Annotated in this window: 53 protein-coding genes, 2 pseudogenes and 1 riboswitch (2 of these 56 only partly in view); of the genes and pseudogenes, 21 read left to right on the top strand and 34 right to left on the bottom strand. The window is 44.1% G+C overall.

Going from position 1 to position 57,671, the window contains the following annotated elements; translation table 11 throughout:
* Window positions 1–1,629, bottom strand: partial view of an acetate--CoA ligase gene (gene acs / locus C8322_RS00650; protein ID WP_005220600.1) — the 5' portion only. The gene continues 315 nt to the left of window position 1, outside the view; 1,629 of the gene's 1,944 nt are visible here — the first part of the coding sequence; the start codon lies at window positions 1,627–1,629; the stop codon falls past the left edge of the window.
* 252 nt (window positions 1,630–1,881) lie between these two features.
* Here acs and C8322_RS00645 point away from each other — a divergent pair, with 252 nt between their 5' ends.
* Both C8322_RS00645 and C8322_RS00640 read left to right on the top strand, forming a co-directional pair.
* Window positions 1,882–2,505: a DUF805 domain-containing protein gene (locus C8322_RS00645; RefSeq protein ID WP_004890720.1), complete on the top strand. Its 624-nt coding sequence runs from the start codon at window positions 1,882–1,884 to the stop codon at window positions 2,503–2,505.
* 106 nt (window positions 2,506–2,611) lie between these two features.
* On the top strand, window positions 2,612–3,592 hold the full coding sequence (locus C8322_RS00640; protein WP_005220594.1) for a mechanosensitive ion channel family protein: 981 nt from the start codon (window positions 2,612–2,614) through the stop codon (window positions 3,590–3,592).
* Here C8322_RS00640 and C8322_RS00635 read toward each other — a convergent pair.
* The 5 genes from C8322_RS00635 to prfB form a co-directional block, all read right to left on the bottom strand.
* Window positions 3,566–4,279 carry a 16S rRNA (uracil(1498)-N(3))-methyltransferase gene (locus C8322_RS00635; RefSeq protein ID WP_005220593.1) on the bottom strand — a complete coding sequence of 238 codons (714 nt, stop codon included), beginning with the start codon at window positions 4,277–4,279 and terminating at the stop codon, window positions 3,566–3,568. The two genes, C8322_RS00640 and C8322_RS00635, sit on opposite strands and share 27 nt — an antisense overlap.
* Before the next feature lie 280 nt (window positions 4,280–4,559).
* Window positions 4,560–5,840, bottom strand: coding sequence for a 3-deoxy-D-manno-octulosonic acid transferase (locus tag C8322_RS00630; protein WP_008305722.1), 1,281 nt, complete (start codon window positions 5,838–5,840; stop codon window positions 4,560–4,562).
* A gap of 80 nt (window positions 5,841–5,920) precedes the next feature.
* On the bottom strand, window positions 5,921–7,006 hold the full coding sequence (locus C8322_RS00625; RefSeq protein ID WP_008305724.1) for an alkene reductase: 1,086 nt from the start codon (window positions 7,004–7,006) through the stop codon (window positions 5,921–5,923).
* A 25-nt stretch (window positions 7,007–7,031) separates the two neighbouring features.
* Window positions 7,032–7,331 (bottom strand): ArsR/SmtB family transcription factor, encoded by a 300-nt coding sequence (locus tag C8322_RS00620; protein WP_005180779.1) that lies wholly within the window; start codon window positions 7,329–7,331, stop codon window positions 7,032–7,034.
* Window positions 7,332–7,477: 146 nt separating this feature from the next.
* A protein-coding gene (gene prfB / locus C8322_RS00615) for a peptide chain release factor 2 (RefSeq protein ID WP_108675737.1) occupies window positions 7,478–8,573 on the bottom strand; the annotation gives its coding sequence in 2 pieces (ribosomal slippage) (window positions 7,478–8,500 and window positions 8,502–8,573; 1,095 coding nt in all).
* Window positions 8,574–9,061: 488 nt separating this feature from the next.
* Between prfB and C8322_RS00610 the strand changes: the two genes are divergently transcribed.
* Together C8322_RS00610 and C8322_RS00605 are read left to right on the top strand one after the other, a co-directional pair.
* A complete protein-coding gene (locus tag C8322_RS00610) occupies window positions 9,062–9,841 on the top strand; it encodes a putative porin (RefSeq protein ID WP_004813724.1) in 780 nt (259 codons plus the stop codon).
* A 159-nt stretch (window positions 9,842–10,000) separates the two neighbouring features.
* The gene (locus C8322_RS00605; RefSeq protein ID WP_034592709.1) at window positions 10,001–10,759 is read left to right on the top strand and encodes a putative porin; all 759 of its coding nucleotides are present in this window, start codon (window positions 10,001–10,003) and stop codon (window positions 10,757–10,759) included.
* Window positions 10,760–10,807: 48 nt separating this feature from the next.
* On the opposite strand, the gene recJ is transcribed toward C8322_RS00605, so the two are convergent.
* The 10 genes from recJ to C8322_RS00550 all read right to left on the bottom strand — a co-directional run bounded on the left by recJ (window position 10,808) and on the right by C8322_RS00550 (window position 24,555).
* On the bottom strand, window positions 10,808–12,511 hold the full coding sequence (gene recJ / locus C8322_RS00600; RefSeq protein ID WP_008305735.1) for a single-stranded-DNA-specific exonuclease RecJ: 1,704 nt from the start codon (window positions 12,509–12,511) through the stop codon (window positions 10,808–10,810).
* The gene (gene pdxH / locus C8322_RS00595) at window positions 12,512–13,168 is read right to left on the bottom strand and encodes a pyridoxamine 5'-phosphate oxidase (protein WP_005220579.1); all 657 of its coding nucleotides are present in this window, start codon (window positions 13,166–13,168) and stop codon (window positions 12,512–12,514) included.
* A gap of 28 nt (window positions 13,169–13,196) precedes the next feature.
* Window positions 13,197–14,528, bottom strand: coding sequence for a phosphoglucosamine mutase (gene glmM / locus C8322_RS00590; protein WP_005220577.1), 1,332 nt, complete (start codon window positions 14,526–14,528; stop codon window positions 13,197–13,199).
* Window positions 14,529–14,651: 123 nt separating this feature from the next.
* Window positions 14,652–16,118 (bottom strand): IMP dehydrogenase, encoded by a 1,467-nt coding sequence (gene guaB / locus C8322_RS00585; RefSeq protein WP_004813737.1) that lies wholly within the window; start codon window positions 16,116–16,118, stop codon window positions 14,652–14,654.
* A gap of 350 nt (window positions 16,119–16,468) precedes the next feature.
* Complete coding sequence (locus tag C8322_RS00580) at window positions 16,469–16,834, bottom strand: YkgJ family cysteine cluster protein (RefSeq protein ID WP_008305741.1); 366 nt, start codon at window positions 16,832–16,834, stop codon at window positions 16,469–16,471.
* A 94-nt stretch (window positions 16,835–16,928) separates the two neighbouring features.
* Window positions 16,929–17,726 (bottom strand): MBL fold metallo-hydrolase, encoded by a 798-nt coding sequence (locus tag C8322_RS00575; RefSeq protein WP_004813740.1) that lies wholly within the window; start codon window positions 17,724–17,726, stop codon window positions 16,929–16,931.
* Between the two features lie 183 nt (window positions 17,727–17,909).
* Complete coding sequence (locus C8322_RS00570; RefSeq protein ID WP_008305743.1) at window positions 17,910–18,485, bottom strand: TMEM165/GDT1 family protein; 576 nt, start codon at window positions 18,483–18,485, stop codon at window positions 17,910–17,912.
* A gap of 72 nt (window positions 18,486–18,557) precedes the next feature.
* Window positions 18,558–18,700, bottom strand: a riboswitch (yybP-ykoY riboswitch).
* 88 nt (window positions 18,701–18,788) lie between these two features.
* Window positions 18,789–20,819 (bottom strand): 2-oxo acid dehydrogenase subunit E2, encoded by a 2,031-nt coding sequence (locus C8322_RS00560; RefSeq protein ID WP_008305745.1) that lies wholly within the window; start codon window positions 20,817–20,819, stop codon window positions 18,789–18,791.
* A gap of 2 nt (window positions 20,820–20,821) precedes the next feature.
* Window positions 20,822–23,524 (bottom strand): pyruvate dehydrogenase (acetyl-transferring), homodimeric type, encoded by a 2,703-nt coding sequence (gene aceE, locus C8322_RS00555; protein ID WP_004890761.1) that lies wholly within the window; start codon window positions 23,522–23,524, stop codon window positions 20,822–20,824.
* Between the two features lie 332 nt (window positions 23,525–23,856).
* Complete coding sequence (locus C8322_RS00550) at window positions 23,857–24,555, bottom strand: M23 family metallopeptidase (RefSeq protein ID WP_004813747.1); 699 nt, start codon at window positions 24,553–24,555, stop codon at window positions 23,857–23,859.
* Window positions 24,556–24,663: 108 nt separating this feature from the next.
* Between C8322_RS00550 and C8322_RS00545 the strand changes: the two genes are divergently transcribed.
* Window positions 24,664–25,104 (top strand): DciA family protein, encoded by a 441-nt coding sequence (locus C8322_RS00545; RefSeq protein ID WP_004813748.1) that lies wholly within the window; start codon window positions 24,664–24,666, stop codon window positions 25,102–25,104.
* A 98-nt stretch (window positions 25,105–25,202) separates the two neighbouring features.
* Here C8322_RS00545 and lpxC read toward each other — a convergent pair whose 3' ends face one another.
* The 7 genes from lpxC to murG all read right to left on the bottom strand — a co-directional run bounded on the left by lpxC (window position 25,203) and on the right by murG (window position 33,311).
* Window positions 25,203–26,105: a UDP-3-O-acyl-N-acetylglucosamine deacetylase gene (lpxC, locus tag C8322_RS00540; RefSeq protein WP_004813751.1), complete on the bottom strand. Its 903-nt coding sequence runs from the start codon at window positions 26,103–26,105 to the stop codon at window positions 25,203–25,205.
* A 126-nt stretch (window positions 26,106–26,231) separates the two neighbouring features.
* The gene (gene ftsZ, locus C8322_RS00535) at window positions 26,232–27,419 is read right to left on the bottom strand and encodes a cell division protein FtsZ (RefSeq protein WP_004813752.1); all 1,188 of its coding nucleotides are present in this window, start codon (window positions 27,417–27,419) and stop codon (window positions 26,232–26,234) included.
* A gap of 160 nt (window positions 27,420–27,579) precedes the next feature.
* Window positions 27,580–28,842: a cell division protein FtsA gene (gene ftsA, locus C8322_RS00530; RefSeq protein WP_008305751.1), complete on the bottom strand. Its 1,263-nt coding sequence runs from the start codon at window positions 28,840–28,842 to the stop codon at window positions 27,580–27,582.
* A gap of 66 nt (window positions 28,843–28,908) precedes the next feature.
* On the bottom strand, window positions 28,909–29,763 hold the full coding sequence (locus tag C8322_RS00525; RefSeq protein ID WP_008305753.1) for a cell division protein FtsQ/DivIB: 855 nt from the start codon (window positions 29,761–29,763) through the stop codon (window positions 28,909–28,911).
* A gap of 3 nt (window positions 29,764–29,766) precedes the next feature.
* Window positions 29,767–30,696 (bottom strand): D-alanine--D-alanine ligase, encoded by a 930-nt coding sequence (locus C8322_RS00520; RefSeq protein ID WP_004813759.1) that lies wholly within the window; start codon window positions 30,694–30,696, stop codon window positions 29,767–29,769.
* Between the two features lie 56 nt (window positions 30,697–30,752).
* Window positions 30,753–32,201 carry a UDP-N-acetylmuramate--L-alanine ligase gene (gene murC / locus C8322_RS00515; RefSeq protein WP_008305756.1) on the bottom strand — a complete coding sequence of 483 codons (1,449 nt, stop codon included), beginning with the start codon at window positions 32,199–32,201 and terminating at the stop codon, window positions 30,753–30,755.
* Between the two features lie 12 nt (window positions 32,202–32,213).
* The gene (gene murG, locus C8322_RS00510) at window positions 32,214–33,311 is read right to left on the bottom strand and encodes an undecaprenyldiphospho-muramoylpentapeptide beta-N-acetylglucosaminyltransferase (protein ID WP_004890779.1); all 1,098 of its coding nucleotides are present in this window, start codon (window positions 33,309–33,311) and stop codon (window positions 32,214–32,216) included.
* A gap of 412 nt (window positions 33,312–33,723) precedes the next feature.
* Here murG and C8322_RS00505 point away from each other — a divergent pair, with 412 nt between their 5' ends.
* Window positions 33,724–34,923: a CynX/NimT family MFS transporter gene (locus tag C8322_RS00505; RefSeq protein ID WP_111810262.1), complete on the top strand. Its 1,200-nt coding sequence runs from the start codon at window positions 33,724–33,726 to the stop codon at window positions 34,921–34,923.
* Between the two features lie 43 nt (window positions 34,924–34,966).
* Here C8322_RS00505 and gshB read toward each other — a convergent pair whose 3' ends face one another.
* Window positions 34,967–35,914 (bottom strand): glutathione synthase, encoded by a 948-nt coding sequence (gshB, locus tag C8322_RS00500; RefSeq protein ID WP_004890785.1) that lies wholly within the window; start codon window positions 35,912–35,914, stop codon window positions 34,967–34,969.
* Window positions 35,915–36,032: 118 nt separating this feature from the next.
* On the opposite strand from gshB, the gene C8322_RS00495 reads away from it, so the two are divergent.
* The 4 genes and pseudogenes from C8322_RS00495 (at window position 36,033) to C8322_RS00480 (ending at window position 39,471) form a co-directional block, all read left to right on the top strand.
* Window positions 36,033–36,242: a DUF3565 domain-containing protein gene (locus C8322_RS00495; RefSeq protein ID WP_004813770.1), complete on the top strand. Its 210-nt coding sequence runs from the start codon at window positions 36,033–36,035 to the stop codon at window positions 36,240–36,242.
* Between the two features lie 171 nt (window positions 36,243–36,413).
* Window positions 36,414–36,830 (top strand): hypothetical protein, encoded by a 417-nt coding sequence (locus C8322_RS00490; RefSeq protein ID WP_004890788.1) that lies wholly within the window; start codon window positions 36,414–36,416, stop codon window positions 36,828–36,830.
* A gap of 42 nt (window positions 36,831–36,872) precedes the next feature.
* Window positions 36,873–38,618: pseudogene (locus tag C8322_RS00485) on the top strand (copper resistance system multicopper oxidase).
* Complete coding sequence (locus tag C8322_RS00480) at window positions 38,605–39,471, top strand: copper resistance protein B (protein ID WP_111810261.1); 867 nt, start codon at window positions 38,605–38,607, stop codon at window positions 39,469–39,471. The pseudogene C8322_RS00485 and the gene C8322_RS00480 overlap by 14 nt, the downstream one beginning before the upstream one ends.
* Window positions 39,472–39,534: 63 nt before the next feature.
* On the opposite strand, the pseudogene C8322_RS00475 reads toward C8322_RS00480, so the two are convergent.
* The 3 genes and pseudogenes from C8322_RS00475 to C8322_RS00465 form a co-directional block, all read right to left on the bottom strand.
* Window positions 39,535–39,990: pseudogene (locus C8322_RS00475) on the bottom strand (ISNCY family transposase); the annotation flags it as partial.
* A 24-nt stretch (window positions 39,991–40,014) separates the two neighbouring features.
* Window positions 40,015–40,554 (bottom strand): hypothetical protein, encoded by a 540-nt coding sequence (locus C8322_RS00470; protein ID WP_111810260.1) that lies wholly within the window; start codon window positions 40,552–40,554, stop codon window positions 40,015–40,017.
* A 24-nt stretch (window positions 40,555–40,578) separates the two neighbouring features.
* Entirely contained in the window at window positions 40,579–41,418 is an 840-nt protein-coding gene (locus tag C8322_RS00465) for an alpha/beta fold hydrolase (protein ID WP_111810259.1), read from the bottom strand.
* Window positions 41,419–41,510: 92 nt separating this feature from the next.
* Here C8322_RS00465 and C8322_RS00460 point away from each other — a divergent pair, with 92 nt between their 5' ends.
* Window positions 41,511–42,101, top strand: coding sequence for a TetR/AcrR family transcriptional regulator (locus C8322_RS00460; protein ID WP_111810258.1), 591 nt, complete (start codon window positions 41,511–41,513; stop codon window positions 42,099–42,101).
* A gap of 299 nt (window positions 42,102–42,400) precedes the next feature.
* On the opposite strand, the gene pyrE is transcribed toward C8322_RS00460, so the two are convergent.
* Window positions 42,401–43,051, bottom strand: coding sequence for an orotate phosphoribosyltransferase (gene pyrE / locus C8322_RS00455; protein ID WP_111810257.1), 651 nt, complete (start codon window positions 43,049–43,051; stop codon window positions 42,401–42,403).
* Between the two features lie 40 nt (window positions 43,052–43,091).
* Here pyrE and C8322_RS00450 point away from each other — a divergent pair, with 40 nt between their 5' ends.
* Window positions 43,092–43,910 carry an exodeoxyribonuclease III gene (locus C8322_RS00450; RefSeq protein WP_111810256.1) on the top strand — a complete coding sequence of 273 codons (819 nt, stop codon included), beginning with the start codon at window positions 43,092–43,094 and terminating at the stop codon, window positions 43,908–43,910.
* 485 nt (window positions 43,911–44,395) lie between these two features.
* Complete coding sequence (locus C8322_RS00445) at window positions 44,396–44,746, top strand: Spx/MgsR family RNA polymerase-binding regulatory protein (RefSeq protein ID WP_008305779.1); 351 nt, start codon at window positions 44,396–44,398, stop codon at window positions 44,744–44,746.
* A 92-nt stretch (window positions 44,747–44,838) separates the two neighbouring features.
* Here the strand turns inward: C8322_RS00445 and C8322_RS00440 are convergent, their stop codons facing one another.
* Window positions 44,839–45,276: a DUF2147 domain-containing protein gene (locus C8322_RS00440; protein ID WP_004813793.1), complete on the bottom strand. Its 438-nt coding sequence runs from the start codon at window positions 45,274–45,276 to the stop codon at window positions 44,839–44,841.
* Between the two features lie 158 nt (window positions 45,277–45,434).
* Here C8322_RS00440 and C8322_RS00435 point away from each other — a divergent pair, with 158 nt between their 5' ends.
* Window positions 45,435–46,346: an alpha/beta hydrolase gene (locus C8322_RS00435; RefSeq protein ID WP_111810255.1), complete on the top strand. Its 912-nt coding sequence runs from the start codon at window positions 45,435–45,437 to the stop codon at window positions 46,344–46,346.
* Between the two features lie 283 nt (window positions 46,347–46,629).
* The gene (locus C8322_RS00430) at window positions 46,630–47,832 is read left to right on the top strand and encodes a GGDEF domain-containing protein (RefSeq protein ID WP_111810254.1); all 1,203 of its coding nucleotides are present in this window, start codon (window positions 46,630–46,632) and stop codon (window positions 47,830–47,832) included.
* A 42-nt stretch (window positions 47,833–47,874) separates the two neighbouring features.
* On the opposite strand, the gene dsbD is transcribed toward C8322_RS00430, so the two are convergent.
* The 4 genes from dsbD to C8322_RS00410 all read right to left on the bottom strand — a co-directional run bounded on the left by dsbD (window position 47,875) and on the right by C8322_RS00410 (window position 51,536).
* Window positions 47,875–49,698 carry a protein-disulfide reductase DsbD gene (dsbD, locus tag C8322_RS00425; RefSeq protein ID WP_111810253.1) on the bottom strand — a complete coding sequence of 608 codons (1,824 nt, stop codon included), beginning with the start codon at window positions 49,696–49,698 and terminating at the stop codon, window positions 47,875–47,877.
* An 18-nt stretch (window positions 49,699–49,716) separates the two neighbouring features.
* On the bottom strand, window positions 49,717–50,472 hold the full coding sequence (locus tag C8322_RS00420; RefSeq protein ID WP_111810252.1) for a transporter: 756 nt from the start codon (window positions 50,470–50,472) through the stop codon (window positions 49,717–49,719).
* 27 nt (window positions 50,473–50,499) lie between these two features.
* Window positions 50,500–51,042: an ankyrin repeat domain-containing protein gene (locus tag C8322_RS00415; protein WP_111810251.1), complete on the bottom strand. Its 543-nt coding sequence runs from the start codon at window positions 51,040–51,042 to the stop codon at window positions 50,500–50,502.
* A gap of 128 nt (window positions 51,043–51,170) precedes the next feature.
* Window positions 51,171–51,536 (bottom strand): HPF/RaiA family ribosome-associated protein, encoded by a 366-nt coding sequence (locus C8322_RS00410; RefSeq protein WP_004813805.1) that lies wholly within the window; start codon window positions 51,534–51,536, stop codon window positions 51,171–51,173.
* Between the two features lie 239 nt (window positions 51,537–51,775).
* Between C8322_RS00410 and puuE the strand changes: the two genes are divergently transcribed.
* From puuE to C8322_RS00380, 6 genes are all read left to right on the top strand, one after another.
* Entirely contained in the window at window positions 51,776–52,750 is a 975-nt protein-coding gene (gene puuE, locus C8322_RS00405) for an allantoinase PuuE (RefSeq protein ID WP_111810250.1), read from the top strand.
* 145 nt (window positions 52,751–52,895) lie between these two features.
* Window positions 52,896–53,399, top strand: coding sequence for a 2-oxo-4-hydroxy-4-carboxy-5-ureidoimidazoline decarboxylase (gene uraD, locus C8322_RS00400; protein ID WP_111810249.1), 504 nt, complete (start codon window positions 52,896–52,898; stop codon window positions 53,397–53,399).
* Entirely contained in the window at window positions 53,396–53,722 is a 327-nt protein-coding gene (gene uraH, locus C8322_RS00395; RefSeq protein ID WP_111810248.1) for a hydroxyisourate hydrolase, read from the top strand. Before uraD ends, uraH begins: the two co-directional genes overlap by 4 nt.
* Before the next feature lie 39 nt (window positions 53,723–53,761).
* Window positions 53,762–55,120, top strand: coding sequence for a nucleobase:cation symporter-2 family protein (locus C8322_RS00390; protein ID WP_111810247.1), 1,359 nt, complete (start codon window positions 53,762–53,764; stop codon window positions 55,118–55,120).
* Window positions 55,121–55,241: 121 nt separating this feature from the next.
* Window positions 55,242–55,979 (top strand): outer membrane protein OmpK, encoded by a 738-nt coding sequence (locus tag C8322_RS00385; RefSeq protein WP_005220527.1) that lies wholly within the window; start codon window positions 55,242–55,244, stop codon window positions 55,977–55,979.
* Window positions 55,980–56,057: 78 nt separating this feature from the next.
* On the top strand, window positions 56,058–56,576 hold the full coding sequence (locus C8322_RS00380; protein WP_008305800.1) for a GNAT family N-acetyltransferase: 519 nt from the start codon (window positions 56,058–56,060) through the stop codon (window positions 56,574–56,576).
* A 127-nt stretch (window positions 56,577–56,703) separates the two neighbouring features.
* Here the strand turns inward: C8322_RS00380 and hpxO are convergent, their stop codons facing one another.
* Window positions 56,704–57,671, bottom strand: the 3' portion of a protein-coding gene (gene hpxO, locus C8322_RS00375; RefSeq protein ID WP_008305802.1) for an FAD-dependent urate hydroxylase HpxO. The gene runs 190 nt beyond the window's last position; only the last 968 of its 1,158 coding nucleotides appear in the window; the start codon falls outside the window, past its right edge; it ends in the stop codon at window positions 56,704–56,706.

Here is a 57,671-nt window from a genome sequence, read left to right as displayed (position 1 = left end):
AGCTTCAGCTACAGACTCATGTGCTACCAGTGCACTTTCAATTTCAGCTGTTCCCAGACGATGACCGGATACATTCAGCACGTCATCGACACGACCGGTAATCCAGTAATAGCCATCTTCATCCCGACGCGCACCATCACCCGTGAAATAGGTCCCCGGATAAGTCGAGAAATAAGCCTCGATAAAGCGTTCCGGATCACCCCAGATGGTGCGCATCTGACCTGGCCAGGAATCCTTGATCACCAGATTACCTTCCACTGCACCTTCCATCTCTTTGCCTTCAGCATCAACAATCGCTGGCTGCACACCAAAGAATGGTCGGGTTGCAGAGCCTGGTTTCAGATCGGTTGCACCTGGCAATGGGGTAATCATGAAACCACCAGTTTCGGTTTGCCACCAGGTATCCACAATCGGACAGCGGCTTTCACCGACTACGCTGTAGTACCAGTTCCAAGCTTCCGGATTAATCGGTTCCCCGACTGAACCGAGCAGGCGCAGGCTGCTGCGGTCACTTTCACGCACAAAGGCATCCCCTTCACGCATCATGGCGCGAATCGCAGTGGGTGCGGTATAGAGAATAGTGACATTGTGTTTGTCTACGATATGCCCGGTGCGTGCCCAGCTTGGATATTGCGGAACCCCTTCAAACATGACGGTGGTGGTACCATTCGATAATGGGCCATAGAGCACGTAAGAGTGTCCGGTGATCCAGCCCACATCAGCGGTACACCAGAACACATCATCCTGCTTGATGTCGAAAACTTCACGAAAGCTGGAGTTCACATACGTCAGATAACCACCGGTGGTATGCAGTACCCCTTTTGGCTTGCCTGTTGAGCCTGATGTATACAGAATAAACAGAGGATCTTCTGCATTCATGGGTTCAGGTGGACAGATCTCATTGACCGTCATGATTTCCATGTGATACCACAGGTCCCGACCTTCCTTCATTTCGATCGGATTACCCGTGCGATGCACCACCATGACGTGCTCTACTGATTCAGTACCAGCAATTTTCAGGGCTTCATCCACATTGGCTTTCAGTGGAATAGGCTTGCCGCCACGCATACCGGAGTCAGCTGTGATGACCATTTTCGCCTGGCTGTCCTCAATACGGCTAGCCAGCGAATCTGGCGAGAAACCGCCAAATACCACGCAATGTACTGCGCCAATACGGGCGCAGGCCAGCATGGCAATCGCAGCTTCAGAGACCATTGGCATGTACAGCACCACACGGTCACCTTTCTTGATGCCGTTCTTTTTCAGGACATTGGCAAAGCGGCAGGTTTCATCATACAGCTCATGAAAAGAGATAATTTTGTGACGGGATGGATGATCCCCTTCCCAGATAATTGCCGGCTTATAAGGATGCTCTTTTAGATGGCGGTCCAGACAGTTGGCACTGACATTCAGCTGGCCATCAGCAAACCATTCGATCTTGAAATTATCTTTGTCGAAGCTGGTGTCTTTAACTTTGGTAAATGGCTTGATCCAGTCAAGGCGCTGGGCTTGCTCGGCCCAAAACTCATCCGGTTCTTCAATAGAGCGCTGATAGCGTTCGAAATATTCAGCCTCGGTGGTCCGTGCGGTTTTTTTAAATTCTGCTGGTACAGGATAGATCTCTTTCATTATTTACTTCCTTGATCTTATTCCCTCTCATCACGAAAGGTTCATGCCACGTTATTGATTGTTTTTTATGCATAGCTCAGTATGAACGGCTTATCTCAAATTGGACAATCATGCTTTGGTCGTATTCTGATCAATCCATTTAAAACATAGGTTTACAGGTGAATCCAATACATTCCTGTCTAGTTTTCGTATCTCACCATTCCGTTTAATCTTATAATGGTGTTGAATTTTTATACTTCCTTACAGGCAAACATGTTTGCCTGTTTTCAATTACTTGAACTGGCTCAGCCCATGAACTCTAAAGATACTTCGCCATTTTTCTCCCGCTCTCCGGCACCTTCCAATGATAATCCGCTATCTCTTGAAGGGCGCTTTGGCCGGCTCAGCTTTATTGGCTGGTACGCTTTCCTGCATATCATTTTTTTCTTTGCTTCGATTGCCCTCAGTCTGGTCAGCGGTATTTTCAGCCTGACCACCTTGTCTCTGGATAATCGGCAGTTTGTTGATGCACTGACTGGTTTGGCTGGCTTGGGCTATCTGCTGTTGGTTGTGTTCTATCTGTATTTCTATATTGTGGTAGTGGCACGCCGCCTGCATGACCTGAATAAATCTGGCTGGCTGATGCTGCTGATGCTAGTGCCGGTGGTTAATATTTTATTTATTTTCTATCTGCTGCTGGCAAGAGGCACAGCAGGACATAACCGCTTTGGTGCACCGCGACCAACTGCAGTCTGGGAAAAAATTCTGGCCTGGCTGATAATACTATTGACCGTGTTAAGTCTATTTGCTGCTAGCAGCATGGTATCCTTCATGATGGGAAGTGGTGAGCTGGAAAGTCCACAGGAAGTGATCCAGCAAGGGACAGAATATTTTTAAGCTTATGTTAAATTTTGCTACCACCCGCAAGGGCTATGCAACTTTCTATTAAGTTCAATGTAAAAATCAGGCAAAATAATGCGATTTTTTTATAATCGGGATACTCGTGGCTGAAAAAGACAATGCTCTAAGCCAAGTGACTGAAGGGACAACTGAGCTGTTGCATCAAGCAACTGAAAAAACTGCTCAGACCGTCATTGAGCACACGGCTAAATATAATGATGCGTATTCAACCGTCGATAAATTTATTGAGGCGTTTTGGGAGCGCCTGCCTTATATCTGTATCGCACTGGTAGTTTTCAGTATCTTTTATCTGCTTTCGAAGCTGTTCAAGTTTTTTGTGCGTAAAGCGATTGGTGAACGGAGTTACAGTAAACAGAACCTGGTATTGGTACTTAACCGTGTCGGTACATCTGCAATTATTTTTATTGGCTTCCTGATTGCCATGGTCATTGCTATTCCAGGCTTTACACCCGGGCAGCTGATGAGTGCCTTGGGGATTGGTTCGGTGGCGATCGGTTTCGCTTTCAAGGATATTTTCCAGAACCTGTTGTCCGGCGTGCTGATTCTGCTCGGTGAACCGTTTAAAATTGGCGATGACATTATTGTCTCAGGCATGGAAGGCACGGTAGAAGATATCCAGATCCGTGCAACTTTCCTGCGCTCACCCGATGGCCGCCGCATTGTGATTCCAAATGCAACGGTTTATACCAGTGCCGTGACGGTAAATACGGCTTATCCACGCCGCCGCTGTCAGTTTGTGGTTGGTATTGGCTATGAAGATGATGTGCAGAAAGCCAAGAGTATCATTATGGCAATTCTGGACAAGGATCAGTTGATCCTCAGCCAGCCTGCTTTTAATGTCAATGTGACTCAACTGGCTGACTTCTCGATTAATCTGACGGTAACCTGGTGGGTCGACACCCAGGAAAATTCTACAGGTAATTCAATCAGTACCGTTCAGGAACATGTGATTGAAGCCTTCGCGGAACATGGCATTTCAATTCCTTACCCTGTACAGGAAGTAAAAGTGTACCGTGGTGAAAATACTGAAGATGCTTCAGGCCGTGCTAAACAGTCGACCTAAGACATAAGGGATTACTGTTTCAGTACGGATAATACGGTTGCCAAGGCTCACAGCCTGGCAGCCATTTTTTATAAGCAAATCTATTTCATAAGGAATAAAACCACCTTCTGGTCCAATTACCACCGTACACGGATGCTCAATTGCAAAAGGCATTTTGCTTTCAGCATAAGGATGCGCCACATAAGCCGGGCAATCTGTACTAATCAAGGTCGGTAGTACATCTTCTACAAAGGGTTTAAAACGTTTATAGAATTCGATTTTCGGCGCAATCGTATCCCCGGCCTGTTCCAGTCCCAGCTCTATATAATGATCTAACTGTTGTAAAAATGGAGTTTGCCAATAGCTTTTATCCACTCGATAGCTATGCAGCAAAATGATCTTCTCTACCCCAAGTGTCGCCGCATCCATAATTAAACGACGCAACACTTTCGGACGTGGTAAAGCCACAATCAGCGTCACTGGCAACTTCGCAGGCACAGCTTCTTCTTTTAAGGGTTTGAGACGAACTGTTTTTTCTGTAATTTCGATAATTTCCGTAAGATACCGTTTGCCTTCACGGATACCCACTTTAAGCGTATCACCGACTTGAATATCCAGATGCTGTTGCAAATGTTCCAATTGACGTTTGGCACTGATCGCCCAAATCTCAGATTGGGTTTGACGAGGATCAAGCAGGACGATGTTCATAACTAAAAACCAATCAAAAGATTTAATTCAGTAACGCATTGTCTGCACGACAATCATCAGCACAACAATGAGTCATATAGGAATCACAACTCAATATAGGAATAACAACTCGCCATTGGCATTCGTGACAGGTGACATGGATGTCACCCGTTTGATTGGGGTACATGGATGTATTCTCAATCAAACAAAAGATTTTTGCTACTTTTCATCTCTGAAAAGTAGGTCATCTCTACAATTAAACTTTTAGTAGTAAACCGATATATGCGAGTGTGGTGCAGTTTTACAAATACTGATCTATTACTGCAATATGCTTGGCAAGCGAACCCTGATTCTGCTGCATAATCTTTTGTGCTGCGGTATTTAAACTTTCTGCCTTGGATGAATCATTTAGAATCTTCAGCAAAGTTGTAGCTGCCTGCTGAACATTCTCTACCACTTCTACAGCTTGAGCTTCAATAAACTCATCCACAATAGTCTGGAAGTTAAAATAATTCTTACCCAGAATCGTAGGCACATTTAGTGCGATCGGCTCCAGAATATTATGTCCACCACCAGGCTCATTTAAAGAACCACCGACATAGCAGACTTGGCTAAGTGCATACCACAGCCACATCTCACCCATTGAATCTGCCAGATAAATCTGGGTATCCGCTTCAATTTTCTGTTCCAAACTACGGCGTTGGGTGGTTAAGTTAAGAGCCTGCGCGGCCTGAAACACTTCATCAAAACGTTCCGGATGACGTGGCACCACAATACACAGTAAGTTTGGATCAGTATCTAGAGCTGCTTTTAATTCGGCCATCAGCTGCTGTTCTTCCGGTGCATGGGTACTGGCCAAGGTAATGATCTTACGGCCTTGTAAAGTCCATTCCCGTTTTAACTCACTCGCACGCTCAATAAACTGCTGTGGTGCCGTGATATCAAACTTGATATTACCTAAAATCTGGGTTTTTTTAGTTTCGATGCCTAAATCAATATAACGTTGTTGGGTTGCAAGATCTTGAGCCAATAGCTGCTGCATTGCGTTCAGCATGCTACGGGTTAGCCCTTTGACCTTGCCATAACCTTGAGCTGATTTTTCTGAAAGACGGGCATTCAGCAACAGACAGGGCACCTTATAATTCCTTGCCTGATCAATGAGATTTGGCCAGAGCTCAGTTTCCATTAATAGCAATAATTTCGGCTGATATTTCTGATAAAAATCCTGAATCAGATGTTTTTGATCGGCAGGTAAATAAACGGCCTGAAATAAATTTAAATAGGGTTCTTTAAGAAAAAGAGATTTGGCGCGTGCCTGACCTGTTTTAGTGGTATTGGTTACCAGCACCGGATGGCCTGATTTTAAATAATATTCAATCAGTGGCTGTGCCGCATTAGTCTCTCCAACCGAAACCACATGAAACCAGATGGCATGTTTGTTTTTTGGGGTCTGAAACGGACCAAAACGCTCAAGCAATTCCTGTTGTAGTTGTTCAGGACTTTCCGCACGCTTGCGAATACGTGACTGATATAAAGGCTTGATCAGTGTCAGTGCCGCGTTGTACCAAAAAGGAGTAGCCAAATGTTGCCCCGAAATTGAGTGAATCGGCAAAATATAACAGAGCCACATCGACATGTTAACCGATGTGGCTTATTTTCAGATTATTCTATTGTGCTTAAAACTTTTACTTCTGCCAAAGTCGGGTAATCAATATAACCCTCAGCCGCCTGACTGCCGATCATATTTTCCAGTTTTAGCTCGTTCAGCGGTGCATCTTGTAACAGACGCTCGTATAGGTCCGGATTGGCAATATAGGCCTTACCAAAAGAGACCGCATCTGCTTTACCTGAGGCTAAAAGTTCAATAGCATCCTCACGGCTCAAGCGCATATTAGCAATATACGGCACGCCACCTGAACGCTGTTTCATATATTCAGAAATGCTGTCTTCAGCCAGATATTCACGAGTAAAGAAAAACGCGATTTGACGTTTGCCCAGCTGCTCCATTGCATAACCAAATGTTTCACGTGGATCATCATCACCCATGTCATGCTCATCACCACGTGGTGCCAGATGCACACCAACACGATCCGCGCCCCAGACTTCGATCAAGGCATCCACCACTTCCAGCAGGAAACGAGTCCGGTTTTCAACAGAACCACCGTATTCATCTTCACGCTTGTTGGTCTTGGTTTGCAGGAACTGGTCAATCAGATAACCATTGGCGCCATGCAACTCTACCCCATCAAAACCGGCGTCTTTGGCACGAATTGCAGCCTGCTTATATTGCTCGGTAATGGCATGAATTTCTGAGATTTCCAGCGGACGTGGAAGAACATAAGGGCGCTTAGGACGTAACAGGCTGACGTGACCGGCCTGTTGTACTGAACTCGCCGATACCGGTGTTTCACCATTTAACAGCTCTGGATCAGAAACACGCCCCACATGCCATAGTTGGGCAACGATTAAACCACCCTTCTCATGTACAGCATTGGTTACCAGTTTCCAGCCTTCGACCTGTGCATCTGTAAATAGCCCAGGTGTATTGCGGTAACCATTGGCTTCTTCAGAAATAACTGTCGCTTCAGAAATGATCAGGCCTGCACTTGCACGTTGGGCATAGTACTCAGCCATCATCGCGGTTGGGACACGCTCATCGGTTGCACGACTACGGGTTAAAGGCGCCATGATGACACGGTTTTTTAATTCAAGCGCACCCAGTTTCAGGGGGGTATTTAATTCAGCCATACTGACTCCGACCTCCAGATCTATTTTAGAGGTGTTGTTGTAGATGTTCGATGTACTGCTGAATCAAAGCTTCGTTGCGGGAGAAATATGACCATTGCCCATGTTTGGTGGCGGTAATTAATCCCGCCTGCTGTAACACGGACAAATGATTGGACATGGTGGACTGCGAAACTTGCCCTAATTTTTCAATCTGGCCCGCACAAACACCACGCTGAAAGCCGCCACATTCTTCGGCAGACAGAAACTGCTCTGGTGTTTTTAACCATTCCAGAATTTGCCGGCGTGTGGGATTTGCCAGTGCTTTAAAGATCAGATCAAAGTCCATAGTCACATCACATAGTCGTGCGCAACAAAGCTGATTGCAGCATTTATCCCATTATATCGTATTTTTTCGATTTATATATCGAATATTTTAGATATAAGAGTCACAAACTGTATCTGCTTTGCTACGCAGAGAGTTAAAAGGTCTGCTTACAGGCCTTGTTTCAAGCTTGCTTCAATAAATTTATCCAGATCACCATCCAGAACTGCACCTGTATTTGAATTTTCAACACCAGTACGTAAGTCTTTGATACGTGAGTCATCCAGTACATAAGAACGGATCTGGCTACCCCAACCAATGTCAGACTTCGAGTCTTCTAATGCTTGAGCCGCTTCATTACGTTTGCTCATTTCCAGTTCATAGAGTTTTGCACGTAACTGTTTCCAGGCATGGTCACGGTTGGCATGTTGTGAACGCTGGTTCTGACAGGCCACCACAATACCGGTTGGAATATGGGTCAGACGTACCGCAGAGTCAGTTTTGTTAATGTGCTGACCACCGGCACCCGAGGCACGGTAAGTATCGGTACGGACATCTGAAGGATTGATTTCAATCTCAATATTGTCATCTACTTCAGGCGATACAAATACTGCAGAGAATGAAGTATGACGGCGGTTACCCGAGTCGAATGGTGATTTACGTACTAGACGGTGTACACCTGATTCGGTACGTAACCAGCCATAGGCATACTCACCTTCTACCCGGATCGTAGCAGACTTGATCCCGGCTACATCACCGTCAGACTCTTCCATCACTTCTGCTTTAAAACCATGACGTTCAATCCAGCGCATGTACATACGCAGCAGCATCGATGCCCAGTCTTGTGCTTCCGTACCACCTGAACCTGCCTGAATTTCCACATAGCATGGATTCGGATCCATCGGATTACTGAACATACGACGGAATTCAAGCTTTGCCAGCTCTTCTTCTGCTGTTGTCAATTCTGCCTGAACATCTTCAAGCATGGCTTCTTCATCGGCTTCTACAGCCAGATCAAGCATGGCTTGTGCATCTTCAAGCTGACTCGCCAGACCATCCAGTACATTCAGTACATTCTCAAGCTCGCCTTTTTCTTTGGCCATAGCCTGCGCACGGTTCTGATCATTCCAGATGGCTGGATCTTCTAATTCACGGAGAACCTCTTCCAAACGCTCTTTTTTCAGATCGTAGTCAAAGATACCCCCGTAGTGTTTGACCACGTTCGTTCAAGTCTTTTAGCTGGAGTAGATAAGGATTAATTTCCACGTGAATTTCTCTCAATCAATAAGGCATAAATTTTTAGCAGGCAATTATATCACAGTCCTTTCCCGCAGTTTGAACAGGACATCTGTATGATTTCTGCCTGCCATAAATATTTATTTCAATAATTCAACTCAATCAATTTAGCAGTGTTGATTCATCTTCATATAGAGAGAAAATGCATTCAAAATGAATTTTATTAACGAAAAATTTCTAATTTTTTAAAACTCAACCAGTCTATTTCATCATAAATTTTCTGATTATTTATTAATCAAAATCTCTAAAATTCACAATCTTTACATAGTTTTAATAAAACAAAACATTGTTTTTTTTATTTATATTTCAATGAATTAAAATCATAAAATTACACAAAATTACTGTATTGACATTAATGTAACTTTCCCTTGATTGACGATCTGCCGATTTGGGCTAGACTGAAACTGTAACAAAAAATGTATTAAATCCCAGCCAAAATTTCAGAGGGGAGTATCCGCATGAAAAAATTAGCAATCGCTTCAGCACTAATTTCAGCCGTAGCTTTTACGGGTACCGCAGCACATGCTTATCAAGCAGAAATTGGTGCATCAGCAGGCTTAACAGATCCGGACAACGGTAGTTCAAGCGGCTCTTTCGGTGTAGATGGCACTTACTACTTTAATCCTGTACAAACGCGTAATTCACCATTAGCCGAAGCTGCTTTCCTTGATCGTGCAAGCAATGTGAAAGCTGAATACCAATATGATGAAATTGGTGATGCTGAAGCACATCGCTACGGTGTCGGTGCAGAATACTTTGTACCGAATTCAGACTTCTATTTAGGTGGTAAGGTGAGTGGTCATGATTTACAAGACAATGATGACTTCGATAATGACCTGACGACTTATGCTGCAGAAGTGGGTTACCTTCCAGCACCAGGCTTATTGATTGCTGCTGGTGTGAAAGGATGGGATAACGACCGTGATGACGGTGTAGATCCAACACTTCGTGCAAAATATGTGACTACCTTAAGCAACGGTAAAGACATTAACCTTGAAGCTGGTGCCGCTTTTGGTGATCTCGATGAGTACAACCTGAAAGCTGACTACTTTATCGATAAAACTTTAAGCGTTGGTGCTGACTATCAGAACAATGACCTTATCGACCGTAGTGAATTTGGTGTGAGTGCACGTAAATTCATCAACCAGCAAGTTAGTCTTGAAGGCCGTGTAGGCTTTGGTGAAGCAGGTAATAATGACTACAATAAATTTGGTGTAGCTGCAAAATATCGCTTCTAATCTAAGTTAGACATAGCTTTAATAAAAGAGCCCTTCTTCGGAGGGGCTTTTTTAATGCACCAAAATAAGACCAATGGTCTTGACCATAAGAATAAAAAACATACAATTTGTTACAAGTATAAAATTTCAAGTTTTATCAATAACAACCGAGACTTATACATGTTAAAAAAAATTGTACTTGTAACTGCCCTGCTGGGTACATTTGGTTTGAGCCATGCTTATCAGACTGAAGTAGGTGGTAATCTGATTTATATTGATCCCGATCAAGGAGATTCTGCAATCGGATTTGGCCTAGATGGAACCTACTACTTTAATCCTGTACAAGTGAAAAACGCCCCATTCAATGAAGCTGCTTTTTTAAATCGTGCCAGCAATGTGAATGGTGGGTTTGCCTATATTAGTAATGATGACATCGATACTACGAGTTTAGGAGCAGGCGTAGAATTATTTGTACCTAACTCTGATTTCTATATCAGTGCTGACATTAGCCATAATGAAACAGAAGTTGAGCTTGGCCCTGTCACAGCCGAATCAGATCTAACCACGTATGGTGCTGAAGTAGGTTATTTACCAGTACCAGGTCTACTACTTGCCGCTGGCCTGCGTGGTTGGGACAATGACAATGATGATGGTGTTGATCCAACTTTACGCGCTAAATATGTTGCACCATTGGCAGGCAATGACATCAACTTGGAAGCTTATTTCGGTCTTGGCGATTTAGATGAATTCTCATTACGTGGCGACTACTACTTTGATAAAACCTTTAGCGTAGGCGTCGACTATTATGACAATGATGTCTATGACGAGTTTGGCATCAATGCAAAAAAATTCTTCAGTCCTCAAATGAGCCTTGAAGGACGTATAGGCTTAGGTGATGATGAAGATTCTTTCTCTGTTCGTGCAGCATATCGCTTCTAATTAAATATTACAGAGTATAAAAAACCGCTCTTTTGAGCGGTTTTTTATTTACTGTTCCAGATGTGCAATCCGCATCTGCAAACTGACATTGCCATTAAAGATATTTTTGTCCAGTTCATAGACCAGACGTACACTGTCCCGCATTGGATCAAACTGATATTTACTGGCTGCATTAAAGGCAATCGCATCCACCACCTGTCCATTTTCCAGCGCCACTCGCAGCTTCAGATGTACCTCTTTAAGCCAGCGATAATCCAATACTTTAAATATGCCTTCAAATATAGGTTGTGGAAACTTTTGTCCCCATGGGCTCAGATTATGCAGAAGATCTACTGTATCAATCTGAAATGCAGAGGCTGGCAGCTCACCATCAGTCCATAACGTTGCAGTAAACAGACTTTCATCCATACTGCCTATTAACTGTTCAAAGGTCTGCTTAAATTCAGCAAAATGTGCTTTTTTAATGGTCAGGCCTGCCGCAGCTGCATGCCCACCAAAGTGACTGACAATATGTGGATTTTGTTCAGCGACCCGCTCAATCGCATCACGGATATGAATCCCCTCAATTGAACGGGCAGAACCCTTGATATGAATGCCATCTTCATCTGCAGCAAAAACAATACTTGGACGATGGAACTGTTCTTTTAAACGTCCAGCGACAATTCCAATCACGCCTTGATGCCAATGCTGTTCAAACATGATCAGGGCAGCCGGCAGCTCCATTTCATCCAGCTGGATTTTTTCCAGTTCAGCCAGCGCCTCCTGCTTGATCTTGCCTTCGACCTGACGGCGCTCGACATTGAGCTGATTCAGCTGTTCTGCGAGTGGATAAGCAGTTGCCAGATCTTTAGCGAGTAGACATTCAATCCCGATATCCATGGTTTCCATACGTCCAGCCGCATTAATGCGCGGACCGAGTACAAAACCGAGATCTTGGGCTTTTAACGTTGCTGCATCCCGCCCTGCGATTTCCAGCAGTGCACTAATCCCTGGACGGCATAAGTGCTGCTGAATCCGCTTCAGCCCAGCATCAACCAAAATACGGTTGTTATAGTCCAGGCTAGCTACATCTGCATAGGTTCCCAGTGCCACCAGATCCAGATAATTGGTGATTACTGTAGAAGACTTACCAAGCTTCTTACGATGGGTAGACAGATTGGCTAATACATAGAAAGCCACGCCTACCCCAGCCAGTGCCTTGCTTGGAAATTCACAACCGAGCTGATTTGGATTGACCACCGCTTCAGCAGCAGGTGTCGGTTTGGTGGTAAGATGGTGATCAGTGATAATCACCTGCATACCATGATCTTGTGCCTGTTTTACCCCGTCATGACTGGAAATACCATTATCCACAGTAATGAGTAGATCAGGGGTAAAACTGGCAAATGCCAGATCAGCAATTGCCGGCGTTAAGCCATAGCCATATTTAAAACGGTCTGGGACCAGATAATTAACATCCGCTCCCATATCACGCAGTGCCAGCAGCATTAATGCCGTACTGGTGGCACCATCGGCATCATAATCACCGACAATCACGATTTTCTGACCTGCATCAATCGCTGCATCGATCAGCTGAATGGCTTCCGGCAAGCCTTTCATGCTCGGTGCCAACAGATACTTGAGTTTCAGCTCAAGCTCCTGCTGCGATTCCACTCCACGGCGTGCCAGAATCTCTGCAATAAAAGACGGTACGTCCTGAAAAGATTCAGGACGGGTCAGTAAAGGGCGCTGCTTGATTTCAAGTTTTGGCATTTATGGCATCAGTCGCTGCAATGTCCAGGCATCGTCATTCTTGGTATAACTCAGACGATCATGCAAACGATTTGGACGTCCTTGCCAGAATTCATAATAATCAGGTACTAAACGGTAACCACCCCAGAATTCTGGCTTATCAAGCTGTTCCTGGTTCGCCATCGTATCATGGTAGTCCCAGAAACGCTGCTGCAGCTCATCACGACTGGCAATCACGCCACTCTGGGGCGTACTGACATGCGCAGCAATCTGACTGTCACGTGGACGCTTATGATAATAATCTGTGGATTCTTCTTTGGAGATTTTAACTACACGCCCAGAAACACGGATTTGTCGTTCCTGCTCCTGCCAGTAAAATAGCAGCTCAGCATAAGGATTTACCTCAAGGTCCATCCCTTTCTGGCTATCATAATTGGTATAGAAAGCATAACCATCTGGAGTCGCCCCACGCAGTAAGACTGTGCGTACATGCGGACGACCTTGCGCATTTGCCGTAGCCAGTGACATGGCATAAGGCTCATGCAGTTGCGCTGCCAGGGCATGGTTAAACCAGAACAAAAACTGTTCATGTGGATCCAGTTTAACCTGATCCTCAAGCAGCTCGCCTTTCTGATAATTCAGACGTAGTTCACTCAGATCTTTAATTAAATCAGTCATTCCATCTCTCTATAATCAGTCAGCAAGTTTAGGCAGCATTGGCACGTACAGCATCTGCCAATGAATGGGCCAGTGTAGTGACTTCATCCAGGTCTTCGCCTTCCACCATAACACGAATAACCGGCTCAGTACCTGACTTACGAATCAGCAAGCGGCCATGGCCTTTCAGCTGTTGTTCTGCTTTTTCAAATTCAGCAGCAAGCGCAGGGACGGCGTACGGATCAAACATGGCGTCCAGACGCACATTGACCAATACGTTCGGTAACAAGCGGAAATCCGCTACCAGTTCATGCAGAGCTTTCTTCTGCTCAACCATCACTGTCAATACTTGTAGCGCAGCAATAATGGCATCACCCGTGGTGCTCTTGTCTAGTGTCAGGATATGACCGGATGGCTCACCGCCAGTGACCCAGCCCTTTTGCTCCAGACCTTGTAATACATAACGGTCACCCACCTTGGCACGCAAGAATGGGACTTGGGCTTTTTCTAGAGCCAATTCCAGCGCCATATTACTCATGAGTGTGCCCACAATTCCTGCTGGCTTATTTTTGGCCTGAGTCGCAAGGATATACAGAATATGGTCACCAGTAATCTGCTCACCGTTTTTGTCGACCATAATGACACGGTCAGCATCTCCATCAAAGGCAATCCCAAGATCAGCCTGATATTCAATGACTGCTTTTTGCAGATTCTCAGGATGAGTTGAGCCACAGTCTTTATTGATATTAAGGCCATCAGGATCATCAAACATTGCAATAACTTTTGCGCCCAATTCACGGAACACTGCAGGACCCACGTTATAGGCTGCCCCATTGGCACAATCCACTACAATCGTTAAATCATTCAGATCTAAATGATAAGGGAATGTCGATTTACAGAATTCGATATAACGGCCATTGGCATCTTTGACACGGAAACTTTTACCCAGATTCGCCGTATCTTCAATCACCAGTTCTTTTTCGAGTTCCTGATTAATTTCATCCTGCAAAGTATCTGGCAGTTTTTTGCCCTCACCTGAGAAGAATTTAATCCCGTTATCAAAATACGGATTATGAGAAGCTGAAATAACAATACCCAGACTGGCATGCAGTGCACGGGTCAAATGGGCAATTGCAGGAGTCGGTAATGGACCCAGTAAATGTACATAAACACCTGCTGCGTTCAGGCCCGCCTGCAAGGCAGATTCCAAAATATAGCCTGATAAACGCGTATCTTTCCCCATCACCACCAGCGGTTTATTTTTCTTGCTATATCGCTTGAGTACCTTTCCTGCAGCAAAGCCTAATTTAAGCGCAAACTCAGGCGTAATTGGCAATTCGCCAAACTTGCCACGGATACCATCGGTGCCAAAATAACTCATCGTTGTCTCACTTCTTATTGGGTGATTTCCATCATCCATTTTTACAATGTGTGACACTTTACACCAAAACAAAAAAGCCGTCATTTGTATGACGGCTTTTTTCGAACGAGTGCAGAAAGGAAATTAGCCAACGCGATAATTCGGCGCTTCCTTGGTAATCGTCACGTCATGTACGTGAGATTCAGACATACCTGCAGAAGTGATTTTCACAAACTTCGCATTTTGGCGAAGATCTTCAATCACTGCAGAACCGGTATAACCCATAGATGAACGCAGACCACCCATCATCTGATGCACGATGTTACCCATTGGGCCTTTATAAGGTACACGCCCTTCAATGCCTTCTGGAACCAGTTTCTCGGCACCCGCTTTAGAATCCTGGAAATAACGATCTGCAGAACCTGTTGCTCCAGCCATCGCACCTAATGAGCCCATACCACGGTAAGCTTTATAGTAGCGGCCCTGGAAGAACTCAACTTCACCTGGTGCTTCTTCGGTACCAGCCAACAGTGAACCCACCATGATGGTGCTTGCACCAGCGCCAATCGCTTTTGCCATATCGCCAGAGAAACGGATACCACCATCAGCAATCAATGGAATCTGTTCTTTCAATGCATTCGCAACTGAATCGATTGCAGAGATTTGCGGCATACCAATACCGGCAACAATACGCGTCGTACAGATTGAACCAGGACCGATACCCACTTTAACAGCATCTGCACCAGCATCCAGAAGTGCAAGTGCAGCATCACCCGTTGCAATGTTACCGCCAATCACCTGAACTTGTGGGAAGTTCTGTTTTACCCAACGTACACGTTCAATCACACCAGCAGAGTGACCATGTGCAGTATCGACGACAATCACGTCTACACCAGCTTCAACCAATGCTTCAACACGGCTTGGTGTTTCTGCACCCGTACCAACTGCAGCACCCACGCGTAGGCGACCTAAGTCATCTTTACAGCTGTTTGGATAGCTTTCAGCTTTGCGGAAATCTGTAACCGTGATCAAACCTTTCAGTTCTTGCTGTTCATTTACCACCAGAACTTTTTCGATACGGTGTTTTTGCAGTAAGGCCTGGATGTTTTCTTTCGACTCACCTTCACGAACTGTGACCAGACGATCCTGACCTGTCATGATGTTACTGACTGGCTGTTCAAGATTGGTTTCAAAGCGTGTATCACGACCTGTCACGATACCAACCACTTTGCCATCTTTAACAACAGGTACACCGCTAATATTGTTTGCCTGAGTCAAGGCAATCAACTCACGAACGGTAGTTTCTGGGGTAACAATGATTGGATCTTTCACCATACCCGCTTCGAATTTCTTCACACGACGTACTTCAGCAGCCTGTGCAGCAATATCCATGTTCTTGTGCAGAATACCGATACCACCATTTTGCGCCATTGCAATCGCCATACGGGATTCAGTCACCGTATCCATAGCTGCAGACACAAGAGGAATATTCAGGTTAATGCCACGAGTCAGGCGTGTCTTTAGAGAGACATCTTTTGGGAGAACAGTAGAGTAGGCAGGGAGTAATAGGACATCATCGAAGGTTAACGCGTCTTGAACGATGGTCAACATAACAGTCTCACTGGTAATTTCCGTGCGCCATTATAAACAAATTTAGCTCTAAATTTCATTGCAATTGCAAAATTTATTTTGTCGAAATCTGGACTTAGATTTAATTTAACTGGCTAAATTTATAAATTCGACTATTCAATCAACAGTTTAAATATTCCAGCTTGGCAAGAAGAATAATTAAGCTTACAAAATCATTTATGCACTTGTTATTTTCCACAGATAGTGAAATAAAAAACCAATCATTCAGCGATAATACTTTGCCTGTAAATTTGAAGCTCAAGCATGCCAATATTTATCTCCAATAAAAAACAGAGCCGAAGCTCTGTTTTTTAAAATCTTAAATTCAAGATTTAACTGACGCGTTCAAAGTTATCGTCATTCTCGGCTTCATCCCGATCGATCTGGATGAATGGAATCATATTATGGGCAATGCGGGCTTTATTACACTGCGCATCTGCAACCTGTACTTCCTTACATGAAGTACTGCGTAGCTCATACATACCACAACTGACCTGCTCACCAATCGTACCTTGTAATGCAATACAGCGCGGATTTTTCTGATTGGTCCCTGCCATACACGAATACACCGATGTAACAGGTTCCGTATAGTGCTCCGGCATCGGAATACCCTCTGCCCAATAAAACGACACCCTGAAATGGGCGCAACATGCGCCACAACTTAAACATGCATCCTGTGTTGGAACTTGAGACAACATTTTTTATAAATTCTCGTCATCAAAAAGATTTTTTGGAATTCAAAAATATAAAAAATGTTGTTTTTTCACTCAAGTATTTTTTTAATTTTTCCTGTTATTCCGGACAGGTAAATACCGTTTCATCCATTAAGTCAGTGCCACATTCCAGGGTTTCAATCCAGTCCAGGAACTGATTGATCTGCTCTTTGCCCACAAACGGTGTACCGTGCTGTGGCACGATCATTTCTACATCCATGGTACGTACCATTTGCACCCAGAGACGGATCACCTTGTTATTACACATATAGCGCTGGTGAAAGCCTTTCATTTTCGGGATATGCGCCGCAAAGTTTTCCAGTGGACGCGAAGCGTCTTCGACCATAGACGCGCCCATATCGCCTGAAAACAGGATTTTTGCAATCGGGTCATAGAATTGGAAATTACCCACTGAATGCAGAAAATGAGCGGGAATTGCCACAATATTGGAATTGCCCAGTTTGATAATCTGGCCATGATCCGGCAGCTCCACCAGACGATCTAACCAGTTACCTTTCATGCGGTCACTCATAAAGGCCGAGTTCAGGTGCGGCAAGAAACGTGCCCAAAGCTTGGATGCAACCACTTTGGCATCGGTATAGACTAACCAGCGCGGCATCGAAGTGATAATGTCCGGATCTTGATGCGAGGCCATGACATAGTCCAGATTGGCCAAACGGGTATATTTGTTCAGTTCCATGGTGAGTGGCACATAAGTCAGGTCACCACCCGGATCCAGTACTGCCGCACGGTTATTATCAATAATTAAAAACTGGTTGGCCTGAACGCCTTCACCTTTTACCAGGCTGGTAAAACTAATGCACTTGTGGATGCCATCATCAAATAAAACCTGTGATGTGGTACGTTCAAAAGCCATAACTTTCCCCAATTTTATACATTTAAAAATGATTTTTGTGTTGTTGTTAACATATAAGTATTCGGAGAAACTTACAATAAATAAAAATGTATATATAGCCTTATTTATCAGCATTTTGAGAGCTATTTCACAATAAAAAATCCCGAGTTTTTAGCTCAGGATTTAATATATTATTCTTATGAATTAGAAATAATAATGTTTGAGCAAGGTACCAATACCAATCAACAAGAAGATCAACGCACCAATTTTATGAATCAAGGCGATTGGCAGGCGGTTTGCCAGCTTATCCCCAATAAAAACTGCCGGTGCATTGGCAATCATCATACCTATTGTGGTTCCCAGCATCACCCAAAGCACACTGTCAAAACGTGCTGCCAAGGCTACAGTTGCAACTTGGGTTTTGTCACCAATTTCTGCCAGGAAGAATAGGATAAAGGTCGCACCAAATACCCCCAATTTTTGCCATTTATTGATGCTAGAAGATTCATCACCAAGTTCATCCGGAATCAGCATCCAGATCGCCATTGCAATAAAACCAATTGAAACAACCCATAACAACACATCTGGACTCATTACCGTGGTAATCCACTGACCTAATACCGCAGACAAACCGTGGTTGATCAAGGTCGCTAGCAAGATCGCAACAAGAATAGGAACAGGCTTTCTGAATCGCGCGGCAAGCAGCAAGGCAAGCAATTGGGTCTTATCGCCCATTTCGGCCAGCGCTACAATGGCAGTTGAAAGAAGGAATTCGTACATGTGTCTTTCTCTGGCTGGCATGTGCTACCGATGACTTACCCTTCCCGCCAGCCAAAATCTGCAGAATGGTAAATCAAAGGTCTTGCCAACAAAAGAAAGCTTCGAGAAGCTCATTTGGTTCTTTGCTATGATGACCATGTCCGGTTCAGGACAAATATGTTGACCATCACCCTTTCGCTTTGCGCAAAAGGCGGCTACTCCCCAATGAAGTAAGCTCATTATAATCAAGAGCATCCATATTTACAAATCGTAATATAAAAAAACCCTGCCGGAGCAGGGTCTTTCTATTAAAGCATTAATGAATTAGATCAATAGGCTACGAATATCTTTTAACAATTTGGTTAATTTATTGGTGAAGCGTGCCGCATCTGCACCATTAATCACACGATGATCGTATGACAATGACAATGGAAGCATTAAGCGTGGATCAAAGCCCTCACCATTCCAAACCGGTTGCATGGTCGCAGGTGAAATACCCAGGATTGCAACTTGTGGCCAGTTCACAAGTGGGGTAAACGCTGTACCACCAATTGCTCCAAGACTTGAAATCGTGAAATTCGCACCTTGCAGATCTTTCGGTGAAAGTTTCTTATCACGTGCTTTTTGACCCAGTTCACCCAATTCTTTCGAAATTTGCTTAATGGATTTTTGATCTGGATTACGCAGTACAGGAACCGTCAAACCATCTGGTGTTGCGACTGCAATCCCCATATGGATTTCGTTACGCAACAGGACTGACTTACCGTCATCTGCCAAATGACCTGCAAATTCACGCTCTTCTTTTAGCAGGTGTGCTACTGCCTTGATGATGAATGACATAATAGTCAGGCTTAGGCCTTCTTTCTTAAAGTTGCCTTTAAGTTCATTACGCCATGCTTCAAGTTCAGTAATATCGGCCAAGTCGAACTGTGTCACTTGCGGGATGTAATTATTGAGAGACAACTGCGGAATAGAAACCTGCTGCAAACGCGTCAAGGCTTTCTCTTCCACGCCACCAAATGCATCGAAGCTTGGTAGTTTTGGTAAGCCTGCGGGTGCAGCCGCGGCTGGCGCAACTGCAGCAGGTGCCGGTGCAGTCAGACGTGTTTTCACATATGCAAACAGATCTTCTTTCATCAGGCGTGCATGCGGACCAGATGCTTTGACTTCAGCAAGTACCACACCCAGCTCACGTGCAAGTTTACGAACTGCGGGACCGGCGTAGACTTTGGCATTGGCAGCGTTCTGCTCTTTGGTGAGCTTGTCGGCATTTTGTGTTTCAGGTGCAGCAGCAGTCTCAGCTTTTGACGCTGCAGCTGGTGCAGGTGCAGCTTTAACTGCTGGCACTTCTGCTTTTGGAGCCGGGGCTGTCGCAGGTGCTGCCTGCCCTGCAGCTTCAATCGTAATCAGTGCAATGCCTTCAGAAACGTTCTGGCCGAGCTCAACATGAATTGACTTGATCACACCTGCAGTCGTGCTTGGCACTTCGACAGTCGCCTTATCCGATTCCACCACGATGATGCTTTGGTCTTTCTCAACCTTGTCACCGACCTGTACCAGAATTTCTGCTACAGCAGCTTTGTCGACACCCAAGTCAGGTACTTTCACTTCCACATCACCCGCAGGCGCTGCGGGTGCTTGTGTAACTGTTTCAGCTTTGGCTTCAGGTGCTGCTGGTGCAGAAACCTGTTCAGCCGACTCAGGAGCTGCTTGCTTAACCGATACTGAAGCCGCAGTTTTCACTGTTAGGATAACCACACCTTCTTTAACGGTGTCACCTTCCTTAATTTGTATAGCGTCTACTGTACCATCGACGGTGCTTGGAACTTCAACAGTCGCTTTATCAGACTCTACGACCACGATGCTTTGATCAACCGTGATTTCATCACCGACCTGTACCAGAATTTCACCCACCAGTGCTTTTTCTACACCGATATCTGGCACTTTCACTTCAACAGTCGCAGATGCAGCGCTATTAGCAGCAGGTGCCTGGCTTTGTTTAGCCGCAGTGCCCGGCTGATGTGAAGCCACTTCCTGAAGGATTTCATCATCAGGTAATGAAGTCGCGGTATTTTCCGAAGTTTTATCAGACACATCAGCTTGCTGGGTTTCTACAGCATTGGCATCGTCTTCAGCCTCTAATTCAATGAGTACTGCACCTTCAGATACTTCATCACCCTGGTTAACCAGAATGCTTTTTACCACGCCTGCTGAAGTGCTAGGCACTTCAACAGAGGCTTTGTCAGATTCCAGCAGCACAATACTTTCATCGATGGTAATGGTATCACCCACTTTCACCAGAATTTCAGCAACTGTTGCCTTATCTACACCAATATCAGGAGTCGTAATTTGCATGATTAGTTCTCCTCCTTGTAGTCAGCAACAGCGTGTAGTTCAGGCGTTGCTTGTGGCGCCCATGCAACTGGACGATCAGTATCCAGCTCGAAGCTAGAAATCGCATCTTTCACTAGACGAGCATCTACTTCACCTTCGTCAGCCAGTTTCTTCAATGTAGCAACCACAATATGAGCAGCATCTACACCGAAGTAGCTACGAAGTTTGGCACGTGTATCGGAACGGCCATAACCATCAGTACCCAATGCAACGAATGGGCGGTTGTCTGGAAGGTAGGCACGGATTTGCTCACTATACGCACGCATATGGTCTGTTGCAGAAACAACGATACCGTTTGTGCCACGTAGTTGCTGAGCAACCCAAGACTCTTTCACTTCTTCAGCTAATGGATGTAAACGGTTGTACTCTTCACACGCCATACCATCACGTGCCAGCTCGTTGAAACTGGTTACGCTGTATACGTTTGAATGGATTTGATATTCTTCACGCAGGATCTTCGCAGCTTTGATCACTTCACGCAGAATCACACCTGAACCAAGCAACTGGACAGTCGCTTTCTCGTCTTCTTCCAGCAGATACATACCACGTTTGATGCCTTCTTCAACACCTTGTGGCATTGCAGGATGCTCGTAGTTTTCGTTCATTACGGTTAAGTAGTAGAACACACGCTCTTGATTCACGTACATACGCTTCAAGCCATCGTGAACAATCACGGCAAGCTCATAACCAAAGCAAGGATCATAAGAAATACAGTTTGGAATCGTATTCGCAAGAATATGCGAGTGGCCATCCTGGTGCTGTAAGCCTTCACCATTCAATGTAGTACGACCTGCTGTGGCACCGAGCAAGAAGCCTTGTGCTTGCGCATCACCTGCTGCCCATGCAATGTCACCAATACGCTGGAAACCAAACATAGAGTAGTACATGTACATTGGAATCATTGGCAGGTTATTGGTTGAATAACTGGTTGCCAACGCAGCCCAGGCACTCATCGCACCCGCTTCATTAATCCCTTCTTGAAGCATGTGACCGTCTTTTGCTTCACGGTAATGCATCAATTGTTCCTGGTCTTCAGGCGTGTATTTTTGACCATGTGCAGCATAAATGCCCAGCTGACGGAACATACCTTCCAGACCAAATGTACGTGCTTCATCTGGAACGATTGGAACCACGCGGTCTTTGATGGCTTTTTCTTTCAATAATGAAGAAATTAAACGAACCATCACCATGGTGGTTGATTGTTGCTTACCGTTAGAACCTGCAAGTACTGCGTCAAATACCGACAGTTCTGGAATCGCAAGCTGTTCGCTTTCCTTACGACGTGCAGGCAGGTAACCACCGAGCGCCTCACGACGTGCCTTCATATATTTCAACTCAGGCGAGTTTTCGCTTGGACGGTAGAATGGAACTTCTTCTAACTGCTCATCAGTAAATGGCAAGTTGAAACGGTTACGTACATATTTCAACGACTCAAGCTGCATTTTCTTGATTTGGTGAGTCTTATTCACCGCTTCAATTTCTTCAGACAGGCCATAGCCTTTCACTGTTTTCGCCAAGATAACAGTTGGCTGACCTGTGGATTTCATTGCTTCTGCATAGGCTGCATATACTTTGAATGGATCGTGACCACCGCGGTTCAAGTTGTCGATGTCTTCATCACTTAAACCTTTAACCAGCTCTTCAGCTTCTGGGTATTTACCAAAGAAGTGCGCACGTGTATAAGCACCACCTTTTACTTGATAACGTTGGTAATCGCCGTCTACCGCTTCTTCCATAATCGCTTTTAGAGCGCCAGTTTCATCTTTGGCAAGCAATGGATCCCAATGACGGCCCCAAACGACTTTAATGACGCGCCAGCCTGCACCACGGAATAGCGACTCAAGTTCCTGGATGATCTTGCCGTTACCACGTACCGGGCCATCAAGACGCTGCAGGTTACAGTTGACCACCCAAATCAAGTTATCTAACTTTTCACGGCCAGCCAGAGAGATTGCACCGGTACTTTCTGGTTCATCCATCTCACCATCGCCCAGGTAAGCCCAGACTTTACGATCTTCTTCCTTGATCAAGCCACGGTTCATCAAATACTTTTGAATGTGTGCCTGGTAGATCGACATAATTGGACCCAGACCCATCGATACAGTCGGGAACTGCCAGTAATCCGGCATCAAATATGGATGTGGATAAGAAGGTAAGCCAACGCCATCTACTTCACGACGGAAGTTATTTAAATGGTCTTCCGTTAAACGGCCTTCCAGAAATGAACGTGCATAGATACCCGGAGCACAGTGACCTTGATAATAGATCATGTCACCGCCGAAGCTGTCGCTATTGGCACGGAAGAAGTGGTTAAAGCCTACATCATATAACGTTGCGGATGATGCAAAACTGGCCAAGTGGCCACCTAGATCATCGCCAGTTTTATTTGCGCGAAGAACCATCGCCAATGCATTCCAGCGGATCAGCGCACGAATGCGGCGCTCCATGTCCTGGTCACCCGGCATAGGTGGTTGTTCTTCAACAGAAATCGTGTTTAAGTAAGGAGTATTTAAACGCTGAATGGGAACATGCTTAGCAATCGCGCGCTGATAAAGTTTCTCTAATAAGAAAGCTGCACGCTCAGTGCCCATGTGTTGCAAAACAGAGTCAAAAGCGTCTTGCCATTCTTGAGTTTCTTGCGCGTCTGTATCGCCATAAAACGCCATAATCTACTGTTCCTAAAGATCTACATTAATCGTTTATATGTATCATATTTAGGGCAGTGACAGGTATCGCCCACGCTGAATGCGCGAATGCCAGGGTATTTAGCAGCTAAATACCTATTGATCATTTATTACACAAAGATACAAATCTGAGTCAGTAAAGAATCAAAATTATACATTGATCATATTTTTTTAGTGATAAATTAAGACCTGAAAGCAATAAATCTCCAGTTTCTCTCATTTTAGAAAGAGACCAGAGATTTATTACTTTTAAATATGGATGTGCTTTTTCTGTAGGTGTTATGTACAGGGTAGCTTAAATGACCTGACAGGCCTTATGGCAGCATGGCAAGATAAGTTGAAGGATTCTTACGCTGACCGTCTTTTACTACTTCATAGTGTAAATGCGGGCCTGTACAGCGACCTGTACATCCTACGTTGGCAATGTGCTCACCTGCTTCTACGCGATCACCCACACGTGCAATCAGACGTGAAGCATGTGCATAACGAGTTAGGTAACCATTACCGTGATTAATTTCCACGTATTGGCCGTAACCTGTACCCCAACCTGACTTGGTCACAATACCAGGCCCCGTCGCATAGATCGGTGTACCGCTTGGTGCAGACATATCCAGACCAGAATGGTTTTCAGCGCGACCATTCATGGTACGCCCACCAAAGTCAGAGCTGACACGTTTCAGGTTTGGCAGAGGATGTGCAACTAACCAGGAATATGGAGAAGATGAAAAACTTGAAGAAGATTTAGATGTAGACTTAGAAGCGCCGTATTTTTTCTCAATCGTTGCATTGTTGAGCTCAACTGGCTTCTCACGGAGCTGAACACTTAATTTGGTTTCAGCAGGGATATAAACATCATCTGATTGTGTGTAAGCGCCCTGTGCTAAAGTCCGTGTAAGCTGCTCAAGACGATCGACGGATCCACTTTCCTGATTTAGATCCACTAAATCTGCGAATGCTACAGAAGCAGCTGAACTCGCCAGGGAAAATGCCAACAAAATACGTCGCAAATGCATAAAAAACCTCTCTAAAACTGTTTTAATCGAGTTCCTTGGGTGATCTCTTCCTTGATATCTACCGAAAAGAGCGCATAAGATTAAGGCATAATCATGTAGGAATGATGTATGTCTGAACCTGTCAACGTTTTTCAACAAACAAGAAAACACATAAAAACAGGAAACTTCTCGTTTCTCTCATCACAAGTTGCTGCATGGCAGAAACTTACAAAACTCATTCAACCTTTGTTGCCCCAACCGGAACAGTGGCAGGTTGTCTGCTATCAAAATGGTGTGTTAACGCTTACTGGTGAAAACCAGGCCATGATTTCTCAATTGGCCTACTTACAGAAGCAATACGTTTCACAACTCTCTCAAATTAGCGAATTAAAGGACTTAACCAAACTGCAAGTGTGTTTACGAAATCCCTCCAAAACACCTTTGATTACAGAAAAATCCGAAAGAGCCTTAAGCCCAGAAACACAGGATATGCTCCGTAGTGCTGCTGACTTTATAAGCGACCCTAAGCTTAGCCAAGCTTTACTACGTTTGGCAAGCAATAAAAAATAACATACAAATTAAATCATGTTGATTTACAATGTAAATTGCGAGAACCAGTTCTCATTCTATATTGTTATAATATAACATACACACTAAAAGACAATGACTTATGTCACATTCACATAAGGAATTGGACAAGTTTCAATGTCATCAAATGTTACAATTTCATAGCTATCCGGATCACTGCTGACATTACGCAAAAGCTGGTTATTTAAGGCATGGCCTGACTTGTAACCGTCGAATTTAGCGATAATCTGGTGACCCATCAGATATAAGTCACCGACAGCATCCAAAATCTTGTGACGCACAAATTCATCTGAAAAACGTAACCCTTCTTCATTGACTACCCCAGTTTCATCCACGCCAATCGCGTTTTCCAGACTTGCACCAAGTGCCAGATTATTGGCTTTGAGATAGTCCAAATCTTTCATAAAGCCAAAGGTACGTGCTTCACTGACTTCATATACAAAGGTTTCAGTAGAGAAGTCGATGGTGGCAGACTGATATTCTTTCTTGAAAGCAGGATGATCAAAGTCGATGGTGAAGTTAAGCTGAAAGCCTTCATGCGGGCTAAAAGCCGCACGCTTATCATCAATAAGCGCTTCTACAGGTTTGATGATTTTAATAAATTTCTTTGGTGCCTGCAGTTCCTGAAGTCCACCCTGCATCAGCAGATAGATAAATGGCCCAGCACTACCGTCCATGATGGGCACTTCAGAAGCTGACACTTCAATAATCAGGTTATCGATGCCCAAGCCGGCAATAGCACTCATGACATGCTCAATGGTACCCACTTTGGCATTTTCCTGAACCAGATTCGAGCACATGAAGGCTTCCTGGATCAGCATGGCATTGGCGGGAATGTCAACTGGTGGATTCAGATCGATGCGTCGAAATACAATTCCCCCATCGGCATGGTGTGGCACGAAGTTAATCATGACTTTCTGCCCACTATGAAGACCGATACCGCTCGCTTTCACGACACGTTTCAGGGTACGCTGTTTCAACATGCTTTTATCATCTGTTCATCAACAAAACCGCTATACGTTAGCATATTTAGCCATTGATAAAAAACAAAAAGGTGGCCCTAAAGCCACCTTTTCTGTTGAATCATCGTAAACACATATTGTTACATATTACTTACGTTGTTGATTTTTAAGATAATCCTGAATACTCATTGGCGTTGGACGTGGGCTTGAAACAGAGGCTGCCGGCGTCGCTGCCGCACCTGCACCAGTTTGTTGACGCTGAATCGCTGGCACATCATCTTCATCTACTGCAGCCGGGGCTGTTGCAGGACGTGACTGCTGTACATTGGTACGTTTCGCAGGCTCAGCAGCATCTGCCGAGTTACGGGTTAGACCTGTTGCGATTACAGTTACGCTAATTTCATCACGCGCATCTGGATCGAATACGGTACCATAGAAGACTTGACCTTCGTCCAGATCCACGATCTGGTTCACAACATCGGTAATTTCTTCAATTTCACCGAAGGTTACATCATCACCACCAGTCACGTTAATCAGGATGCCTTTGGCATTCATGATAGTAACGTTATCCAGTAATGGGCTACGAATTGCCTGTTCAGCTGCCTGACGTGCACGGTTTTCACCACGACCAAGACCAACACCCATCATGGCATAACCACGTGTGCTCATCGCTGTTTTCAGATCGGCGAAGTCAAGGTTGATATGACCTGGACGTACCACAAGATCAAAGATACTGCGTACTGCATTTAACAGAACGTCATCTGCCTTCTTGTAAGCATCTTTCATCGAGATGTCACGGAATACTTTTAGCAGGCGCTGGTTTGGAATGATGATCAGGGAATCCACGTGCTGTTCCAGGGCTTGAATACCTTTCTCAGCGGACTGTAAACGGCGTTTACCTTCAAAGTTGAATGGCGTAGTAACGACACCAACTGTCAGGATACCCATTTCTTTAGCAATTTCTGCAACCACTGGTGCCGCACCGGTACCTGTACCGCCGCCCATACCAGCAGTCACGAATACCATATCTGTGCCTTCAAGATGCTGGCGGATCAGTTCACGGCTTTCTTCTGCTGCCGCTTGACCGACTTGTGGGTTTGCACCTGCACCTAGACCACGGGTACTTTGTTCGCCCAGCTGAATTTTAAATTCAGCTTCCATGCGATCCAGTGCCTGTTTGTCAGTATTGGCACAGACAAATTTTACACCCTGGATGTCTGATTGCAGCATATGCTGTACAGCATTACCACCCGCACCCCCTACACCAAACACAGTGAAACGGGCTTGACCAATGCTATCGTCTTGATCGTCTTCAAAAAATTCAAATGAGGCCATGACCTATAAAATTCCTAATTTAGTACTGGCAGTCACTAAGCCCGTATACTGCCCTGATCTTAATAAAAAATTGTTTTTAAGAATGCTGCTCCACAACTCAGTTGTCAAGTGCAGGCATTTTTTACTACAACTTCTCAACAATATTCACAATAAATGTCGACTAAAAAATTGACTTCAATGTTTCATTAAAGCCTGACCAGGCACGTTTAACGCGCTGAGTCACTGACAGTCTTTCATTTTCTTCCGATTCTACGATGGTTTCCTGCGCGTCACTCTGGCTGAACATCAGCAGACCTGCAGCTGTAGCGTACTGCGAACGACGCAGCGCTGCCTGATGTGCTTCATCTGCATGTACTGGCGCTGGCGGATTACCCAAATGCGCCGATATACCTAAAGTGCGGCGTACATAGCTGACCATACCTTCAATATGGCTGGCATCACCCGTTAATACCACACCATGGTACAGCCCCTGCATTGCACCACTGTTTTCCAGTTCATCACGCACCAAGCCCAGAATTTCACTATAACGCGCAATAATAATCTCGGTCAGTTCAATCCGGCTAATAGTCTGCGGACCATCAATACCCTGGAACTGAATCATATGGTCCGGTTTTACCACTTTCAGATCGACACAACCATATAACAGCTTGATACGTTCAGCTTCTTCAGTGGTAGTCTGTAACACCGCTGCGATATCACGTGTTACATGTTCTCCACCACGCTGAATGGTATGGGTAAGTGCCAGACGACCATCCAGATAAACTGCAAGATTTGTGGTTCCGGCACCGATGTCGACCAGACATACCCCATACTCTTTTTCATCTTTCAGCAAGCTGGCTTCAGCAGTGGCCAGACATGATACCACCATGCGCTCTACACCAATATTGGCACCTTTCAGGGCACGGTCAATATTCTGCATGGTGCTAATTGGCAACATCATTAAATGATAATGCCCAGTCATGCTGTGCGCCGACATACGGATCGGATTCAATACCCATTCCGGTGCATCATCCAGCTCAAAACCTAGTGGAACTGCGCTGACCAGGTAATGATCTGAGATCTGATGACTGGCTTTAGCCAGTTCAAGCGCGCGCACCACCTCACTGGTGGTAATTGTATGTTCTGCATTGTCAACTGAAGTACGGCCTGAAGCATAAAAGCTTTTCAGCTCCGCACTTGGAATTGAAATCCAAGCTGAATGTACACGGCATTCCGCCATGTCTTCCGCTTCTTGAACGGCATTTTTTATTGCGGTAATGACTTTATCGAGACTTACAATTTTCCCTTTATTCATGCCTCGGTTACGAGCAGTCGCCATCCCAATGACCTGGATATTGTCTGGCGCATGTACCTTACCAATCAAAACTGAAACTTTGTGCGTCCCAATGTCAATCGCAACAACTGAGGGAACAGCTTCATTCATTATTCGTTACTACCATTACCTGTGTTTAATTTATGGCTCTAAGCCTCTATTTTTCAAAGCCGAACATTATGGCTTTACTGTAACGCCGTTCTCAACGCCGGTGTCATTATTCGTTACAATAAAATGACCATTTTGTATCTTTGGTGGAACTGCATTCTTCCACTGAATCGCAAGCCCATTTCTATAGCGCAGATCAATTGAAGAAATTCTAGACCAAACTGGCTTCAAATCGCTATAGGAAAGATGGCTAAGACGTTGCAGCTTGCTCATGGTTTGATCCTGATCCACAATCACGCGTAATCCCGAATCAAACTGCATAAACCATGTCATGCGCTCTGTTAGATATAATTCTTTTAAACGAATGCCATGCGGTGCGAACAGCTGATTAATTTCGTTATAGCGACGCATCATGGTTTTGGCCTGGCTGGCAGGACCATGCAGTAACGGTAATTCAGGATAACTGCGAGGAAGTACTTCAGTAAAAATTTTCCCGCTATCACTGAGCAGACGTCCAGTGCCCCAACGTGCAATTGCATGGTGCGGCATTACCCTTACCCGAATTGCATTCGGCCAGGCACGTGATACCACAACACGATCTACCCAAGATAATTCTAGAGTTTTATCACGGACTGATCTTAAATCCGAGGTAAAATAATTTTCGGTAATAATTGGCGATACATGTTGCAGGATCTGACGTTCTTCTGCCACCGAACGAGAACCAATCACCTCAAGCTCTGCTACCTGGGCATCGGTCATCACACGATAGAATCCCAGTATTCCTGCAGCAAGTACTACAAACGCCACACACAGCAGTAACCAACCACCTAGATTGGCCATTTTTTCTTTTCGTGTGGGCGGCTTGTCGTGAATTGATGTAATCGCAGCACGTTTGCGGCGCATGGATGCAGGAAGTTGAGCCATATCTTAGTGAGCCACACCGTTCAGAGTTTGTTCCAGAATCGCCACACATAGCGCTTCAAAACTATAGCCTACTGCTGCTGCCGCTTTTGGCACCAAAGAATGACTGGTCATGCCTGGCACCGTGTTCACTTCCAGTAGCCAGAACTTACCGTCCTGATCCTGCATGGCATCAATACGACCCCAACCGCTAGCACCTACTGCCTGGAAAGCCCGTAAAGCCAAGGCTTGCAGTTCTTTTTCTTCTGTTTCGCTTAGACCGCATGGAATGCCGTACTGTACATCATTACGGTTATATTTGGCTTCATAGTCGTAAAAAGCCACATCTTCTGGTGGTTGCAAACGAATTACCGGAAGTGCCTGACCATTTAACAAAACAATAGTGAATTCACGACCGGTAATCCATTTCTCTGCCATCACAATGGCATCATGTTCAGTCGCTTTCGCAATGGCAGTAGCGAAGTCTTCGATTTTCTCAACCTTGCTCATACCAATGCTTGAGCCTTCATGCACTGGCTTGATAATCAGTGGCAAGCCGAGTGCTGCAACGATTTCTTCAGCATTCGAATCTTTGGTCACAATACGGTAAGGTGCTGTTGGCAGTTCTGAACCTTGCCAAACCTGCTTGGTTTTAACCTTGTCCATACCAATCGCTGAACCCTGTACGCCTGTACCGGTATAAGGAATATTCAGCCACTCCAGTGCACCTTGAATCTGACCATCTTCACCACCACGACCATGCAGCACAATGAAAGCACGATCATAAGCCGTCAGCTCCGTGATGCTACGCTCCTGAGGATCGAAGCCTTCGGCGTTCACCCCAGAACGCAGCAATGCCTCAAGCACTGCCGTACCACTGTCTAGCGAAACCTCACGCTCTGCAGATTTACCACCAAGCAATACGGCAACTTTTCCGAATTTTGAAGCATTTGACACGTTTATATCCTTAAACTTTTAAATCTGGTCAATTCTATCTGAGCCACACACGGCGACTACTTTACATATAGATGATTCTGAGCAAGTTCAATTGAAATTGCACCTACATTACCGGCACCCTGAGTCAGCAGCAGGTCATTTGCTTGTAGCACATTTTTCATGACATTGCTGAGGTTTCCTTCAACCGGATCAACCAGAATCGGCTCTACCTCACCACGCAGACGAATACTGCGCGCCAGAGCACGGCTATCTGCACCAACGATTGGTTTCTCCCCTGCTGAATAAACTTCCAGCAATAACAACTGATCTACCGTGGACAATACATCGACAAAGTCTTCAAAACAGTCACGGGTACGGCTAAAACGGTGCGGCTGGAACATCATTACCAGACGACGGTCTGGATGACTGGCACGTGCCGCCTTGATGGTTGCTTCAACTTCTTTAGGATGGTGACCATAGTCATCCACCAGCTTCACATCACCGCCTTCAAGCTCGAACTGACCTTGCACTTGGAAGCGACGACCAACACCGCTAAAGCTTTCCAAGGCACGGCAAATCGCAGCATCAGAAACGCCTTCATCAGTCGCAATACCAATTGCTGCCAGTGAATTCAGAATATTATGTGCACCCGGCATATTGATCGTAACACGTAGTGGCTCACGATCTTTACGTAATACCGTAAAGTGCGACTGCATGCCATCCTGTTTAATATCAACTGCACGAATGTCATTGTCTTCATTGAAACCATAGGTAAGGAGTGGGCGACCGATCCGCGGCATAATTTCGCGTATATTGGCATCATCACCACATACCACGGCTAGGCCGTAGAACGGAAGTTTTTGCAGGAACTGAACAAAAGTATCTTTCAGCACATCAAAGCTGCCGCCATAAGTATCCATATGATCAGCATCGATATTGGTGACAATGGTCGCCATTGGCTGCAGGTGCAGGAAAGAGGCATCTGATTCATCTGCTTCTGCCACGATATAACGACTAGCACCCAATGCAGCATTCACACCCGTACGATTCAGCAAGCCACCGATCACATAGGTTGGATCAAGATTTTCTTCGGCCAACATACAAGTCACCAGACTGGTGGTTGTCGTTTTACCGTGAGTACCTGCTACTGCAATACCGTGACGGTAGCGCATCAATTCACCCAGCATTTCAGCACGGCGAACCACTGGAATACGCTTTTCAATCGCAGTCTTAATTTCCGGATTTTCAGGATCAATGGCGGTTGAAACCACAATGACATTGGCACCCTGAATATTTTCAGCGGCATGACCGATGTAAACCTTAATTCCGTTTTCTTCCAGCTGAGCCGTGGTTTTGGACGCTTTAATATCTGAACCAGAGACTTTGTAACCCTGGTTTTTTAATACTTCAGCAATACCACACATGCCAGCACCGCCGATCCCCACAAAATGAATGTGTTTGATACGGCGCATTTCTGGCACTTTGATTAATTTTTTCGCTTGGTCAGCTGGAGTTGATGGAGACATAATTTACTCGGTTTACAATTCTTGAATTAAACGAACCACGTGTTGGGTTGCATCTGGTTGAGCCTGCTGGCGTGCTTTTACAGCCATTTCCATAAGAAGCTGGCGATTCAGCATCGGTTCCAGCAACGCTTTTAAACTGTCTGGGGTCATTGTGGCTTGCGGGCAGATTTTTGCTGCGCCAAGATTTGCCAGGAATCGGGCATTGGCGGTCTGGTGATCATCTACCGCACTTGGTAATGGCACAAAGATTGCGGCCACGCCTGCTGTGGCAATTTCAGTTACGGTCAACGCACCGGCACGGCAGATAATTAAGTCCGCATCGCTATAGGCCTGTGCCATATCTTCAATAAATGGCTGTACTTCAATATTTAAAGTTGCAGGTGCATCAGCATAACGGGCACGGGTCGCATCTGCATGATTTTGACCACACTGATGATAAACATTTAATGGGACATTCAGCTGTTTTAAGGCTTCAGGCACACATTCATTGAGTGCCTGAGCGCCCAGTGAACCCCCGACAATTAAAATACGCAGTGGCTGGCCAGCTTTTTCCCGTTCCTGATAACGCCAGGACGGATTGAAAATTTCAGTAATTTCTTTACGTACCGGATTGCCTGTAGTGACAATTTTATCCTGGGCCGGAAAAGTATTCGGAAATGCCTGACAGACTTTTTTGGCAATACGGGACAGCTGGGTATTGGTAAAACCGGCTACAGCATTTTGCTCATGAATAATCACGGGAATGCCCAGCATTCGCGCTGCTAGACCACCTGGACCGGCGACATAGCCACCAAAACCGGCGACAGCATCCACCTTCAGCTGTTTCATATACTTCATGGCGCTAAGAGTGGCTTTTAGAATTTTAAACGGTGCCACCAATTTACGTACTACGCCATTGCCGCGCACGCCTTGAATATCAATCTGATAAATTGGAATATTATGGTTTTTTAAAAGTCGGTTTTCCATGCCTGCCGGAGTTGCCAACCAGGACACTTTGATCCCCTGCTGTTCTAAGTCTTTTGCAACGGCTAACGCTGGAAATACATGTCCACCGGTACCTGCGGCCATCATCATGACATGTTTAGGCTGTTTTTGCTGAGCATCGGTCACGGTCTAATTCTTCAATTCTAAAATATAAACAGGATGTGTAATTTAAGTCGTCAATTGTAATCACAATCGCTAAGCCATGAAAGTTTATTTACTTTATTTCAACGAGCGTTTCATTGTTTTTTTTCACACGATTTTAAAGTTTAAACTGTATTTATAATCAGGTCTGCATTTTTATTCAATTTTCAGAAAAAAAACGGATTTTATTAATTGATTTCAATGATTTCTTTTTTATAGATATAAAACAGATTTTATCGCAGGATGAAGCGAAAACATTATTGCACTGATCACTATTTTTCAGACCTAAACTTAGGTCTAAACAGCATGAAATTTATTCTTTTTCTATGTTATTTATATTCTTAATAAATAACATCAATTCTTTAATGAATTGATTTAACAGATAAAGCGATGACAGATGTCAAAAATTTCAGTGCATGATAGCTGGGTGATCCTGGCAGGTTATCTGGCGGCCATTCATGTCGGCAAACTCTCTGCCGTAATTCCAATTTTGCAGCAGGACTTAGGACTCAGTTTTACCCAAGCAGGTTTTTCCCTGTCTCTGGTTCAGGGCGCAGGCATGCTGTTTGCACTCAGTATTGGTGCATTCTCTGAAAAATTTGGTCTAAAACGTTGCCTGATTCTGGCGCTAACGATTCTAGGGTTCAGCAGTATTGCCGGACTCTGGACTCAGCATGTCGCTGCATTATATTTTTTTCGTTTTACTGAAGGCATCGGCTTCCTGACCATCTCCCTGTGTGCACCAGCCATTCTGAAAAGGATCAGCCGGCTAGAACATCTGAATTTCAAGATGGGGCTGTGGAGTTCCTATATGGGTGTAGGGGTGAGTCTAGCCGTTCTGTGTATTCCGATATTGCTGGAATGGCTGCATTGGCAGACCATCTGGGTTTTAATCGGTGGATTGTGTCTGTTGATTGCCTTAATGGTACATCGTTATCTGCATCTTGAACCGCAAGTACCTACCTCTGAAACCGCATCATCATCGGCTACCAGTTCTTCTTTCTGGGAAATTGTTCGGGTCACCATTACTCATCCACCAATTTTATGTCTGGCGGTAATTTTTGCCTGTTATACCAGTCAGTGGCTGACTGTAATCGGCTTTTTACCGAGTATGTATGTCGCGAATCAGATTGATTTAAAAACTGCAGGTATATTGGCTTCACTGGTCGTGGTTTCCAATCTGGGTGGTACCTTTGGTGCCGGTATGCTGTTGCAACGTGGCTGGCAGCCGAAAACCCTGCTCTGGACTGGTTTTATCAGCATGATGCTGACCAGCTTTCTGGCCTTTGCTGCTCGTTCCTGGTTGATGTTGGAATTACAGGTACTGAGTGCTGTATTGTTTTCACTGATTGGCGGAATTATTCCGACGACTGTTTTTGCCATTACTCTGAAATATGCACCTCAGGCCAATGCCGCGGCAGCCAGTGTCGGCCTTGTTCTTCAAGTTTCGGCATTTGCACAGTTTTTTGTCCCGCCACTGAGTGCATCACTGGTTTCTGCGACCGGACAATGGGCCAATATTGCACTGGTTACTGCCTGCCTTTCGGTACTCGGTCTGATGATGAGCAGCTATCTGTTCCGATGGCATGGTAAATAAAAAGAGCCTCAATGGAGGCTCTTTTTATTTATAATTACAAAACTTAGGCCTGCTTGACCCCTGCTTCCAGCACATCAAACAGGTCATCCGCAATCGAAGTCCCAAACTGGGTATCAATTTCACGGATACAGGTTGGACTGGTCACGTTAATTTCAGTGACATAGTTACCAATCACATCCAGACCCACGAAGACCAGACCTTTTTCACGTAAAAATGGGCCAACTTTTGCAGCAATGGCTTTATCATTTTCAGTTAAAGGACGCGCTTCCCCCAGACCACCTGCTGCCAGGTTGCCGCGCACTTCACCATTTTGGGGAATACGTGCCAGACAATAAGGTACCGGTTCACCATTTACCATCAAAATACGTTTATCGCCTTCAACAATTTCTGGAATATAACGCTGTGCCATGATGGGCTGAGTCCCATTATTGGTCAGGATTTCGATAGTCGAACCGATATTTACTCCGTCCTGATACAGACGAAAAATCCCCATTCCCCCCATGCCATCTAAGGGTTTAACAATGACATCACCATGATCTTTAATGAATTCACGTATCAGGCTTTGTTGTGAAGTCACTAAAGTTGGTACTTGCAGTTCCGGGAACTGGGTGGCAAACAGCTTTTCATTACAGTCACGCAGGCTTTGCGGCTTGTTAATGATCCAGGCACCTTCACGTTCAGCCTGTTCCAGGATATAAGTTGCATAGACAAAATTCATGTCAAAAGGTGGGTCTTTACGCATTAACACCACATCATATGCCGCGATGGATTCTTTACGCTTTTCACCTAATTCATAGTAATGATTATAGTCTTCAAACACTTGTAGTGGTGAGATCAAACCAAATGCTTTACCCTGATCAATATACAAATCTTGCTGTAATGCATAACCCAGTTCATGACCACGGCGTGCGGCTGCCCAAAGCATCGCCATGGTTGAATCTTTTTTCAGGTTTACATTTTCGATGGGATCCATCACAACAAGTACGCGCATATTTCTGTGCTCTTTTTTCAAAATGAATTTGGCAATGAGTATAGCCGAGATTATTCTTTTGTTTATTCAGATTTTGCATGAGTATGTATGCATTCTTGTGTTAAGGATGAATCTAAAGATGTTGCAAGCTATCGTCGGTTTTCATTTAGATGAGGAAAATCATTGGGTCGCTGAACTGGCCTGTGGACATGGTCAACATGTACGGCATGATCCGCCCTGGCAAAACCGTCCCTGGGTCATGACTGAATCAGGTCGAAGGGAAAAACTGGGCATAGAACTGGACTGCAAAAAATGTGAGGAAACACAGCAGTCCGATAAAGATGATTGATTAGAATAACCCTGACTGCTCATCACAAGCTTTCTAATTTTTAAATAAATCTTTCAGCTTCTCTGGAATATTTAAACTATCTGCATTGTTAAGTGGTCCTGTATTATTGCCAAATCCCTGCAGAACTTTTATGCTTAAAAATAATACGCATTCTGCGATTCAAGGTGCTTCGTGCTGCAACGCTTTTTTCAACAGGCCTGGTTTATCCTGCTGATGGTTTTTGCCATCGGCTGGGGCACTATGTCTGTAGCATCCGCGAACTCCATGCATCTGATTCAAATGCAACAACAGCCTTGTGCCAAACAAATGGTACATGGTGATCAGCACGCCTCACAGATGGCTATCATAGAACATGCAACGCATGCTCCCGCTTCTCAACACTGTGATAATCAAGCTTCGACTCAACAACATGAATGTCTCGATTGTAACTTTAGTGCCTGCCAAAGCATGATGAGCTGGTTAAATACCGAATCGCAGCCGTTGACTATATTGCACCCCTACGAAGCCAATACCGCACTTTCTTTCCCTTATACTGCCCGCCACCTTAGCGGTTACTGGCAAGATATTCTCCGTCCTCCCAAAGCCTGATCCAAATTTTTAAATATTTTTAATAAATTTCAGGATCAAGTTATGTCTATTAAATTTCGTCACAGCCTGTTTGTAGGCTTATGTGTGATCTCATCATCTGCTTTTGCCGCAGTGAAAGAATACCATCTGATTATTGATGAAGGTAAACTCAATCTGACCGGGAAACCTCTGCAGCGTATTACCGTCAATGGTCAGTTCCCGGCTCCGACACTTGAATTTACAGAGGGCGATGAAGCAATTATTCATGTACAGAATAATCTGGATCATCAGGATTCTTCCCTGCACTGGCACGGCCTGTTATTACCCGGCCTGATGGATGGTGTGCCTGGCTTTAACGGATTTCAGGGCATTAAGCCCGGACAGAAGTTTAGCTACCGTTTCAAGGTACGCCAGAATGGTACCTACTGGTATCACGCCCATTCCAAAGGTCAGGAACAGGATGGGCTGTACGGTGCGCTGCTGATTCACCCTAAAAATCGAAATACGATTCCTGCCCATGAAAAAACTGAGCGTGACTATGTGGTGATGCTTTCAGAATTTCATGAACAGAGCAGCCAGTCTATTCAGAATAACCTGAAAAAATCAGCAGATTATTACCAGAACCAGCGTGAAACAGTGGGTGATATTTGGCAGCAGCTCAAACGTGATGGTCTTAAGGCAACCTGGTCAGACCGCAAGATGTGGAACCAGATGCGCATGCTCAAAACCGACCTGTCCGATGTCAGCGGCTATACTTTTCTGGTAAATGGCAAAACGCCTGAACAGAACTGGACCGGACCGTTCTAGTCGAATGAAAAAGTGCGTCTACGCTTTATCAATGCCGCAGCCATGTCCTTTTTTGATGTACGTATTCCAAATCTGAAAATGACTGTAGTCAGTGCTGATGGCCAGCCCGTCAAACCGGTCAGTATTGATGAATTCCGCATCGGTGCCGCAGAAACCTATGACGTGATTGTAGAACCAACTGCAGCACATTATCAGATCCAGGCGGAATCGATCGACCGTTCCGGCTTTGCCTTAGGCAGCCTGCATGACCAGACCCAGCCCATGCCGCATCATATCAGCCAACCCGCAGCCCGTCCCCGCGCTATATTAACCATGCAGGATATGGGACATGCTGGACAACATGAAATGCCACAGCATATGCCTGCGGGTCATAGCATGTATTCGGAAAAATCCTCAGATGATGAGTCTGCTCAACATGAGCTGCATGCACAGCATTCCATGCCAGAACAAAAACAGCCTGCTGGAGCCGTTGAAGGCTGGGCCAATGCGTCTACCCCTGCGGATCATAAAGCCCTGCAGTATGGTGACCTGAAATCATTATTTCCTCAGCCGGATGTTCGTGAACCGGAATCGGAACTGGTGATCCGCCTCGGCGGCAACATGGAGCGTTACATCTGGACCATCAATGGCAAGAAATATAGCGAAGCTGAACCTTTACAGGTGAAGTATGGTCAGCGTATCCGGCTGAAATTCATCAACGACAGCATGATGGCACATCCAATGCACCTACATGGCATGTTTATGCAGCTGGAAAACGGTCAGCCTGCAGGTGATCTGCCCAACAAGCACACCATTGTGGTGCCACCCGGCAAAACGGTTACCGCGCTACTAACTGCCGATGAATTGGGTGAATGGGCAATTCACTGTCACCTGCTCTATCACATGAGCGCTGGTATGATGAACAAACTGATCGTAGCACAGGTTAATGATGACCACACCAATACCCCGCCTGCTAAACCGCAATCAGCCCAACAACAAGGAGATGCTCATGCACACCATTAAAACAGTGAAGTACTCCCTGTCGTTGGCAGTGACCCTGTTGATGAGTTCTACTGCATTTGCCGAACCAATGCAGCATGATCACACCATGATGCAAGCATCTGTCCCTACTCATGTACATCAACAGCATACAGATATGCAGCCCTCACCGCTTGTTCCTACTGAAAGGATAAAGGAAATTAACCATAAACATGAGCATGGTGGCCAGATTTATACTGTGCTTGAACTGGATCAGCGCTGGCAAACCACGGGACATGGTCAGGGCACATTTCAGTCAGACAATGAACTGAAAATCGGTACGGATGAAAACAGACTGGTACTTAAACTGGAAGCTGAAAAGACTGAGTCCAGACCAGAGGAATACACTGCAAAAATACTGTATAGCCGTATGATTTCAGACTTCTGGGATATGCAGGCCGGTCTGGGTTATCAGGAACATTCGCTTGAAGTGAACCAGCAACATACCATGCAGGAACGCTGGAATGCAGTGCTTGGTTTACATGGTTTGGCACCCTATTTCTTTGAAACTTCGGCTTATCTGGAAGTGGGGCAAGATGACTATGTAGCATTGAATTTTGAGGCTGAACGCGACCTGCTTTTGACTCAAAAACTGATTCTACAGCCTTATATCGAAGTGGCAGCAATCTTAAATGATGGTTCCCCTTATGCAGAAAAGACTGGACTACGTGAAGCTGCGCTGGGTTTGAATACCCGATATGAAATAACGAAGCAGGTCATGCCTTATGTTGATATTGCTTACCGTTATGAGCAGGAAAGCCAGTGGGAAAATGATCAGCTCAGCTCAAATTCCGAAAAAGATTGGGTGTATGGGCTTGGGGTGAAGTTTAGATTTTAGCCTCTAACCTATATGTAGTTTATAAAAAAAGGAATTGATCCTGAGGATTTAGGGATCAATTCCTTACATATCAATTCGATATGAGAGTATTATTTCCAAGTCAAGTGCAGGATCCAGATTTCGTTGCTGAACTGCTGTTTTCTGGGCACGTCTTCTTGGCGTAGATTGAGAACGATTACGTTTGTTTTGTTGTTTCAATTCTTTATGCTGCTGTTGAATATGCACCAGCACAGAACCCAAATGTTCATTCTCAACAATCTCGTTGGTTAAGCTGATTTAATTTATCGAGGATGCTGTAATTGATCTTCTTACCTTGGTATTCAATTACAACCGTAGCATCCGGGTATGCTAAAAACTCAAGATATCTGCCAATTAATCTCTGGTTTACTTCTGTATTCTCAGGAGATATACGCATTTGTCATATGTAATGATCAGACTATTCGTGACTCGGCGTGGTTCACGCCAGGTAAAAATATCTTCCAGCTCAGTATCAGATTCCGTTAAAGGTCGATGCAAGTTGTTCTTTCTTAAGTAGAATTCAAGTTAATGTATATCTGACGGTATTAACCACGTATACCACCAATCATGAAAATCAGAGGGAAAAATTGACTCTAAAATAATAATTAATATGCAATACATGGCAATATTTTTCAGCCAAGTGGGTTTAATATAGCGCACTGATTGAGGATAGCGAGTGATTTGCAACCATAAAGTCATGACAAATAATACACTTGCTATACTGGTTTGAATAAAAATTGCAATATTAATACGGGGTAATACATCTTCTGGGCAAGCAAATAAATAATGACCCAATGAAATCCAGTTGGCTAATACAAAACTATGAATTATTGCGAAAGCGTACTCCACTTTACCTGTATAAATTAAATCTACGGCACGATGAGCCATTAAAGCAATCGGTATCCAAAGTAATGCAACAATTTCCCGTGTGAGCCAAGCAGGTTCTGGGTATTGAAAGAAAAAATATACATTATCAAAGAAATGTAAAGCAGCAGCATAAAGTGTAATCCAAATCAAAGCTTTATAGACTTTGAGTAGATTAGAAAGGTCAAACTTATGTTCCATATTTATTATTCTCAAGGATCGTTGTTAAAGTATTCTTTCAAAGGCAGTTACTACATTATCCCAGAGCATTTTTGAGTCACTACGGAAATAGCCCATATGACCAATTTTTGGTAGCGACTTGGTTAAAGGAATATCAATTAACTGAACATCAGCATTTTTATACCCCTGCATAAATGCATTACGTGATTTCGGCATTGCCCATAAATCATCAAGTGCGTTCGCTGCAATGATAGGTGTGGTTACCTTGGTAAACTGTTCTGCTATTTCAGGGACTTGAGGATCATCAAAAAAATAATGTGGAAATTTACACCAGCGCTTCCATTGTTGGTACACCCCATAGGGTAAATCTTCCCCCATACCTATTAGTGACATTGGAATATAGCCTTTCCACTGAGCCAATGTAGGTAAAACAAGCTCCCACAGTACTTTTATTTTCACTGCTTCAGTTTTTGGCATATGACCATGCCAGCCTGCACCTGTACCAAATATATAAATACACTTAACCTTATGATGATTCGGTAGTAAACCAAAGGCATGTCCACCGAATGAATGACCCACCATAAAAAGAGGTAAATCATCTGCCACAATATCGACCACTGCTGCAAGGTCTAGTGTTGCCCACTCAAGAAAATTGCTATCAAAATTCTTAAAATCAGTAGGTTTAGAACGACCAATTCCACGATAGTCAAAAGTTATGACGTTATAACCCTGTGTAACTACATATTCGGAGAAACGTCGATAAAACGCTTGTGGTACCCCTGTTGCACCCGCAAGAATAATGTTTGCTTTGGGTTTTTTTGCACTGTATTTAATTGCTGCAAGTGGGTAACCGTCTTTCGCGGTAACTATAAAATCATTGTTCATTTTTAATCCAATTATAACAGTTGTTATAGTTGAAATTATGCTAAGTTATAACGAGCGTTATAGCAATTTGTTTTTTAAGCGGAACATAACTAATGAGTTTGCAAGTAAATAAAAATTTAGATCCACGGCAACGGCTTATTTTATCCGCATTGGATTTATTAAGGACACAGGGATTAGCTGCTACAAGTGTGCGAGAAGTTGCGAAACATGCACAAGCCCCACTGGGCTCGACCTATCATTATTTCCCTGGTGGTAAATCGCAAATAGTTAAAGAGGCTTTAATTTTTTCTGGAAATACTGCATTAGAACAACTAGATAAAGCATTGAATCAGCATGGGGTGCGTAAAGGCATCACTGTATTTATTACGTGGTGGGCCGATATGGTGCAAGCTTCTAATTTTGAGGCCGGTTGTCCTTTAATGTCTGTATTAATGGAAACAGGAAGTGATCCAGAGAAAGTACAATATGTTGAAATAGTTAAACAAATAATAAATGTATGGAAACTGCGATTGATACAAGCATTTGAACAAGAAAGTATATGTTTGGAACAATCCAATCAAATCAGTATGAATATTATTGCATCATTAGAGGGAGCTATCTTGTTATGTCGAGCGTGGGGGAATGTAACTCCATTAAAGGCAATAGCCGAACAATTAGATTTAACGATTAAAAGCTTAGTTTAACTTTTTATTGCTTTAGCTCTTTGAATTAGATTATTTGATAACTATCTTAAATTTTGATTGAAGTTATCATTTCTAGTGGTAATTTCTAATTACTATTTTCATTTACAATGTTTAAATTTTCCTAAAATTAACATTATCCACCTTATACGAAATTATATTTTTATTTAATAAAAATCATATACTTAAAATATAATAAAAAGCTCAACTCAAGTGAGTTGAGCTTTTTATAGATTTATTACATTCCACGCTTAGTTATTGATCAATGTTCCACACGATCATTAAGTAAAACTGAGGAGTACTTAGATCCCATATTTCAGACGATAGTCTTCCATTTTTGCTAATGCATCTTTATCACCTTTGGCATCCAGATAATCCATCAGGTCTTTCATGGTAATCAGTGCATGCACCGGAATTTCCAGTTCTTTTTGTACTTCCTGAATCGCAGAAAGCTCACCCTGACCTTTTTCCTGACGGTCTAATGCGACCAGCACACCCGCGATTTGCGCACCGGCATTTTTCAGAATAGTGACCACTTCACGAATTGCAGTGCCTGCTGTAATCACATCATCAATGATCCAGACTTTTTTACCTTCTACAGCAGCACCAACAAGTACACCACCTTCGCCATGATCTTTGGCTTCTTTGCGGTTAAAGCCCCAAGGCACACTCACGCCATGATTTTGTGACAGCGCCACTGCGGTTGCAGCCACAAATGGAATACCTTTATATGCAGGACCAAAGATCACTTCAACATTGTCACATTCAGTCAGTTTTGCTGCATAGCCAGATGCCAGGCCAGTCAACGCTTCGCCATCATTCAGCAAACCTGCGTTGAAAAAATAAGGACTCACACGACCTGATTTTAAAGTAAACTCACCAAATTTAAGCACACCGCGTGATAATGCGAGTTCGATAAAAGCTTGCGGGTTAAACTGAGCTGGCGTTGACATGAGGTGCTCCTAAATCCATTAATTAAGGTAAGACTTGCGCATGATACCAAAGAGTAGCTATCCAGGTGATCAAAAAATTCTTCGTGTCGTTTCAATTAATGTCAACGGCTTACGTTCATCCGTGACCAAAGGTCTGCTGGAGTGGATGGAAAAATCTGACGCAGATGTGATTTGCATGCAAGAAAGCCGGATTACCCATGCGCAGTGGACCGATAAATTTAAACCTGAAGGCTGGTATACACACCTGTTCCCGGCTGAACGTCCAGGTTATGCCGGTACCGCCATTTATAGCCGCCTGCCTTTTGTTTCTCTGACCGATGGTCTGGGTTTTGAACTGGCCGATTCACAAGGCCGTTTTATTGCTGCCGAATTTGACTTAGGTTTAGATAAAACTGCACATATCTGTTCGCTGTATCTGCCATCCGGTTCATCGGGTGATGAAGCACAGGCACGTAAAGATCATTTCTTGGATGAATATAAAAAGATCCTGAAACAATGGCGCGATGAAAATAAATCGGTGATTGTCTGCGGTGACTACAATATCGTGCATAAACGCATCGACATTAAAAATTGGTCAGGTAACCAGAAAGCCTCGGGTTGCTTGCCACATGAACGCGCCTGGCTGGATCACATCTATGATGATCTGGGCTATGTCGACACTTTCCGTGAAGTATGCAAAGAAGCTGAGCTATACTCATGGTGGTCGAATCGCGGCCAGGCCCGTGCCAAAAACGTAGGCTGGCGAATTGATTATCAAGCCTGTTCACCCGACTGGAAAGAGCGTACCGTAAATGCCTGGGTGTATAAGGATGAATGGTTTAGTGACCATGCTCCAGTAATTATTGACTACAAACTTTAATCCAATAGATAAATTCAGTGAACAATTGTTCACTGAGTTGGTGTTAATCACTTACATAACAAGACGTATTAACAGCTATTTTTAGGGCTAAATACAGAGCATTATATTTACACGGCACAAGGACATGTCAGGATGACAACAAAAGGACAGGAAGCCGTAGGAAGAAATAAAACAGACTACAAGATTTAGCTTGTTTTGCATGGATGTGACATCGGACGTTGAGATGAGACCCGCATAATCAGGATGATTAGATGCGGGTTTTCTCATTTTAGCGCCTCTATAACATTATCAGCTTCTCATTTCTTTTTATTCTGCGTCCTTATCTTTATCACTATTTTGCACAAATCAGATGTCAATTTCATGACATTCCTGTATCTGCTATGTATCTATTTTTATCTCATTTTTTACTTGGGTTTTGTTTCCTACTCATGGTTGTAATCATTAAATTTCGCTAAGCTACAGTAAAATTTAGATGGGTGATGATCATGTTGAAGATCTATGGAATTAAAAACTGTAATTCAATGAAGAAAGCATTTGATCTGCTAGGTGAACTGGGTTTGAGCTATGAGTTTCATGACTATAAAAAACAGGGAATCGATGCTGAAACTTTAAAGACCTGGCTGGATACATTGGGTCAGGAAGTTGTGCTGAATAAAAAAGGTACCACCTGGCGCAAACTCAGTGAAGAAGAGCAGCAAACCGCTTTGGCAAATGAAGAAAATCTGCTTGTTGCCTTAATGACTCATACCAGTCTGATTAAACGTCCAATTCTGGCAACTGGTTCAGGTTTGATCGCGGGTTTTGATGAGACTGCCTATCGTGCGCTGAATAATTAAAGCGAACTGATAATAAAGTTCAATATAGCAACCGATTTATAGCCACAAAAAAGCCTGACAATCGTCAGGCTTTAACAGTCTCAGACTCAGAATCAGTTTGCACGAATCCAGGTCTGGTTACGGCCCAGCGCAGCTACACCAATAAAGCCACGTAGTTGCAGCTTCTTACCACCATCAGCCAGGTTACCTTTTAGCTTATAGGTCTTACCTGATTGCGGATCAAGAATCGAACCACTCTCATAGTTGGTACCGCCAACATTTTTCAGACCTTTAACAATGGTCAGGCCTTTCAGAGATTTGTTGTGATATGGACCTTCACATTTCGTGCAGGCATTTTCTTCACCTTTGGTCAAAACCTTCTGAATGCTGGCACTTAACGTCCCATTGCTTTGTTCAGTAAATTTTACAATCGCCTTTGGCTGATTGGTTTTGTCATCAATTGTTTTCCAGACTGTTCCGTTTAAAGGATCTGCGGCATTCGCCAATGCACTTAAACCCAGTAGTCCTAACATAAGCGCGATTTTTTTCATTTTTGTTTCTTTCCCTAAGTCTGTGAGTAGACCGTTGTAGTATTAATTAAGTCACAACAATTTTTCAATTTCTGGATGTGACTATCTAGTGTAACCTTGTAAATATTGTTGGTAAATAACATACCAGACCAATGAAAACATAAAAAGATGGAAAGAAAATGAAGATTAGTCCCCTTACGAAACAGTTAATTACAGAAACGATTTTAAAGACTTCCATCCGTAAACCCAGCCAGTTTAATCTCCCGCCTGCTGCGCTTAGAAAAGCCCTTGAACAGTTCTGCAAACTTTTTCCTGTAGACAAAAATGTTGAAATACGATCCTTAAAACTGGCAGGGCTGAATGCAGAGGAAATCAAGCCTCAACAAGAAGCCACCCAGCTGATTTTCCATATTCATGGGGGTGCTTTTTATTTGGGCTCAATGAAGACCCATCGTGCTTTTATGAGCCAGATTGCTTCCCGTACCCAGATGCAGGTGCTGCATGTAGATTATCCACTTGCTCCTGAAGCACCTTATCCAGCCGCACTGGATGCCGTTTTCAATGTGTATATGCAACTGTTAGATCAAGGCGTGCAAGCCAAAGATATCATTCTCTCTGGAGATTCTTGTGGGGCAAATTTGGCATTGGCGCTAGCCCTAAAAATTCAGAAACTGGAACTCCCTCAGCCCAGTGGTTTGATCCTGCTTTCTCCCTTTGTTGATCTGACCCTGACCAGTGAATCCTTGCGCTACAATCAGGTACATGATGCCCTGTTATCCATTGAAACATTAGAAAGTGGCATTCAATACTATGTACCTTCGTCAATCGAGCATGGCAATCCTGAAGTATCACCTTATTTTGCCGACTTAACTGGTCTGCCACCCATGCATATTCAGGTCGGTTCCAAGGAAATTTTGCTGGATGATGCGCAGCGTCTCCGCGATAAGGCCCTCGCAGCAGGGGTTGAAGTAGAGTTCAAGCTATATACAGGTATGTGGCACAATTTTCAGATGTTTAGCGCCTGGTTTGATGAAGCCCGACAATCTCTGGCTGATTTGGCCGACTTCGCACACCGTCTGGATCAGGACTAAATGCCCAGCTTTTATATTTTTCAATTTTCAGGATGGTGCGGGAAAATTTTCTATTTGGTAAATATTTAAAAAGCCAGACACATCACTGTGACCTGCCCATCCTGTAATCTTTTTGCATGTTACAACGATGTAAATTTCAAACTTTACTAAAATGACCTAGCTGTACAAAATATAACCATTCTCTTTCGCAGTATATTCATGTTATCTTAAGCCCAAGAAATAAAACATTTTATTTATTACGATATTTATAATTTAGAATGGTCATTATAGGATACAGCCTTGTATGAAGCGTATTTCGCCTGCTCTGCAAGCTATTTTCAAGTATAAAATTACCAAGTATCTGGTCGAAGAAGAAGTGGTGATGAATTGGGGGATACTGAAAAAATGTATCCTCATGCTTGTACTTGGCTGTGGTATCCATCTCAGCTGGATGCTTTGGGATATCTTTGTTTTACTCAGTCCTGAATATTGGCAATATGTGGATATAAGCGTGGCAAAAATGCAGATTATCCTCAATAGCCTGTTTTTACTGATTCTGCTTTGCCTGATTTATCCCTGTTATAAATTTCGAAATAACACCCGCGTCGAACGTTATCTGCCCTATATCTCAGTCGGCATCTTTGTGGTTTCCCTTTGCCGTGATGCCTATATTGTTGGTGTCGTCAGTCCAGTGGCCATGATTGCCTATGTGAGCCTGATTACAGTAGGGCTGGTCCTGTTTTCTCGAACGCTGGTATATAGCATGCTGATTCCAGCTTCAATTTTTCTCAGTATTTGCGGTTATTTGAGCTATACCGGTCAGCTTACTTATTCACCACTTTTTACCATTCCAGGCAAACTGTTCTATAACGGTTTCTGGCTGGTATCCATGTTGTATTTTATTCTGCCTATTCTGACTATCTGTATGATGCTGTTTGAAATCCTGCTCAGCCAGTGGCGACACCGTGAAAAACTGATTCAGCACCTAAGCCAGATTGACCCATTAACCAATCTGTTTAACCGACGTAGTATCAATCAATGTCTGGATAAACTGAATAGCGTGAAACTGGAAAGTTATGCCTTAGTTTTGTTAGATCTGGATCATTTCAAGAGAATTAATGATTATTATGGGCATCATAAAGGTGATGAAACCCTGATCCGGGTCAGTGAGGTGCTCACCTTGCTGCTACGTGAAAGTGATGTGGTTGGCCGTTTTGGTGGTGAAGAATTTATTTTGATCCTGAAAAATTCCAATCTGGAAAAGGCAGCTCAGGTGGCTGAACGTTGCCGTGCTGCAATTCAGCAGCTGGAAATTTATAGTGATGATGGTCAGCGCATTCATGTCACTGCAAGTTTTGGTATTGCATTATCTAGTCCAGAACTTCGCCCACAACAGTTATTGAGTCAGGCAGATAAAGCCCTGTATCAAGCCAAAGCGAGTGGTCGTAATCTGGTTAAAGCTTATAACACTACACTTGATGGCGGGATGCAACTGCATCATTCGTGATTTAATTGACTTTTCCATAATTGCATACTGCATAAAATTATTTTATTGCGCTTGAACAAAACGTTCTATTTGTTCTAATAATTCAGCTTCAGTAAAAGCCCCAGTCAAACGCAAGCCACGAATTTCCTGTTGCTGATCATTCAAGAAGAGATATGTCGGTGGACCCAGAATTTCCCACTGATTTAACAGTGCTTGATGCGTTACATCATAATGACTGAGATCCAGTTTGATCAGAAAATACGGCGCCAAAGCCTGCTGTACCTGAGCTGATTTTAGCACCCGGTGTTCGATAGGCTGACAGGCCACACACCAGTCGGCATAGACATCGATAATAACTCGCTGCCCTTTTGGTACTGTAGCCAGTAACTGCTCAAAATCAGCAGCAGTCGCTGCGATATGCCAAGTCGCCTGTTGCTGAGCAGTTTCAACAAAGAAGCGCTGACTGTGCTGATACTGACTATAAATAATATACGGCACTGCCGTTGCCAGGCAGATAATATACAACCATCGCAGTCCGCTATTTTTCCAGAACAGCCGTGCCAATATGTAGGCCACAAAGCTTAAGCCCAACCCAAGAGAGAGCCACTGTAGTGCTGCTTCTGAAATCAGGGGGCGAATAAAATACAATGCCAGCGCCAGCATGATAAAGGCAAACAGAACCTTAACTTGATTCATCCAATGTCCCGCTCTAGGCAATATACGCGAACCGAGAACACTGGCGAGTAGCAAAGGAGTCCCCATACCAAAGCCTAAGGTAAATAGAAGCAAAGCACCCTGCCACTGACTTTGGGTTTGAGAAATAAACAGTAATGCCCCTGCCAGTGGTGCTGTCATACAGGGACCCACCAACAGTGCTGACACCATGCCCATAATACTGGCACTGACCAGAGTCCCGCCCTGTTGCATAGCTTGAACTTGATCCAGTCGATGTACCAAACGCTGTGGCAACTTGATTTCAAACAGACCAAACAGGTTGAGAGCAAAAGCCACAAATAATAAGCTAAAGGCAATTAAAGTAGCGGGCTGCTGTAGCCAGCGCTGGAAATTTAGTCCGGCAGAAGAAGCAATCAAGCCTAGTACTGCATAGACCAGAGCCATACTGGTGACAAAGCACAAGGCAACCATCCAGGCCTGCATTCCGCGTCGATCCCGCACAATCAGTGAGGTCAAGATCGGTAACATTGGCAAGGAACAAGGCGTGAAAGCCAGCAGCATACCTAAGCCAAAAAACAGCAACAGGCCATAGCCTAATGAACTTTCTGCCAGTTGTTCAGACCATTTCTGGTCTTTGGCAGCAAAGCTGGAGCCATCCTTATTATCTAATGTACTCACCTCGACAGATTCAGAACTATTATTCAGAATAGTATTTTGCTGGTCTGATGAATTGCTTAGGTTAAGTAACCGTTTAGAACTGCCTTCTGTAGGCTGATATTGTACCAAGCCGGACAGATCAGTTTTCAATTCAATCGTTTGTGGCGGATAGCAGAGTCGATCTTTGGCACAACCTTGCCAGGTCACCTGATAGGTTTGCGAGGCTTGTGTCGGAATATTGAACTGTAATTGTTGATAGTAAACCTGAGTCTGACCGTAATTATCATCATACAGGTCTTCAGCGGGTGGCAAATCCAGTTGCAGTATTTGGCCACCCTGCTGAACTTCTACCATATGCTGATAAATATAATAATTTTCAGGAATTTCCCAGCTCAGTTCCGCCCGCTGCGAACTGCTGGAAATCGCCGTAAATGGAAAAGCCTGATCAGGCGGCAATAAAGGTGCTTGCGCCTGTACTGCACAACTCAGCAGCAGGCTCCCGAACAGGATTCGGGAGCCAGATCTACTCCAGGCTTTCAGTTTTTCGGCATCCATGACGACTGGTCAAAACTCCTAGAACAGGAACGCTACGCCCAGACCTGAGGTATAACTCTTGTCAGCACCATTCAGATCCACGCCCACGCTGGCATCCAGCTGAACACGATCATTCAGGGCATACATTACGCCTGTACCCAGCCCATATTCATAATCCTGGCTTTCAGCCTTGCGATAGACAAATTCCGAGAAGCCTGACCATTTGTCAGTAATTTTATATTCCAGTGTGGGTACGGCTTGGACGGCCCACTGGTCATCTTGCCATTCATAGCGCATGGTAATTGAAGTATTGACCAGATCATTATATTGATAAGCCACAGCTGAACTTAAACTATAAATATCTTCTTCATTACTAAAGCCTGGATTACCTGTCGCAATCAATGCTTCAGCCAGTAAAGCCATCGAAAGTCGCTCATCATCCAGATCAATGGCTTTTTTCAAACCAATACTGACATCACCGAGACCATCATCTTCTGATTTAATGCCATCTATTTTACTTTTAGACCAGGATGGACCCTGCCAGCCCAGTTGTAATTCCAGGCTGTCACTTAAACCGGTACGCAACAACATATCGGCATTGAGTGTGGTGCTATAGTCATTGCCTGATTCAACATAGCTGGCAGAAGGCAGGCCCTGCTCCCAGGCTAACTGCCCTACTGGTATTGTCGTCGTGCTAAACCCCGTGCCTGGACGGTCGAAAGCAAAATCTGCAGCAAATACCTGCGCGCTCGCAGTTGCCAGTGCCACAAAACCCCATGTCTTTAATGTTGTCATAGATTGCTACTCTTTCTTTTTTAAGTCTTAACCGAGTTCTTTGGACATCTTCGCGCCACGGCTACGCAGCAGTTCCAGTGTCTGCTTTTCTTCTTCTAATGCTTCTGCCCAGTTAACTTCATCAAAGTCACAGTCAAAGAACAGATCACAGATTGAAGATAGAATCGTCAGGCCGTCTTCATCCCGGGTATTTGGATCGACATTTTCATCCAGTAAACGTTGTACGGCCGGTACACAGGCAGCACTGGCGGCGTCCCAAAGTGGACCATAAATTTCTTCGGCATCCCACAGGTGCAGATTCACTTTGGCTGCAATCAGGGCATCCAGAATATCAAGATGCACTTGAAGCTTCTGTTGTTTTTCTTCGTTAGATAGAACATTGCCTGCTTCATAAGCCTCGCAAACTTCTTCCCACCATTTGAACAGACCATCTGACCAGACAGAAATGATCGGGCCTTTTTCCATATCAATAAAATTTGGGTTGAGTCCATCTGCCAGGAGCTTTTTCACCTGATTCAGATCCAGTTCTTCGAGTGCTTGCACAAAAAGCTGTTGTTGCGCAGTTAACATGATGGAGCTCACTTCAATTCGTTTTCGACTATTATGCCGAATAAAGCACGATTTGTTTTATTCTCATTCGTTTATTTTATCTAAAATTGAAAAAAGCCCCGTAGGGGCCTTTTTCATCTGCAAACTTTTTATTCTTCTATATCTGTAACCGTTTCTTCGGCAAGTTTTAGCGGATTACCACGCACATTGTCTTTTTTCTCAATTACATGTTCCAAGCTGCGTTTTAAACGGTCGATGGCCCCACGAATTGCGGTATCAATATTGTGACCATGATGGTTGACCACAATTGGCTTCAAGCCAGCAGGACGTGCTTCGATCATGCAGCGAATATCATCATCGCCACCTTTTGCGGCATTTTCATCACTAAGATGCACTGAGAAATGGGTAATACGCTCACTGTGGCGCTGGAATTCCTGATTTAATTCGGTACGAACGTAAGTAATTAGACGATCACTATTGCGAATATTTTTATCGGTACGGAGTTCAATGTTCATAAAATACCATCCTCAAATCATTATAACTTTTTAGTGCAGATTTTTTATCTTGGCACGTTTGTAGCTTGCTGTTTTGTATTGCATTTCACTTCTTCAAATCGTTTTGGATTAACCCTCCACATTGAATGATGAACACATTTTTGAGTCTGCAGAACCGTGTCCTTATACTTTGAATATCGGTCCTCTCTTAAAAATATGCAAGTGATATTTTGATTTTTTTAGCAAAAGGACAACCAATAGTGACAACTGCTTACTTACGCGGAAAACAATTGATTGAAACGATACAAAAGCAAGAATATTCACGCGATTTAATCGGCTATCACGGCAAACCACCCCATGCACAGTGGCCCAATGCTGCCCGGATCGCGGTACAGTTTGTATTGAACTATGAAGAAGGCGGTGAAAATCATGTCGAACATGGTGATAGCAGTTCCGAGCAGTTTCTGTCCGAAATCGTGGGTGCTGCCAGTTTTCCAGCAGTACACCGCTCCATGGATTCAATGTATGAATATGGTTCACGTGCTGGCTTCTGGCGTATTCATGAGGAGTTTCAAAAACGTGGCTGGCCTATGACAATTTTTGGAGTCGGTATGGCACTGGCTCGTAATCCTTATATCGTCGAGGCTATTAAGGTGGCTGATTATGATGTGGTCTCACATGGTCAGCGCTGGTTGCATTATCAGGATATGGATATTGAAATTGAACGTCAGCATATGGATCAGGCCTTAAGCGTGCTGACTGAACTCTTTGGTGAAACGCCAATTGGCTGGTATACCGGACGCGACAGTCCTAATACACGTCAATTATTAGCTGAATTTTCTCAGATTAAATATGACTCTGATTATTATGGTGATGACCTCCCATTTTGGAGCACCTTAACTGAACCAAATGGTCAAAAACGCCCTCATTTGATCATCCCCTATACATTAGAGTGCAATGATATGAAGTTTAGCTCTCCGGGTGGTTTCAATTCAGGTGAGCAATTTTACCAATATTTAAAAGATGCCTTTGATGTGCTCTACAGTGAAGGGGAAACTGCACCAAAAATGATGTCAATTGGCATGCACTGTCGCCTGCTCGGACGTCCGGGACGCTTCAAAGCCTTGCAGCGCTTTATGGATTATGTACAGAGCCATGACAAAGTATGGGTCTGTCGTCGTAACGATATTGCACAACATTGGTACACCCACCATTTTCCTGCGCACCAGGACTAATCATTCACTGAAATCACCCAAAGAGAGCATGCTGCTCTCTTTTTTATTTTGACCTTCTGGTGGACTCACTTGTCATACGATTGTCGGCACTTTGGCATTGTTATTGCAATTTCCAGTGAGAAACACAGATCACAAAGCTTAAATTATGCAATTAACTGAATTTAACCAGGCATCTGACAGCGATATTGAACTGCTGCTCAAGCAGTGTGTGCATATTGACCGTTGGGCTGAAGAATTAAAGCAGCAACGACCTTTTACTTCAAGTGATGAGCTGCTCGAAGCTGCCAAAAGACAGGCACAGACCTGGACTTGGGAAGAGATTTCCAAGGCACTCGCAACCCATCCTCGGATTGGTGAAAAGCAGGCACAGACTGCTTTAACCGCCAAAGAAGAAGGTTTTTCCGAACGGGAACAGGCCTCGATTTCACAAGATGAAGAAACTCAAGCCGCTTTGCTAAAAGGCAATCAGGCCTATGAGAAAAAATTTGATTTCATCTTCCTGATTCGCGCAGCAGGTCGTAGTAGCGAAGAGATTCTGACAGCATTGAATTACCGCCTGGCGAATGACCTGGATACTGAAAAGCGTATTGTTCATCAGCAACTTTTAGAAATTGCTTTGTTACGTCTGGCACAGGAGATTGATTCATGATCAGCACCCATATTCTTGATACTCATCTGGGTAAACCTGCAGCCGATGTTGAAGTCAAATTAATGGATGCCACAGGTCAGGTATTGGCGACTGCTAGCACCAATAGTGATGGCCGAGTACTGGTGCCGGATTTTGGCTTAGACAGTATTCATGCCGGTGACTACTGCATCGAGTTTGCGACTAAAGCCTATTTTGATGTCCAAGGCTTGGCTACCTTTTTTCCAAAGGCCGTGATCCATTTCAGCATTTTAGATGCTGCTCAGCATTATCACATTCCATTACTCATCAGCCCTTTTGCTTATTCGACCTATCGCGGTAGTTAGGTTAGCCCGCTCATTATTCAGAATAGAGAAGGATTTTATATGTCAGAACAAGAAAAAACTGTCTCACCCGAACATGAGTTTTTAGGGGTTGGAAAAAGTGCGGCTTATGGCTTGCAGCATGTATTGACCATGTATGGCGGTATTATTGCCCCACCCTTGATTGTGGGTACTGCTGCAGGCCTGAGCGGCATGGAAATCGGTCTGTTGATTGCCGCAGCACTATTTGTGGGTGGTCTGGCAACAATTTTACAGACAGCAGGCGTGAAATATGTCGGTGCTCGCTTGCCTTTGGTACAAGGGGTATCTTTTGCTGGCGTAGCCACTATGGTGGCGATCGTGACCACCGGAGGAGGATTGCAGGCAGTCTATGGCGCGGTAATTGTCTCTGGTCTGATCGGTTTCTTCCTGGCGCCCTATTTCTCTAGAATTATTCGGTTTTTCCCACCGGTAGTTACTGGCTGTGTGATCACCATCATTGGTCTGTCTTTACTGCCAGTTGCAGTACGCTGGATGATGGGTGGCAACAAAAATACTGAAAACTGGGGTAGTGCAGAAAATGTTAGCTTAGCGCTAATGACCTTAGCTATTGTGATTTTGCTGAATTTATCCCGCAATGCCACAGTACGTCGTTTGTCCATTCTGCTATCTATTGTATTAGGAAGCATAATTGCAGGTTTAATCGGCTTCGGTGACTTTTCTAAAGTGGCAGATGGTGCATGGTTACAATTCCCGAGTTTTTTTGCTTTTGGCATGCCCACGTTTGAGTTGACAGCCATTCTTTCCATGTTGATTGTGACTTTGGTGATCATGACTGAAACCACGGCTGATATTATTGCAGTCGGTGAAATTGTTGGTACCAAAGTCGATGCTGACCGTATTTCTGATGGTTTGCGTGCGGACATGCTGTCGAGTGCCGCAGCCCCTATCTTCGGTTCGTTTATGCAAAGTGCTTTTGCACAGAATGTTGGACTGGTGGCGATTACTGGAGTTAAGAGCCGTTTTGTTGTGACCGCAGGCGGCATTATTCTGGTGGTACTGGGCTTGCTACCAATTATGGGCCGTTTAATTGCGTCTATTCCCGTACCGGTGCTAGGGGGTGCAGGCTTGGTGTTATTTGGAACAGTTGCAGCCAGCGGTATTCGTACCTTAGCGAAGATTGACTATAACGAGCAAAAGAACCTGATCATTGTAGCAACGTCAATCGCTGCCGGCATGGTGCCTATTATTGATCATAGTTTTTATGCAGATTTTCCAAAATGGGTTCAAACTTTATTCCACTCTGGTATTAGTTCAACCTGTTTAATGGCCATTTTACTGAATATCTTATTCAACCATTTAAACTGGTTTAAGACTAAGACTTTGGCCAATGCTGAACCGGCAGTAGATAGCCACCACTAAACCTGGGTTAAAAAAGTTGGTCGGAATATTGCATATAAATTTCAGTTACCGGTCAATTTTCACTTTATTTTTACTTATTAATCTGTATGCTTTATCTGCTTTCTTGGGGGAGAGATTTTAAATGAAACTTAAACAAATCGTAGCACTTTGTGCATTGGCTTCTACTGCGGCTGTTACTCAAGCAGCACCTATCTGGCAAGACTTTAGCTTAACAGGTCTGTATGGTGAAAACTATGCTGTCCCTTTTGCAGGTGATGACAACAAACAGACCACGATTACTGCTGAATATGCAGCAGGTCTTAAGTATGGCGATTTTTTTGCTTTTGCTGACCGTAGTAATACTGACTTTGGTAATGAAACCTATTTCGAAGTTGCACCACGTTTAAGCCTGGGCGCTGTAACAGGTCAAAAACTTGAATTGGGTCCAATTAAAGACGTTCTTATCGCGACAACTTGGGAAGGCAGCGCTAGCGCTAATACTGACTTTAACAACTACTTATATGGTATTGGTTTTGCACTTGATATTCCATACACAAGTTATGCGAATATCAATTTCTACAAAGCTGACAACGATGACACACCAGATGATTATCAAATGACCATCACTTATGCAGTGCCATTTAAAATCGGTTCTGAAGAATTCCTGGCAGATGCTTTCCTGGATTGGTCAACTGCTGAGAAAAATGGTCACGCAAGTGAATTGAACTGGACATCTCAGTACAAATGGAATGTAGGCAAACACATTTCTCCTGAGACTAAACTTTACCTTGGTATTGAGCATTCTGTCTGGAATAACAAATATGCCATTAAAGGTTTAGATCAACACGATGTCAGCGCTCTTGTGAAGTATCACTTCTAAGAGATGTTATCTTAAAAGCAGAACTTCGGTTCTGCTTTTTTTTATTTCTTTAATTTAACTTAATCAGTAGGTGGTTCAATGAGTGCAGTTCAGATCCGTACAGCCAATATAGACGACCTTGAAAGTATCCTTAATATTTATAATCAGGAGATTATCAACGGTACTGCCACCTGGAACCATACTGCGATGGCATGGTCAGATATACAGGCCTGGTTCAAAACCCTTCAAGATCAGAACTATCCGGTACTCGTTGCAGAACATCAGCCTACAGCTAAAATCATTGGCTATGCCAATTATGATGAGTTCCGTAGTATTCAGGGTTTCTCTAAAACAATTGAACATGCGGTCTTTCTACATCCTGACTATACTGGTCAAGGGATAGGAGAACAGTTGTTATTGCGCTTGATGGAAATTGCCAGCAGGCAGGGCATGCATATCATGGTGGCAGCAATTGATTCGGAAAATATAGCCTCCATTCATTTGCATCGAAAACTTGGCTTTATTCAAACGGGTTATATGCCACAGGTGGGAGAAAAATTTGGTCAGTGGCGTGATCTGGTCTTGCTTCAGCTGAACCTGGATCAAAATTCACTTTAGATTTTTCTATATTAAAAACTGACTGCAACAAGAAAATACAGAGATAAAAAAAAGGGCTTACGCCCTTCTGCTGATCAATCATTGTTATTATTTTATATGCTTATTATCATGAATTTTCATACAAGTTTCAGTCCAAAGGGTTACCGATAATATTGCTAATAATGCCTTTCATAATATGTGGGCCATTTTCACGACGTAATTCTTCATACCATTCCATTGTTACCTCTTTATCTTTCATATGAGTGACATCACAGCGCTTACGCGCACGCAGCACCAGTTCATTCGCACGTTCATTGCGTTTATTCTGATAGCGACGTAATGAGTCCTGTAATCCCAGTGTATTGATCTGAAGTGCACGAGCCAGATAGATTGCATCTTCCATCGCCTGGCAACCGCCTTGACCAATATCCGGCGTTGTACTGTGGGCTGCATCGCCGACAATGACGACATTGCCTTTGTAAAAATCGGCAAATGGTTCGATGTCATGAATTTCGACACGATTGGTACGCTGCTCATCAATTGCCTCAATCAGCTTTTGAACCTGAGGGCACCAGTCTTTAAAGTATTCTTTGAGTAATGTTTTATATTGGCTACGCTCATTCTCCAGTCCTACTGGCAATGGCACATCAAAAAAGAAGTAGAAACGGTTATTTGCAACCGGCATCAGTGAAGCACGTTTGCCCTCACCGACAAAAGTGGTCCATTGATCAGCAGGGGCTAAAGCTTCCGATACCTCAACCAGACCATTCCAGTTCACATAACCGGCATATCGACGCGATACAGTTTCACCGAGCACATAAGCGCGGGTCATGGAATGGGTTCCATCGGCACCAACCAGCAAGTCTGTTTGAATTTCTGAACCATCTGCAAAGCTAACGGTGACCTGTTGTCCATCATCATTGAGCGCCACCATTTTTTTACCGAGATGAATATCAGCATGACCAAATTCATCCATCAGCATATTCTGTAATTCGGCACGAGAGACCGGATATGGACGCTGTCCCACTTCTTCAATCAGCGGATAAAGGCTGAACTGGGTCATAACATCGCCAGTCAGGCCATCAACATAAGCCAGATTATCCATCTGCCCGCCCA

Source organism: Acinetobacter sp. SM1B, assembly GCF_003289665.1.
GTDB lineage: Bacteria > Pseudomonadota > Gammaproteobacteria > Pseudomonadales > Moraxellaceae > Acinetobacter > Acinetobacter schindleri.
Note: the sequence above shows the minus strand (reverse complement) of the source record. Positions and strands in the feature narration are given on the sequence as shown.

Coding starts and splice junctions, on each gene's coding strand:
- ftsA (WP_008305751.1), bottom strand. CDS start 28,842: ATGAATGAAGCTGTTCCCTCAGTTGTTGCGATTGACATTGGGACGCAC.
- C8322_RS00605 (WP_034592709.1), top strand. CDS start 10,001: ATGTTAAAAAAAATTGTACTTGTAACTGCCCTGCTGGGTACATTTGGT.
- C8322_RS00480 (WP_111810261.1), top strand. CDS start 38,605: ATGCACACCATTAAAACAGTGAAGTACTCCCTGTCGTTGGCAGTGACC.
- glmM (WP_005220577.1), bottom strand. CDS start 14,528: ATGAGTTATTTTGGCACCGATGGTATCCGTGGCAAGTTTGGCGAATTG.
- C8322_RS00390 (WP_111810247.1), top strand. CDS start 53,762: ATGTCAGAACAAGAAAAAACTGTCTCACCCGAACATGAGTTTTTAGGG.
- C8322_RS00550 (WP_004813747.1), bottom strand. CDS start 24,555: ATGCATTTGCGACGTATTTTGTTGGCATTTTCCCTGGCGAGTTCAGCT.
- C8322_RS00580 (WP_008305741.1), bottom strand. CDS start 16,834: ATGTTGTCTCAAGTTCCAACACAGGATGCATGTTTAAGTTGTGGCGCA.
- pdxH (WP_005220579.1), bottom strand. CDS start 13,168: ATGACTGATTTAATTAAAGATCTGAGTGAACTACGTCTGAATTATCAG.
- C8322_RS00495 (WP_004813770.1), top strand. CDS start 36,033: ATGTTGCAAGCTATCGTCGGTTTTCATTTAGATGAGGAAAATCATTGG.
- pyrE (WP_111810257.1), bottom strand. CDS start 43,051: ATGTCAACGCCAGCTCAGTTTAACCCGCAAGCTTTTATCGAACTCGCA.
- C8322_RS00525 (WP_008305753.1), bottom strand. CDS start 29,763: ATGGCTCAACTTCCTGCATCCATGCGCCGCAAACGTGCTGCGATTACA.
- C8322_RS00380 (WP_008305800.1), top strand. CDS start 56,058: ATGAGTGCAGTTCAGATCCGTACAGCCAATATAGACGACCTTGAAAGT.
- C8322_RS00505 (WP_111810262.1), top strand. CDS start 33,724: ATGTCAAAAATTTCAGTGCATGATAGCTGGGTGATCCTGGCAGGTTAT.
- C8322_RS00415 (WP_111810251.1), bottom strand. CDS start 51,042: ATGTTAACTGCGCAACAACAGCTTTTTGTGCAAGCACTCGAAGAACTG.
- C8322_RS00460 (WP_111810258.1), top strand. CDS start 41,511: ATGAGTTTGCAAGTAAATAAAAATTTAGATCCACGGCAACGGCTTATT.
- C8322_RS00470 (WP_111810260.1), bottom strand. CDS start 40,554: ATGGAACATAAGTTTGACCTTTCTAATCTACTCAAAGTCTATAAAGCT.
- guaB (WP_004813737.1), bottom strand. CDS start 16,118: ATGTTGACCATCGTTCAAGACGCGTTAACCTTCGATGATGTCCTATTA.
- C8322_RS00625 (WP_008305724.1), bottom strand. CDS start 7,006: ATGGCTGAATTAAATACCCCCCTGAAACTGGGTGCGCTTGAATTAAAA.
- C8322_RS00575 (WP_004813740.1), bottom strand. CDS start 17,726: ATGGCTTTTGAACGTACCACATCACAGGTTTTATTTGATGATGGCATC.
- C8322_RS00435 (WP_111810255.1), top strand. CDS start 45,435: ATGAAGATTAGTCCCCTTACGAAACAGTTAATTACAGAAACGATTTTA.
- lpxC (WP_004813751.1), bottom strand. CDS start 26,105: ATGTTGAAACAGCGTACCCTGAAACGTGTCGTGAAAGCGAGCGGTATC.
- C8322_RS00430 (WP_111810254.1), top strand. CDS start 46,630: ATGAAGCGTATTTCGCCTGCTCTGCAAGCTATTTTCAAGTATAAAATT.
- C8322_RS00570 (WP_008305743.1), bottom strand. CDS start 18,485: ATGTACGAATTCCTTCTTTCAACTGCCATTGTAGCGCTGGCCGAAATG.
- C8322_RS00440 (WP_004813793.1), bottom strand. CDS start 45,276: ATGAAAAAAATCGCGCTTATGTTAGGACTACTGGGTTTAAGTGCATTG.
- C8322_RS00635 (WP_005220593.1), bottom strand. CDS start 4,279: ATGAACATCGTCCTGCTTGATCCTCGTCAAACCCAATCTGAGATTTGG.
- C8322_RS00610 (WP_004813724.1), top strand. CDS start 9,062: ATGAAAAAATTAGCAATCGCTTCAGCACTAATTTCAGCCGTAGCTTTT.
- C8322_RS00545 (WP_004813748.1), top strand. CDS start 24,664: ATGTCTGAACCTGTCAACGTTTTTCAACAAACAAGAAAACACATAAAA.
- recJ (WP_008305735.1), bottom strand. CDS start 12,511: ATGCCAAAACTTGAAATCAAGCAGCGCCCTTTACTGACCCGTCCTGAA.
- dsbD (WP_111810253.1), bottom strand. CDS start 49,698: ATGGATGCCGAAAAACTGAAAGCCTGGAGTAGATCTGGCTCCCGAATC.
- uraD (WP_111810249.1), top strand. CDS start 52,896: ATGCAATTAACTGAATTTAACCAGGCATCTGACAGCGATATTGAACTG.
- C8322_RS00465 (WP_111810259.1), bottom strand. CDS start 41,418: ATGAACAATGATTTTATAGTTACCGCGAAAGACGGTTACCCACTTGCA.
- C8322_RS00385 (WP_005220527.1), top strand. CDS start 55,242: ATGAAACTTAAACAAATCGTAGCACTTTGTGCATTGGCTTCTACTGCG.
- uraH (WP_111810248.1), top strand. CDS start 53,396: ATGATCAGCACCCATATTCTTGATACTCATCTGGGTAAACCTGCAGCC.
- C8322_RS00450 (WP_111810256.1), top strand. CDS start 43,092: ATGATACCAAAGAGTAGCTATCCAGGTGATCAAAAAATTCTTCGTGTC.
- C8322_RS00620 (WP_005180779.1), bottom strand. CDS start 7,331: ATGGACTTTGATCTGATCTTTAAAGCACTGGCAAATCCCACACGCCGG.
- ftsZ (WP_004813752.1), bottom strand. CDS start 27,419: ATGGCCTCATTTGAATTTTTTGAAGACGATCAAGACGATAGCATTGGT.
- C8322_RS00560 (WP_008305745.1), bottom strand. CDS start 20,819: ATGCAAATTACGACTCCTGATATTGGTGTAGATAAGGCAACAGTTGCT.
- aceE (WP_004890761.1), bottom strand. CDS start 23,524: ATGGCGTTTTATGGCGATACAGACGCGCAAGAAACTCAAGAATGGCAA.
- C8322_RS00645 (WP_004890720.1), top strand. CDS start 1,882: ATGTTTGCCTGTTTTCAATTACTTGAACTGGCTCAGCCCATGAACTCT.
- gshB (WP_004890785.1), bottom strand. CDS start 35,914: ATGCGCGTACTTGTTGTGATGGATCCCATCGAAAATGTAAACCTGAAA.
- C8322_RS00420 (WP_111810252.1), bottom strand. CDS start 50,472: ATGACAACATTAAAGACATGGGGTTTTGTGGCACTGGCAACTGCGAGC.
- C8322_RS00410 (WP_004813805.1), bottom strand. CDS start 51,536: ATGAACATTGAACTCCGTACCGATAAAAATATTCGCAATAGTGATCGT.
- C8322_RS00445 (WP_008305779.1), top strand. CDS start 44,396: ATGTTGAAGATCTATGGAATTAAAAACTGTAATTCAATGAAGAAAGCA.
- murC (WP_008305756.1), bottom strand. CDS start 32,201: ATGTCTCCATCAACTCCAGCTGACCAAGCGAAAAAATTAATCAAAGTG.